Origin of the sequence: Paeniglutamicibacter sp. NPDC012692 (assembly GCF_042901625.1) — a bacterium.
Taxonomy (GTDB): domain Bacteria; phylum Actinomycetota; class Actinomycetes; order Actinomycetales; family Micrococcaceae; genus Paeniglutamicibacter.
Genome location: NZ_JBIBDE010000006.1, coordinates 1 through 54583, shown reverse-complemented (window position 1 = coordinate 54583; position 54583 = coordinate 1). Strand labels below are relative to the sequence as shown.

The window sequence follows — 54583 nt, the reverse complement described above, 5'->3', positions numbered from 1 at the left end:
GGGTGGTCTTGCCGGCTTGGCGCTGCACGGTCACCACGACGGTGCCGTAGACAAATGATCCATCGTCGTTGAGTTCGCCGGCCACGTCGGCCACGTACTTCTGCCACGGCAGCAGCGGGGTGCCTAGGCCGGCTGCTGCCGCTGCGGTGTGCCCGCCGTAGGTTGCTCGCGTGTAGTCACGCGGCGTGGCTTGGCGCGGGGGCACTAGGCCCGGGTAGTGCTGGGCTAGCTGCGAATGCATCGAATAGCTTTCTTACGTCATCGGGCAGTGAATTGGTGTCGTCGGCGGCGTCATCGACGGGTTCGAGCAGTTCCAAGGTGGCCACGAGCTGCGCGGATTCCTGGGCAACGGCGCGGCCCTTCAGGTTGCCCTTGTAGATGCTGCGGGCCAGTTCCATGGCGGTCTGTGCAAGGAATTCCTTGGATGCAGGGATGCCGGCGGTGGCCCTTATCGCTTCAATCGACGCGTATACGGATTTTTCTATGGAACTTGCCCGTTCTTCGGGTTTTTCCAGCTCAAAAAGGGCTTGTGTGGGGTCTTCGTTGTCGTTCATTTGGCACCTCCTGCCTTTTTATTTTTTGGGGGTTGGGGGGAGGGATGGACGGTGGGCGCTGGGGTGTCCAGAGCATCCCGAATCAGAAAAACGGGGGCAACTTACGACTCAAGTTTCTTTGCGGCATCAAGCCACATCGTTCGTTCTTCGGCAACCAGTTGGATCATGATTCGATTCGATTCAAGTTCCTTGAACAGTTGATGCCGCTTGGTGCTTAGTTCCTCAAGCTTTGTCCTCTGCGCTTCAGCTCGCTTGAGTAGGAGTCTCTGTGGATAGTTGTCCATGGCTACCAATCCCTTGATGGTTGTGCGGTGGTGTTGCTTGGCTTCAGTGCGGTGGTTGCATCGTCGTAGTCGCTGGTGTCGGTGATGGTGCGGCCGGCCTTGTATGCATACCAGCGGTCTACCGTGGGCATCACATAGTCGGGCCGGTCGGCATAGCAGCGGCGCAGGACTTCCTCACGGCCGGGGTCAATCTCGATGACTTCCCAGCGCATGGCCTGATAACGGGCTATCTCGTCAGGCGTGGGCACGGCGTGGATGATCCAGACGGTGCAGCGTTCCTTCAGGCGTGTGGCCCGGTCGATGGCGGCCTTGCGTGCACCGATGGCCACGTGCCGCACGTGCACCGGGTAGACGTGCGAGTGGGCTTGCTGGTTGGGCATCAGTGCCCTGGCGATTGCGTCTAGGTCGATCATGATGTCGTTGAGGGTTGAGTGCTGCTCAATGTGGGTGGTCTTGCCGGCGGCGGGCGGGCCGATGACCACCTTGACGTTGGCGCCGAACCCGGCCCCGCCATAGATCCTGTTTCCGCGGGCGCTGTTGCAGGGCCGGCAGGCGGGCCGGTAGTTCTCGAGCACGTCTTCACCGCCCAAGCTGTAGGGCACGATGTGGTCTTTAGTGGTGGCGCGGCGCGTGCAGCCCGGTAGTTTCAGGTGGCAGACGTCGCCGTAGGTGGCCAGCACGAGCGCGGTCATGGCCTTGGAGCCACGGCCTGACTTCCTAACCATTGGGGCCTACCAGCATCACGGCGGCGTGGCCGGTGTTCTTCGAGTGGTTGCGGGCCACGGCTTGGGCTTGGCTGAAGGTGCCGGGGTGCGATTCAAAGTCGCATTCGACGCAATCGGCGTGGATCAGGTTCTCGGGCGCGGTGATCCCCTGCTTGAGCTTCTGGACTTCGCGGCCGGCCAGCCAGCCGATAGAGCCGGCTAGCAGGGCCACCAGCAGCAGCGCAGGAATGATGAAAGGGCTCATGGGGTGTTTCCTTCGGGTGTGGTCTTGTTTTGGTCTACCCAGCGGCGTACGTCGCCGGGTGTGTAGCGCACGTGCTTGCCGAGCCGGCTAAAGGCCGGCCCTCGGCCGCTGCGGCGTAGGTGGGCAACGGCGTGGACGGTCAGCCCGGTGAACTCGGCAACCTGCGCGGAATCCCACAGGCGCGGTTGGGCGTTATTCATGCTTCGTCATCCATTCCAGTTCGGCATGCAGCCGGGTTAGCTTGCGGTGTGCTTCTCGGGTCTGTTCTTCGGCTAGCAGTGCGTCGGTGATGGCGTGCACGCGGGCCGGCCCTGCGGTGCCTTCGATAAGTGCCTGGCGCTTGGTGTACTGATCGCGGAACGCGTGGTGAACCTCGACCTGTGCCCGGTAGCGTGCTCGGCCGCGCTCGACTTCTTCCCGGCGGCGTTCCCGGGGCAATTCGGTGAACGTGGGATGTAGTTCTAGAGCCATGTCGTGTACCAATTCCAAATCGTGGTCACGAGCGGGTGCAGCCAGCTCGGCGCAATGGCCAGCCAGTCGGTCAGCACGGTGGTTCCATCGGAAGGTAATCTTCGAGGTCGTGCAGGTCGCCGGCTGCTGCGTCGTGCTGCATCAGGCGAGCGGTGCGAACGAACTGGCGATATTCGTGCTTCAGGCGTTCGTCTCCGTCAACCGGTGAAGCAAATCCGTGTTCCCGGTTCATGTATTCGGACTTGGCCACCGTGACCGATGCAATGGGCCGCATGGGCAGTAGCTCAATCTCTGGTCGGTCAGACAGCATGGTGATTCGCTCCTTCATGGTCAAAAGCTTCTTGAATGGGTGATGCGTCCTTGCATGGGCCGCATGTGAAGTGTTGTTGTCCCGGTGTGTGGCGTCGTCCTGCTGCGCTACAGCCGGTGCACTCGATCATGGGAGTGTTCAGCCCGCTGTTGATGCACTGTTTGCAGTACCGTGCCCCGTTGATGCATCTCGGTTGTCCACAGGCCCAGCAGACGGCCGCGCGCTCTGGTGAGGTACTAGGAAAACTGCCATCAGAGTTAAGGGGTGGTTCTAAGGATGGTTCGGGTGTCGCTGGCGACACCCCTCCCCCTGTCGCTGGCGACACCCCCCGGGTGTCGCTACCGACACCCCCTGTCGCTGGCGACACCCCCTGCGCTGGCTTATCAACAACCTTGTGGTTCTTCGTGCGATCGCATCCTGGGGGGCACTGAAGAGTGATGCTGTAGAGATTCGGCCGGCTGTGATCTGGTGTCATGCGCGTGCCGCCCTGCTGCATATGGCGCTGCACCTCCCCAAGCTCCACAAGTGCACTGATGTGCTTCTGGACTTGGCGGGGCGTGACAGAAGCGTACTTAGCCAGCGTGGCGATTGACGGCCATGCGCCGCCGTCGCCGTCGTGGTTGGCAATGCCGATCATGACGAGCTTCGCTGCGCCGGTGGCTTTGCTGTGGTGCAGGGCAATGGCCATGGATTCGATACTCACTTGCTGCCCTCGGTTTTTACGTCATTCAGATCGAACACGAACGCGCCATGCGGCCCATCAAGACGGGCAAGCGGTGTGAGCTTGCCGGCTGCTATGCGTCGACTCATCGTTGAGCGGTCAATCCCCAGCAGGTCACACACTGTTGCAGCACCGACTAGCTGATCAGGGACGATCATTCGGGCTTGATCTGTTGGAGTGGTCATGACGCAAAGATAGTTGCATTGCAATGCGCAAAGCAAACTAGGCGGCGTGTCGCAAATTGCATTGCAATGTTCGTTGCATGAACTTAGAAATGGTGCAATGCTAGTTGCATGACTGAACAACCGATGTACGTTTTCCGCTTTGAGATGGATATTCACGACCGCATGCGCAAGGCATTGCGAGTTGCAGACGTGAGTGTTCAAGAAATCGCTGAAGCAGTCGGCATCAACCGAAACTCGGTGAGTGCTTGGCTGAACGGCCGATCCAAGCCAAATGACATTCAGCTAAAGAAGTTCGCTTTGCGCACCGGTGCGCCGCTGGAATGGCTGGTGAAGGGCGAAATAAAAGAACACGCCCCGTCACCAAACGGCGGCGGGGCGCGGGGAGCTGAACCTACGCTTAGGTAACTTAGATATTCTTTGGTAAGAATACCTCTGTGAACAACATGGCCATCCCACTCAAAGAAGACTCCTCGACCGACAGCACGCTTCTCCACCCGTGGCGACGCTACGTGGCCCTGGGCGATTCCTTCACCGAAGGAATTGGCGATGTTGATCCAAGCAGCCCCGGCGGCTACCGCGGGTGGGCAGACCGCGTGGCCGAGCAGCTCAGCCAAGGCGTCGAGGACTTCGCCTACGCGAATCTCGCCATCCGCGGCCGTCTCATTGCCCAGATTTTCGACGAGCAGGCTGGCCCGGCACTTGAGCTCAAGCCGGATCTGATCAGTCTTTGCGCCGGCGGAAACGACGTCATTCGCCCGGGCGGCGACCCTGACGCCATCGCCGACAAGCTCGATGCTCTCATGCGGATTCTTGCGACATCTGGCGCCACCATTTTGCTTTTCACCGGCCCGGATATCCGTGACACGCCGGTATTGGGCGGCATCCGCGGCAAGGTCGCGATCTACAACGAAAACGTTCGCACCATTGCCGCCCGATACGACGCCGTCGTGGCCGACATGTGGTCGCTGCGCGAACTGCACCAGCCACAAATGTGGGCCGACGATCGACTGCATTTCTCCTCGCTCGGACACCACACGATTGCGGCCATGGCACTTGACGCCCTGAACGTTCCGCACGACTTGCAGCACGCAGAGCCCGGCGAAGCCGAAACCAAGAATTGGCGCGAAGCCCGCCGCGAGGACCTGATCTGGGCTCGCACGCATTTGGCCCCGTGGGTCATCCGCCGCATCCGGCACCAATCCTCGGGAGACGGCATCACCGCCAAGCGCCCACTTGCCGTTCCGTTCAGTGAGCCCACCGCCGGACCTTTGTTGGGCACCGGATCAAGCGACTGAACATCTCGCCGGAAAACTGAACAACCCGTCACAAATGGAAAACGATTTGCGAAATTCGGCGGTTCTGCAATCAATTGATGCTTAACTAGTGACTACAGGCCATGTCATTGGCCTGTTTCACTGCGGCTCATGCCGGGACAGGACGTCAATGATGAACCTAGCAAGCACGACAACATTCGACGACATTCCGCCGGAAATCCTGGAACAAATGGGGAACTCTGAACCTGTCGATTTCGGATACGTGGGCACAGGCGGGACTGACTTTCCCGGTGGCTTGGGTTTCGTTTTTGATTCATTCGGCGTGATTTTCGCAATCGTTGCCTTACTCGTCCTTGCAGCATTCATCTTCACGGCTGTCGTTGGCGTCCGCAACTACAAGGCCAGCAAGAACGCGGGACTGGATCCTTTCACCCTGCAAACCGAGTTGGCTGTCCGTGCTGCCAACTCGGAAATGCTGGCGCCGAAGAAGACCGTAGAACAGAAATTGATTGAACTGGATAGCCTTTTGGCCCGCGGTGTCATTACCCGAGACGAATACACCCAGGCACGCCTCAAGGCACTCACCGACTAGATCCACTTGGCGCGCAAAGACTGATGGCTCCGGCCGAAGATTGTTTCTTCGGCCGGAGCCACCCGTTTCAGCCCTGCGGCTGCCTTCTGCGAGTCAGATTCCTAGGAGAAAATCTGTTCCGCAAGCGCTTCACCGAGCTGTTCGATTTCGGTGAGGAAACCGTCGTGCCCGATCGGCGACGTGATGTAGCGGACCTCCACCGGGTTCGGCAGGGACTTCGCCAGGCGTTCCGACTGCTCAGGCCAGTACAGGCGATCGGAATCAACCGCGGATACGAAGAAGTTCACCGAACCAAGCCGCGCCAGAGCCTCCTGCACGGAACCGTGCCCGCGGCCCACATCGTGGCTCATCAAGGCCTCGGTCAACACCAGGTAGCTGTTGGCGTCGAAACGACCAACCAGCTTGCTGGCCTGGTGGTCCAAGTAGCTCTCCACCTGGTAGCGCCCGCGGTCCAGGCTCGCAGAGCCAACCGGAGCCTCCCCCGCCTGTGCGGTACGGCCGAACCGCACCTCGAGTTCGGGTTCGGCACGGTAGGTGATGTGCGCGATCCTGCGGGCCAGGCCGAGCCCAGCCGAGGGGACATTGTCGTTGGCGTAGTAGTCGCCGCCGGCAAAGTCCGGGTCCAGGCGGATGGCCGCACTCTGGGCCTGGGCAAAGGCGATCTGTTCCGCCGAGGATTCCGCCGTTGCCGCAACCACGACGCAGTTCCGTACGCGTTCCGGGAACTCAACCGCCCATTCCAGCACCCGGGCTCCGCCCATGGAACCGCCGAGAACCGTGTGCCAGACCTTGATGCCCAGGGCATCGGCCAGGCGGGCTTCCAGGCGCACGGAGTCCTTGATGGTGGTGAAGGGGAAACGCGAGCCCCACGGCTTGCCGTCCGGGTCCAGGCTGGCCGGGCCGGTGGATCCTGAGCAGCCGCCGACCATGTTTGCCGAGACCACAAAATAGCGGTCGGTGTCCACGGTCTTTCCGGGGCCCACAAAGCCGTCCCACCAGCCGGGCTCCGTTGAGAGTCCGCGTGCAACGTGCGAATCCCCCGTCAGCGCATGGGCAATGTAAACCGCGTTGGACGCGTCTTCGTTAAGCGTCCCCCACGTTTCAAAGCCCAGCACCACGTCAGGAAGAACGCCGCCGGTCTCGAAGGCGTATTCACCCGTGTGAAGGTGCCGAAGGATCCCGTCCGGGGCATAGCCCAACGCCTGGGCAGTTTCGGCGTCGTAAAGCACCACGTCTGTCTCCACGCTCAACGAGTTACGCCCTGCAGTTCGACCTCGGCGAGCGAGGCGACTGCCTCAAAGCCGGCCCGGAGGTCGGCAATGATGTCGGCAATGTTTTCAATACCCACGCTCAGGCGCACCAGGCCCGGGGTAACGCCGGCGGCGACCCGCTCGTCCTCGGTGAGCTGTGCGTGGGTGGTGGAGGCCGGGTGGACTACCAACGAGCGGACGTCGCCGAGGTTCGCCACGTGGGAGTGCAGCTTCAGCGCATCGACGAATCCCTGGCCGGCCTCGAGGCCGCCGGAGATTTCGAACGCAACAATCGCACCGATGCCCTTGGGGCCGTACTTGCGGCCGCGTTCGAACCACTTGCTCGACTCGATGCCGGCGTAGTTGACCGACTCGACCTGCGGCTGCGCCTCGAGCCACTTGGCGACCTCCACGGCGTTGGAGACGTGGCGCTCGATGCGAAGCGACAGCGTCTCAAGGCCCTGGGCGATCAGGAACGCATTGAACGGGGAAACGGCGGAACCCAGGTCGCGCAGCAGCTGAACGCGGGCCTTGAGGATGTAGGCGAGGTTGGCGCCGAGGATGCCATTGACACCCAGGTCGCGGCCGAAGACCAGGCCGTTGTAGGACTCGTCCGGGGTGTTGAAGCCCGGGAACTTCTCAGGATCGGCGGCGAAGTCGAAGTTGCCCGAGTCCACGATGACGCCGGCGATCGCGGTGCCGTGGCCGCCGAGGTACTTGGTGGCCGAGTGGATCACGATGTCCGCACCCCATTCGATGGGACGCACCAGGTACGGGGTCGCAAGGGTGTTGTCGACGATCAAAGGCACGCCTGCCTCGTGGGCGATGGCCGAGATCGATTCGATGTCCAGGACGTCCTGGCGAGGGTTGGAGACAACTTCGCCGAACAGGGCCTTGGTGTTTGGCTTGATCGCCGCACGCCAGCCATCCAGGTCGTCGGGATCCGCAACAAAGGTGACCTCGATACCCAGCTTGCGCAGCGTGTGCTTGAACAGGTTCTGCGTTCCGCCGTAGAGGCTGGGGCTTGCCACGATGTGGTCCCCGGCCTCTGCGAGGTTCAGGATCGCGAAGGTCGTGGCTGCCTGGCCCGATGCCAGCAGCAGTGCGCCGACGCCACCCTCGAGGCTGGCAATGCGCTGCTCAACCGCGTCCTGGGTGGGGTTGCCGATGCGCGTGTAGATAGGCTCCAGCTCCTGGAGCGCGAAGCGCGCGGCGGCGCTTTCCGCGGTCGGGAACACAAAGGAGGTGGTTTGGTAGATCGGCAGGGCCCGCGCGCCGGTGGCGGCGTCCGGCTCCTGGCCCACGTGGATCTGACGAGTTTCGAATGACCAGTCGTTTGACATCGTTCTCCCCTTCGAGGAATCAAGGGGTATGCCCGTAGCCGACACCTGTGGCGTCGGATTCTACATAGGGGCATGCCCGCGCTTGTCCTGCGTCCTTGTGACGCAGGGCCTGGTCTTCACCCGGGGCACCCCACCGCGGTGGAGGGTTGCCGTCCAGCAAGCCGGGGCTTGTTGCTGGAACTCATGACCTTGTGAATCAGTCTGGCGCAAGGAAACGCGGGCGCGCAAGAACATCTCAAAATGTGACAATCCGGAAGTAGCGGGGCGCTGGCCCGATCCCGACCATGAAACCACCAGCCAAACTCAAGTTAGGCAACCCTAACTCGAGAGCCAGATCACATCGTGCCATGATGGGCACATGATGAGGTTGGACCATGTAACTTACGCTTGTGGACCCGACGGCCTCGCGGCAACTGCCGCTCGGATCGGCGCGGCCCTTGGACTCGAATCTGTAAAGGGCGGTATTCACCCACGATTTGGTACTCGCAATGTCATCTTCCCGTTGCAGAATGACCAGTACCTCGAAGTTGTCGAGGTACTGAACCACCCCGCATCGGACAAGGCACCGTTCGGTCAGGCCGTTCGTGCCCGTTCCGAACTTGGCGGCGGCTGGATGGGCTGGTGCGTTGCTGTTGATGACCTGGCACCGGTCGAGGCACGCCTGGGCCGTAGCTCGGTACCGGGAAACCGAAAGTTCCCGGATGGACAGGAACTGACCTGGCGCCAGATCGGCGTCAACGGCTTGATCGCCGATCCACAGGTCCCGTACCTGCTGCGTTGGGATGACGGGACGGAGAACCTGCACCCGTCGAAGGCACTGACCCCGGTTGGCAAGATTTCGTCGATCAGCATCGCCGGATCCAGCGAACGCGTCGCAGACTGGCTCGGACAGCCCGAGCAGTTGCCGGTCGGCGATGTCACGGTCAACTGGCAGGCACCCAACGGCACGCCGGGAATCCTCTCGGTCACCTTCGAAACCCCCAAGGGTTCGATCACGCTGTAGGGAATCACCCAAACAAACCAACGACCGCGGGGGGGGGGGGGGGGGGGGGGGGGGGGGGGGGGGGGGGGGCCCCCCCCCCCGCGGGGGGGGGGGGGGGCGGGGGGCCGCGCCCCCCCCCCCCCCCCCCCCCCCCCCCCCCCCCCCCCGCGGTTCTTTAACCCTGTTTCTGCCCCGGTCCGGCCAATCCCCCGCCGGCGACTCGCTGCATTTCGTCTCTCAAGACCTCAAAGTGCCGCACCACGATCGAGCCGATGGCCATGAAAATTCCGCCAACAAACAGAATCTGTTGGAGCGCATAGACGGCGCCTCCGATCACTTCCCCGGCCATGGGAACGGCGTCATACAGCCACAGGATCACGGCGTTGCTCATAAAGGAAAAGACCACACCAACAGCGGCCATGGCCAGTCCCAGTCTCAACATCTGTCGTGAACTCATGAGTATTGGCGTCTTCTCTCCATCTTCGGTGGGGCCTGTGGCTGATCGCCGGTCGGCGATCGCTAATCCTGTTCCGTGTGGGGATGCGATTGCGGTACCTGGCGGATTCCGGCCACGGCCGCCTCGGCCGAACGGACGACAAAGGACCCCACAAACAGGAACAGGCCACCGTAGAAGGTGCCTTGTTGCAACACGTAGACAACGGCGCCGGCCATGCCAAGTGGCAGTTCGAAGTCATTCTGGTTCATCGCCAGCCAATTCCAAATCGGCGAAACAATGATGTTAAAGAGAAGCCCGATGATGCCCAGAATCAAACCAACCCAAAACATTCTTTGTGAACTCATGGCTGCGGGCACGTGCTTCTCCTGACGAGGAACTCCCGAGCGTCGCTTTCGTCCGGGAAGTAGCGGGCTGACCGAAAATGGCTTTCACGTCAGCCTAGCAAGGGCTCAGACCCATACAAGTGATCACAAATACTGTGATCAAACCGTGTTTCTAGGAACCGACACCGATAGCGGATCCAAGCAGCGCGTAACCGACGAATCCGGCGACGTCCAGGAACGCATGCGCGATGACCAGCGGCATGACACGGCCCCTCCGTGAATACACGTAGCCGAAGACGACGCCCATCGCGACGTTGCCGACAAACGGACCGATGCCCTGGTAGAGGTGGTAGCTGCCGCGCAGCACCGCGCTGGTGAAAATGATCTGCCATTGGCCCCAGCCCAGACGCCCCAGCCGCTCGAAGAGGTAACCCACGACGATGACCTCTTCCAGGATCCCGTGCCGGACCGCCGAAAGGACCAGGACTGGAATGGTCCACCAATAGTCGTCGAGCGCGGCCGGGACGATGATCGTGGTCAGCCCCAGCGCTCGGCCCGCCGCATACACACCGAGCGTTCCAAGGCCCATGGCCAGGAACAGCCCGGCGCCCCACCCCAGGTCCCTGAATGGCTTCGCGAGGTCAAAACCCAGCCGGGCAAAGGGGTTGCCGCCGGGCAAGCGCCAGAGCAGGTAGAGCACCAGCATGACCGGCACCAGGGCAAAGAAGATGTCCAGGAGTTGGTAGGTGAGGTCGAAGTACTCGCGCTTGTTCAGCGAGTTGTTCAGCGACGTCGTCTGCGAACCCAGGGGTGCGCGGGTCATCTTGTCGATGAGGTTCACGATCGAGTAGATGCCCGATTGCCCCAGGGAAAGGCCCAGCACGATCAGCAGCTCGACCTTCAGGGCCCTGCGCGAGGCGCCTTCCGGATTGCCGGCCGGTGGCATCGCGGGTTCGATGGGTTGGCTTTGCTCCACAGACCTTTGATTCATGTTCCCGATCCTACTTCGTCGACCTGTAGCAACACCTTGAGGTTGACCTGCAAGGATGGTGCCGTGATCCGGAACCCTCTGCCACAGGAAATTGCCCTCGCCCAATCCCTTTATTCGGGCCCCGACTGGGAATCCGCCCATGTCAACGAGGGCGGCCAATTCCATGCGGTACTCGTCGCCGAAAACGAGGCGGTGCTGCGGATCAGCCGCACCCCTGAAGCCGGACGGCAGATGCAGCGGCGGGTGGACCTCGTGGAAGCTCTGGCGCCCCGGCTCGGTTTCGAGCTGCCGACGGCGCTGACCCCCGTGTGGCACGGCAGCGACCGCTCCGCGGTGGTCCAGCGTTACCTCCCGGGAAGCGCACATGCCCCGCACACGGGTGATGCCGCGGCGTTGCGGAGGCTGGTGGCGGAACTTGCGGGCATCGACGTCGCGCCGCTGGCCCACCTGCTGGCACAGCCCTTTGCGTTCAACGGCCCCTGGACGCCCGCGAAGACCGCCGCGACGCTGCGTGCGCTGCCCACGGGAATGCTCGCGGATGCGGAACTGGTCCTGGCGACCATCGCCGGCTTCGCCGCGATTCCACCGGCGCTTGTCCACGGCGACTTGGCCGGTCACAACGTGCATTGGCTGGAGAGCCGGCTCGTTGGCGTGCTGGATTGGGATCTGGCGGCGGCCTGGGATCCGGCCCTCAACAGCGCTTACCTGGGCCTCTGGCATGGAGAGGCGATGCTGGACCTGATTGCGCCGACCGCCCAGGAAGCGTGGAGGGCACGCGTGTGGCTCGGCGCCATGAGCCTGGAAAGCATCTACGACGTCCACCTGGCCAACGATCCCGCGCGGCTGGCGGCCATGGTTTCCAGGGTCTCCGGCCGAATCCGGCGCGCCGCGGCCTCGGCCCGGGGTTAGCGGCCTGGCAACGCCGCGGGGGCGATGATCACCGGGATGCCGGCCGATTCAAGCTCGTGCTTTTGCTCGGCGGTGATCCCCTCGTCGGTGATCAGTGCGTTGAACGTGGCCCGGGTCAGCGCCGCGAAGGCACTGTGCCCGATCTTGGAGGAATCGCACACCAGGTAGCTGCGCCGGGCCCGGCGGATCATGAGGTCGTTGATCGACGCCTCGAACTCGTCGGACACGGTGGGGCCGATGTGGGCCTCGAGCCCGTTGATGCCCACGAACGCGATGTCGAGGGTGACCTTTTCCAGCGCCTGTTCGGCGAAGGGGCCCACCAGTTCGTAGGACCGCGGGTTCAGCACTCCCCCGGTCACCATCACCTTGACGTGGGTTCGCACGGCCAGCGACGAGGCGATGTTCACGGCGTTGGTGACAACGGTGAACGTGGTCCGGCCGGACTCGTTGACCAGGTCGCGGCGCATTGCCAATTGGGTGGCGATGGCGCTGGAGGTGGTCCCGCCGGACAGCCCGACGACCATGTCCTGCTTCACCAGGCCGGCGGCGAGCACGGCGATCGCGTGCTTCTGCACCGCCGCCTCTTCCTTCTGGTAGCGCACCGGAAGGTCGTAGGCCACGGAGTTGCTGACCGCCCCTCCGTGGGTGCGCGAGAGCAGGGAGGCCGCAGCCAGCGAATCGAGGTCCCGCCGCGCGGTGGCCGGCGAGACCTCAAGGCGCCGCACTATTTCGTCGACCTCGATCTGCCCGAATTCGGAGAGAAGCTCCAGAATGGTGCCCTGTCGTTCTTCGCGTTTCATCGTGGATACCTTCCCGTCTTCCGGCTAGTGGCCGTGGTTGGAGTCATTGCAGGCATCCGGAGTGGAGCGCAAAAGCCTCGCGGATCCCTCCGCGGCGGAGGCCGTGATTCCTGGCAAGGCAGATGTGGACATGGGGTTTTACTTTACCGCTCCGGCGGTCAAACCGCCGATTAGTCGCTTCTCAATGAGCATGAACAGCGCAATCACCGGGATGATCGCGACGATCGAGACGCCGAAGACGTACTGCCACGCCGTCGAGTACTGGCCGACGAACTTGGTCAGGGCCACGGACAGCGGCTGGTTCTCCGCGGTGGAGAGGATGACCAGGGAGGCCGCGAACTCGTTCCAGCAGGACACGAACGTGAAGATCACCGCGGTGACGATTCCCGGCCACACCAGCGGCAGGTTGATCTTGAACAGCACCCGCAGCTTGCCGGCGCCGTCGATCTGGGCGGCCTCGTCGATTTCCTTGGGCACCGAAGCGAAGAAGGAGTGCATGATCCAGACCGCGAAGGCCAGGTTGAACGCCGCGTTGATCAGGATCATCGCCAGCCACGTGTCGTACAGGTCCATGGCCAGCATCTGCTTGAACAGGCCGGCGGTCAGCACGGCGGGCTGCAGCATCTGGGTGACGATCACCAGGAACATGAACGCCATCTTGCCGGGGAACTTGAAGCGCGCGGTGTAGTAGGCGGCGGGGGTGGCCACCAGCAGCACCAGCAGGGTGGCGCACAACGAGATCACGATGGTGGAAATGAGGTTGTAGGCCACGGGCGTTTCGGGGGTGTCCCACATCGTCATGTAGTTGGACCATTGGGCGCCCTCGCGCGGGAAGTAGCTGGGCGGGACGGCAAGGATCTCGGCGCGGGTCTTCAGCGAGCCGACGAACATCACGGCGTAGGGAACCATGAAAATTGCGGCGACTGCCAGTCCGGCGATCATGCGCCAGATGACGGTCTTGCGGGAGGCGCGGTCTTCGGTAGTCAGGATCGACATGGCTTTCCTAGACCTCCTTCATGGGCTTGACGGTCTTGACGTAAATGGCAACGATCACGATCACGATCGCGAAGTTCAGCACCGACAGTGCGGAGGAGATGTCCAGCCGCCTGTCGAATTGCAGGACCTTGAAGATGTAGGTCATCAGGGTGTCGGCGCTGTAGCCGGGGATCGACCCGGTGATGATCTTCAGGATCGGCAGGTTGTTGAACACGTTGATGATGTTGATCAGGACCGCCACGGCCAGGGCGCCGCGCAGCTGTGGCAGGATCACCGAGATGTAGGTGCGCCAGCGTCCGGCGCCGTCCATGCGCGCGGCTTCCAGCGTTTCGCTCGGCACCGCCTGGAGCCCGGCGAGGATCGTGTAGGTGGTGAACGGGATCGACACGAAGACGGCGATCACGATGGCGACGGCCATCGCCGGGACGGCGTTCTTGGTGAAGCCGAAGCCCTCGTCGAGCAGCCCGATGTCCACGAGGAACTTGTTGAAGATGCCGTAGTTGGGGTCCATGGCGTAGTAGAACACCGTGGTGGTCATGACGACCGAGGCTGCCCAGGGAACGATGACGGCCATGCGCACCAGGGTGCGTCCGGGGAACGGCTTGTTGAGGAACTGGGCCAGGGCCAGCGAGATGACAACGGTGAGCGTCACGACGACGACCACCCAGACCACGGTGTTCAGCAGGATGCGCGGCAGGTTCGGGTCGGCGAAGACCTTGGCGAAGTTGTCGAATCCGACGCCCTTGAGGTCGGTGCCGACCTGGGAGATCTTTCGGGTGGAGTTGTAGATCATGTACCCGGCGGGGAACACCACGATGGCAAAGATCAGCAGGATTGCCGGTCCGATCCAGGGCAGCGCGGCAAGGAACGATCCGCCTTCCTGGGCAGATGTGCGCTTTGCCAGGCGCTTCTGTGCTGTTGCGACGCTCATGGGGGTGCTCCTGCGTTACGGGGATTTACGGGTCTGTGGTCCAAGCAAAACGGGGCTCACCCTCGAGGTGGCGGTGAGCCCCGTTTCGCTTGTGTGGTTGATCGCTGCAGCGGGCGCCCCGTGGCGGGGCCAATGCGGCATCGATCGGTGGTGTTACTTGGCTGCGTCGGCCTTGGCCTGGATTTCCTTCAGGACATCGGTTGCCGACTTGCCCGTGGCAATCTGGCCCATCAGCGACTTGAACGCACCGTCGGTGGCGTTCCAGGCCGGGTTGGTGGTCGGGTAGAACACCGCGTTCGGCAGCATGTCCAGGAACGGCTTGAGGGTTTCGTCGCCGGCCATCTTCTCGGAGCCCGACTTGGTGGTCGGCAGGAAGCCTTCGGTGGTGACCCAGTTGGAGTAGACGTCGGCGGAGAAGAAGTAGTCCATGAACTTCTTGACAGCTGCGGCCTTGGAACCGTCGTTCTTGAAGGACATCAGGCGGTCGGCAACGCCGAGGGTCGCCGGGGCGCCGGTCTTGGTGGCAACCGGTGCGATGCCGTACTCAAGGGAAGGGTTCTCCTTCTTGATCTGGCCAACGGTCTGCGGCAGCGCGTATGCGAAGCCGATCTTGCCCTGGATGAAGGTGTTGAGCATCGGGGTGCGCTGGGTTGCGCCCGGATCCTTCTGGGTGACGCCGTCCTTGATCATCTTCTGCATGAAGTCGGCGGCCTCGAGGTTCACCGGGGTGTTGACCTCGATTGCCGTGGCGTTGCCGAAGTTGCCGCCGTTGCCGGCGAACCAGATCAGCGATTCGCCCTGTGCTTCCTCGTTGCCCAGGGGCATTCCATAGCCGGCGGACTTGGTCTTCTCGCTCACGGCCTTCGAGGCGTTGTAGAGCTCGTCCCAGGTCTTGGGAACGTCGGCGACGCCGGCGTCCTTCATGAGCGCCTTGTTGTAGAACAGCGCGCGGGCCGAGGCGATCAGCGGCAGGCCGTACTGGGTGCCGTCGACCTTCTCGTTGTCGGCGAAGGAAGGCTGGAAGTCGGCGATGGTTGCCTCGGAGGCAACGTCGGTGACCGGGGCCAGCAGGCCCTCGGCAGCGAACTCGGCGAATGCGCCGCCGTTGTAGATGTCCGGGGCCTTGTTGCCCTGGATCTTGGTCTTCAGCACACCCTCGATGTTTTCCCAGGACTGCATTTCAAGGTTGACCTTGACGTCGGTGTTCGCTGCCTCAAAGTCCTTGATGACCTTTTCCCACAGCGCCTTGGTGCCGTCGGAGTAGCTCGGAACCATCATGTCCAGGGTGGTGACGGCACCGGCCGATGCGCCGGCGGAGCCGCTGGCAGCGCCGGAGGTTGTTCCCCCGCTGAAACCGCAAGAGGTCAGCAACAGTGCTGCGGCGGCCGCGCCTGCGACTACTGCTCCTCGGAGATTGTGCTTCTTCATTGATCCTCGTTCCGTGAGGTCGACATCCGTGCATTGCACATACTGTCAACTCGGGCTGATGTTATGTGCTTTATTTACACCTAGAACGAGCAATAAAGTACATATGACTTGATTATGCTGTGACTGTCACCACAGGGTCAAGTGGAGCGGGTCACAAACCGGCTACATTTCCCCGCGAGTTCAAAACTTCGCGTTTAAGCATGATTTTCGAGGGTTCATTAGGCGCGATTCATCGCCGAACGGCACGATCACGGAATTGAGGCAGGCGTGCCCCGGCCGATGTTTCGGTCGGGGCACGAGCGTCGGACGAGCCTGGCTTAGAGGGCCTTGCCTGCAAAAAGCGTCAAGAGCCGAGCGGTCTCCTCGGCCATCGCGTCACGGCCGAGCGCCAGGTACTTGCGCGAATCCACCACCTCGGGGTTTTCCTCAAGGTACTGGCGGATGGCTCGGGTGAAGAAGCCGTTGAGGTGCGTGGAGACGTTGATCTTGGTCATGCCCGCGTTGATCGCGGAGACGATGTTCTCGTCGCTGACGCCCGAGGAACCGTGGAGCACCAACGGCACGTCCAGTGCCGCCCTGATGCGGGCGATCAAGTCGGTGTCCAGCGCAGCAGAACGGTCAAGCATGGCGTGGGAGGATCCCACCGCGACGGCCAGGGCGTCGACGCCCGTGGCGGCTACGAAGGAGAGCGCCTCCTCCGGATCCGTGCGCACACCCGGTGCATGGGCACCGTCCTTGCCGCCGATCTTGCCCAGCTCCGCCTCAACGTAGACGCCCGCTGCGTGGGCGTAGTCGGTCACGCGCTGGGTGGCCGCTACGTTTTGGTCGTAGTCCAGGTGCGCGCCGTCGAACATAATCGAGCCAAAGCCCAGGTCAACCGCAGCGCGTGCGAGGTCCTCGGATTCGGCGTGGTCGAGGTGGACGGCAACCGGAACGCCGGCGTTGCGGGCCGCGGCAAGCGTGGCCAGTGCGACGGGCTCAAGGCCTCCGTGGTAGCTCACGCAGTTCTCGGAGATCTGCAGGATCACCGGGGCCTGCGCCAGCTCGGCGCCGCGGATCAGCGCCTCGGCGCTCTCCAGGTGGATGACGTTGAAGGCGCCTTGGCCGGTGTTGGCGGCACGGGCGGCATTCATGATTTCAGCGGTGTTGACCAGGGGCACTGTGGGTGCGTCCTTTCAAGTGGAGGAGGCGTGCTGCCGGTGCGGCTAGCGCGCCGTGGAGGATGTAAGGATGAGCGCCTGGGCCAGGTCGGGGTGCGAAGGATGCAGCTCACCGGCCGTCGGCATGAGCACTGCGGAGGCGGACCAGGCCGCCGCCCGGGGGAGAATCACCGAATCGTGGTCCTCGCGCAGGTGCAGGCCCACGGCGATGGCGGCAACCACCGAATCGCCGGCGCCGGTGGGGTTGCCCACCAGGGGCTCGGGCAGGCGGGCGGAAGCCCATTGCCCGGGGGTTTCGGCGGCAAAATGGAGCAGCCCGTCCTCGCCGGCACTTGCATAGACGTGCTTGGCGCCGGCTTCTAGCAGGAATGCGGCGCCGGCCTCGAGCGAGTCGGTTCCGGTGATTTCCTGGAGCTCGTGGTGGTTGGGCTTGAGCACGGTGGCTCCGGCCCGCGCAGCGGCCAGCAGGGCGGGCCCGGAGGTGTCGATGATGCTGGGGATCCCTCGGCGTTCGGCCTCGCGCACGCACCACGGGTAGAAGTCCTCGTCGGCGCCCTCGGGCAGCGACCCGGAAGCGGCAAGGACCGTGACGCCTTGGTCCAGCAGCTTAACGATCTGCGCACGGATGGCGTCCCACTCCGCCGGATCCAGCGCACCGCCGCGTTCGTTGACCACGGTGGTGCGGCCGGTGGCGTGCTCGACCAGGGCGAAGCTACGCCGGGTCTCGGCGGCAACCTGGATCAGCGAGTGTTCGACTCCCGCCGCCTCCAGTTCCCGGGTGAACGCCTCCCCGTTGGGCCCGCCCACGGGTGCCAACGCGATGACGGGGACGCCCTGGGCATGGGCGACACGGGCAACGTTCAGGCCCTTGCCGCCGGCCCTGCGCAACGGGGCATCGACCCTGTTGGTCCCGCCGACATCCAGGACCTCAAGGCCGTACGTCTCGTCGACCGCGGGGTTCGGGGTAATCGTCAGGATCATGCCCCGGCCCCCCGCGCTTCCCTGGCCTTGAGGAAGGCGCCGCGCAAGCCGGCGTCCTCGCCCAGCTGCGCGGGGACGATGAGCGGTTCGCGGTGGTAGGAGAGCTTGCTTCGCACCGAGCGGCGCAGCGGTTCCAGCAGCGCTTCGCCGGCCTGGGCCAGTCCGCCGCCGATGATGACGACCTCGGGGGCGATCGAGGCACACAGCTGGGCGATCGAGAAGGCAACCGCCTCGATCGCTTCGTCCCAGATCCTTGCCGCAATCGGGTCTCCGGCGGTCATGGCCTCCAGCACCTCGCGGGCCCCGCGCACCTGCGTGCCGCTGGCCAGGGAGTACCGCTTGGCAATGGCGCCGGCGGAACCAATGGTCTCCAGGCACCCGTGCGCGCCGCAGGGGCATTCGAGCCCGCCGGGCACGGCCGAGTGGCCCAGCTCCCCCGCATACCCTCCGGCCGAAAGCGGGCGACCGTCGACAAAGAGCGCGGCGGCAATGCCCGTCCCGATGACGAGCATGACCGCGTTGCGGACCTTGGTTCCCAACGTGGCTCCGGCCCCGAATTGGAGTTCGGCCGCTCCGGCTGTGGACACGTCGTGGCCGAATCCCACGGGCAGGGAAAAGGCGTTGGACGCCATGTCCCGCAACGGGGCGTCGCGCCAGCCGAGGTTCGCGGAGAAAACGCCGAGCCCCTGCGCCTCGTCGACGATGCCGCAGACCAACAGGCCCACGGCCTCGGGCCGGACCAACGGCGTTTCCGCCAGGAGCTCGGCACCCAGGCCGTGGAGCTGCTCGACCAGCGACTCGGCCGGGTTGGGGGTGCCCCGGCGGGTCGGGACCCGCCGGATGCCCATCAGGTTTCCCGCGTCGTCGGCCAGCGCCGACTTGATGTCGGTGCCACCGACGTCAAAGAGCAGGTAGGGAGGATTCATGGTGTGCGGCACCCCGGTCGTTACTTAGGCGTCTTCGGTGAGGATGACGGAGCGCGTCAGGTTGCGCGGCGCGTCCGGGTTCATGCCGCGGGCGCGGGCGCGGTCCAGGGTGACGCGGTGGATGCGGGCCAGCTCGGCCAGCGGGTGCACCTCGTTGTTGATGTACAGGGCTCCGGTGCGAACCATGTCGCCGGCCAGGCCTTCGGGCTCGTTGCCCAGCATCCAGGTCACGCGGTTCGGGGCGGCGATGGAGATGGGGCCGTGGCGGTAGTCCATGGCCGGGTAGGACTCGGTCCAGCCCTGGACTGCTTCGCGCATCTTCAGCGCGGCCTCGTGGGCCAGGCCGACGGTCCAGCCGCGACCGAGGAAGGTGAACTGCTCGGCATCGATCAGTTCGGCGGGGGTCTCGGCGGTGACGGCGGCGCGGGCATCTGCCACGGCGTCGGTCAGGTCGACGCCGACGCTGGTGAGCAGGTAGGCAAGGGCGGTGGTGGCGAAGCGGGTCTGCACGACCGATTCCTCATCGGCGTACGGCAACTCCACGACCGCGTCGACCTTCCCGACGATCGGGGACGTGATGTCGCCGATGACGGCCACGGTCGGGATCGAGCCGTCCAGCTCGTCAAGCAGGGCGAGGACCTCGGAGGTGGTGCCCGAGCGGGTGATGGCCACGAGCACGTCGTAGTCGCGGGTCGCGATGAAGGCCTCGGATGCGGCGAAGGCATCCGTGACGCCCTTGCCGGACGCCTCGCGGGCCGTGGCGTAGGACTGCGCCATGAACCAGGAGGTGCCGCAGCCGACGACCGCCACGCGAGCGCCGTCGGCGGGCAACAGGTTCTCGGCCTTGGCCTGGGCGATTGCGCGGTCCCACATTTCCGGCTGCGAGGTGAGTTCGATGTCCATGTGGTAACCGAGCTGGGTGTTGTCGCTCAAGGCGGCCTCCTAGTGTGACCCCGGACACGCGGTCGCGTCGGGGAATGGCAAGATCTTCCCTACTATGATTGCTTATGATCGTTTCACTTGTCTAGCGATCATAAAAACTCGCCGTGGTTCGATTGCGAATCGACCGCAATTACCTCCCGCGGCGCCATCGGCATCCGGCACCCACGCAAATCTCCCCGAATCGTTAAACGGGAAAGCGCCAGCCGGCAGCAGCCGCACCGGTGACGGTGGGAGGCTGCGCCGGCTGGCGCTTTTCGCGGTTACTACCGGGAATTAGACGAGTGCTGCAAGAGCTGCATCGTAGTTCGGCTCGATGGTGATTTCCTCAACGATCTCGTTGTGGATCACCTCGCCGTCTTCGTTCAGGACGATGACGGCGCGGGCGAGCAGGCCGCGCAGCGGGCCCTCGACCTGGGTCAGGCCGAAGTCGGCACCGAAGTCGGAGCGGAAGACGGAGGTCGGAACGACGTTCTCGATGCCTTCTGCACCGCAGAAACGGCCCAGGGCGAACGGGAGGTCGGCGGAAACGCACACGACGGTGGTGTTATCCAGGCCGGCTGCAAGTTCGTTGAAGCGGCGAACCGAGGCGGCGCAGGTGCCGGTGTCCACGGACGGGAAGATGTTCAGCACTACGCGCTTGCCACGCAGGCCTTCGTTGGTGACATCACCGAGGTCGGTGCCGGTGAGGGCGAATTCGGGAGCCAGGGCGCCAACGGCCGGCAGCTCGCCGATGGTCTGGACGGGGGTTCCTTTGAATGCAGTAATAGCCATGCTCCTGTTTATCACGAAGGCGCTTGACGACACGAAGCAGTGACTAAAGTTTCCCGGCCACCAGGATCCCCGCCCGGAAGACGGGACCGGTGAGATTCATGCCCGGTCGGTACGCCAGGTGCGCAACGCTCGGCGCGTTCAGCAACTGGATGTCTGCCCGCTTGCCGACCTCGAGCGACCCCACCTTGGCCTCCACTCCCAAGGCCAGGGCTCCCCCGTAGGTGGCCGCGGTGATGGCTTCTTCGATGCTCAGGTGCATCTGCAATACGGCTGTGGCCACACAAAACGCCATCGACGAGGTGTACGAGGTGCCGGGGTTGCAGTTGGAGGCAAGGGCGATCTGCACGCCGGCGTCGATCAGCTCCCTGCCCGGTGCCAGCGGCTGGCGGGTGGACAGGTCGCAGGCCGGAAGACAGGTGGCAACGGTCCCCGCAATACCGGTGCGGGTTGCCGCATCCCAGTTCTTCCAGGAACCGGCGAGCGCCGTCACATCCGCGTCATCGAGGTAGTTCACGTGGTCGACGCTCTTGGCCCCGAATTCGACGGCCAGCTGCGTTCCCGGGCCCGGGCCCAGCTGGTTGCCGTGGACCCGCAGCCCCAGCCCGGCCTTGGCGCAGGCCTCGAGCACCTGGCGGGACTGGGCCTCGTTGAAGGCGCCGCGTTCACAGAAGACGTCGGCGAACTGCACGTAGGGAGCCACGCGTTCAAGCATTTCCCCGCAGACCAGGTCCGTGTACTCCTGTGCGTCCATCCCGGCGGGAACCAGGTGCGCGCCCAGGAACGTCACCTGGTCGGCCACGGTGGAGGCGATGCGGGCGTGGCGCGCCTCCTCCTCCACGCTGAGTCCGTAGCCGGTCTTGGTCTCCAGGTAGGTGGTGCCGCCGGCAAGGGCCTCTGCCGCCCTGCCCATGACCAGTCGGGTGAGGTCGTAGTCGCTGGCGGCGGTGGTGGCGGCCGTGGTGACGGCGATGCCGCCGGCAGCGTAGTCCTGTCCCGCCATGCGGGCGACGAACTCCTGGCTGCGGTCCCCGGCGAAGACCAGGTGCGTGTGCGAGTCGACCCAGCCCGGCAGCGCGGCCCGGTGGCCGGCGTCGACCACGGTGTCCGCTTCCGGGGCGTCGGCGAGCGGGCCGATCCAGGCGATGGTCTCACCCTCGACGAGGATTGCCGCGTCGCGGATGACCGACTGCGCAGCGTCGGCGGTGAAGACCTCGGACAGGTTGGTGATCAGCGTGGTGCTCATGAAAACTCCGGGTGGGTGTCGAAGAAGGCTGCGTACAGTGCTGCGGGATCGCCCAGCCGGGTGTGGATGCCGCTGACGGCCACCAGTTCCCCGTTGATGTGGACCTCGGCGATGTCCGCTGCGGTGGCGGTGAGCGAGAGCTGGGCGGGCCGGGATCCGGCGGTGCGGACCGAGTCGATGGCCACGACGATGTGGTCGTCGTTTTCCGGCAGGCCCAGCGAGCGCAGTCCGGCCTCGCGGGCGGCCGCGGAAATCTCCGTGGGCGAGAAGCGACCCCGCTGTCCGCTGCGCAGGCGCTCCCCGTGCTCCAGGGCGCGCTGCTCGAGGTAGGGGTCGAGCACCGCGTGCTGGTCGCTGCCCAGGCAGATGCTGGCACCCGCGTCGGCCAGCTCGCGGGCCGGGCCGATCCCGTCGCCCAGGTCGGCCTCCGTGGTGGGGCACATGACGATGCCGGCATTGCCGCCGCCCAGCGCCGCGATGTCGGCCTCGCTCAGGTGCGTGGCGTGCACCGCCGAGAGCCGCGCGTCAACCAGTCCGGAGCGTTCCAGCAACCCGGTGGGACTCAGCCCGTAGGCGTTGCGGCAGGCGTGGTTTTCCGCCGGCTGCTCGGAGAGGTGCACGTGCAGCGGCAGCGTGGGATCCAGCCGGGAGGCAATGAGTTCGAGGTCGGCCGGGGCCAGCGCGCGCACCGAGTGGATCGCGGCCCCCAGGGTGAGCAGGCCCGCCCCGGCGTCGAGTTCCTTGAACGCGATTGCCAGGCGGCCGTGGCGTTCGAGCCAGCCGGCGGCGGTGCCGTCGCTGAAGCGTTGCTGGGTCTCATCCAGCGGCAGCACCGAACCGTCGGCGGCCAACCCGCCCTGCAGGTAGCAGGTGTCCAGCAGGACCAGCCGGATGCCGGCGGCCAGCGCGGCTCGGCCCAGGGCGAGCTCCATGGCGTGCGGCTCCGTGTCGGATCCCTCCGCCCCGTAGGGCGTGCCGTCGTTTTGGTGGTGCAGGTAGTGGAACTCCCCCACGGCGCTGTACCCGGTGGCCACCATCTCCGCGAAGACCGCGGTGGCCAGTTGCTGGTACCCGGCGGGGGTCAGCGAGTGGGCCGCGGCGTACATGTGCTCGCGCCAGGTCCAGAAGGTGCCTGCTCCCCCGTCTGCCCCCTCGTGGGTGCGTCCGCGCAGGATCCGGTGGAAGGCGTGGGAATGCGCGTTGACGGGTGCGGAGACCCGGACGGTGTTGGCGGCGGCGCCGGATGAACAGCTCACAGCAGGTCCTCCAGGACGTCGGCGAGGGCGGCGACACCGGCATCGGCGTCGTCGTTTTCCACGTATTCCTCCGGCGAGTGGCTGATGCCGGAGGGGTTGCGCACGTAGATCATGCCGGAGGGCACCTCTGCGGCCAGCACGCCGGCGTCGTGCCCGGCGCCGGTGGGCAGCAGCGGGGCTCCGGGGATGAGCCGGTGCACGGACTGCTCCAGCGCGCGGGTCAGCGCCGGGTCGAAGTTCACGGTGCCGGAGAGGGATTCCTCGGTGAGCGTCACCGAGCAGCCCTCGAACGCGGCGATTTTCTGGGCCTGCCCGTGGATCTTCTCCACCAGCATGGCGGTGACGGCGTCGTCCGGGTGGCGCACGTCCAGCCAGAGGTCCACCCGGGAGGCGATCACGTTGGTGCCTCCGGGAACGGGTTCGAGCCGCCCGACCGTGGCCCGGGCGTCGGCCTGGGCACGCGCGACCTCGCGGACCTTGACGACCAGCTGGGCCGCGGCGACCATCGGGTCCGCCCGGTCGATCATCAGCGTGGTGCCCGCGTGGTTGCCCTGGCCGCTGAAGCTCAGCCGCCAGCGCCCGTGCCCCAGGATGGAGCTGCCGATCGCCACGGCCGGCCCGCGGCCCGCGGCGTCGGTGAATTCCTCGGCGTTCAGCCCGCGCCCCTGCTCCACGTGCAGCTCGATGAAGTCGCCGATCAGCGCCAGCGTCGCCTCGTCCCGGCCCATGAGCGCCGGGTCCAGCCCGTTGGCCGCGGCGACGTCGGCAAAGGTGTTCCCGGAGCCGTCGCGCAGGTTCAGCGCCTTGGCCGGGTCGATCGCACCGGTGAGCAGGCGCGAGCCCAGGCAGGCCACGCCGAAGCGCGAGCCCTCTTCCTCCGGGAACACGGTGAGCGCCAGCGCCCGGTTGCGTTGCAGCTCGCCGCCGGCCTCGCGTGCCGCGAGCACGTCGAAGGCGGCCAGCGCGCTGGCCACGCCCAGCGGCCCGTCGAAGGCGCCGCCTCCCGGGACCGAGTCCAGGTGGGAGCCGGTGACCAGGGCGCCGCGGCGGGATACCGCGTCCTTGGCGGAACCCGGCAGGTCCCACCAGGCCCAGATGATGCCGTTGGCGTCGGTGGAGACCTCGAGCCCGCGGGCCCGGGCCTCGGCGACGAACCATTCGCGCAGCGTGATTTCCGCCGGCGAGTACACGGGGCGCGAGTATCCGCCGCGCTTGGCGTCCCGCCCCTCGTCGCTGATCGCTGCCATCAGGGAATTTACTGTGCTCACTGGCTGGTCGTCTCTTTCGTCTCTCACGCGCCGGTCTTCGACGGGCGCGGGGTGTTCTTCGGCGGGCTGGCGGATGCAACGACGTGCGGGCGTGGCCGTTGCTGCGCCCGCACGTCGTTGCTGCCGGGCCGTCTTGCCCGGCGGTGGTGTTCGGCTTGCTTCTCGCTGCCCGATGTTACTCGGACATCGGGATGCGCACGCCGCGCTCGTGCGCGACCTCGATGGCGCGCTCGTAGCCGGCGTCCACGTGGCGGATCACGCCCATGCCCGGGTCGTTGGTCAGCAGCGCCTCGAGCTTGGCGGCGGCCAGCTCGGTGCCGTCGGCCAGGGATACCTGTCCGGCGTGGATGGAACGGCCGATGCCGACGCCGCCGCCGTGGTGGATCGAGACCCAGGTGGCGCCGGAGCTGGTGGCGGTCAGGGCGTTGAGCAGCGGCCAGTCGGCGATGGCGTCCGAGCCATCCTTCATGGATTCGGTCTCGCGGTACGGGGAGGCCACCGAGCCCGAGTCGAGGTGGTCGCGGCCGATCACGATCGGCGCGGAGACCTTGCCCTCGGCAACCAGCTTGTTGAACAGCACGCCGGCCTTGGCGCGGTCGCCGTAGCCCAGCCAGCAGATGCGGGCCGGCAGGCCCTCGAACTCGACGTGCTCCTGGGCGGCGTCGAGCCAGCGGTGCAGGTGCTCGTTCTCCGGGAAGAGCTCCTTGAGCGCCTCGTCGGTGACGCGGATGTCCTCCGGGTCGCCGGAGAGCGCCACCCAGCGGAACGGGCCGAGGCCCTCGCAGAAGAGCGGGCGGATGTAGGCCGGGACGAAGCCCGGGAATTCGAACGCGCGGTCGTAGCCGCCCTGGCGGGCCTCGTCGCGGATGGAGTTGCCGTAGTCGAAGACCTCGGCGCCGATGTCCTGGAAGCCGACCATCGCCTCGACGTGGCGGGCCATGGAGACCTGGGCCTTCTTGGTGAAGCCCACCGGATCGGCCTGGGCCTCGGCGTCCCACTGTTCCAGCGTGTATTCGACCGGCAGGTAGCTCAGCGGGTCGTGCGCGGAAGTCTGGTCGGTGACGATGTCGATGGCGACCTCGCCGGCCTTCTGGCGGCGCAGCAGTTCCGGGAAGACCTCTGCGGCGTTGCCCACGTAGCCGACCGAGAGCGCGCGGCCCTCGTTCTTCGCGGCGGTGACCTTGGCGATTGCCGCATCCAGGTCCAGTTCCACGTCGTCCAGGTAGCGCTTGCCCAGACGGCGGCGCAGGCGGTCCTCGGAGACGTCGACGATCAGGCAGGCGCCGCCGTTCAGGGTGACGGCCAGCGGCTGGGCGCCGCCCATGCCGCCGCAGCCGCCGGTCAGCGTCAGGGTGCCGGCGAGCGTGCCGTTGAAGCGCTTCACGCCGATCGCGGCGAAGGTCTCATAGGTGCCCTGCAGGATGCCCTGGGTGCCGATGTAGATCCAGGAACCGGCCGTCATCTGGCCGTACATCATCAGGCCCTCGGCCTCCAGCTTGCGGAACTCGGGCCAGGTGGCCCAATCGCCGACCAGGTTGGAGTTGGCGATCAGCACGCGCGGCGCCCACTTGTTGGTGCGGAAGACACCGACCGGCTTGCCCGACTGGATCAGCAGGGTCTCGTCCTCTTCCAGGTCCGTCAGCGTCTTGATGATCGCATCGTAGGCCTCCCACGAGCGGGCCGCACGTCCGGTGCCGCCGTAGACAACCAGGTCCTCGGGGCGCTCGGCGACCTCCGGGTCGAGGTTGTTCATCAGCATGCGCAGCGGGGCCTCGGTGGCCCATGACTTTGCGGTCAACGTGGTGCCGCGCGGGGCTCGGATGACGCGAGTGGGATCGTGCTGGGTGAAGCTCATGGATCTGTTCTCCTGGTCCTGGTGTTGCTGGATGGGTGCTTGTCTTGCTGCTTACTGGTGGTTGGTGAGTGCCGGTTGCTGCTCGCCGGGTGTTGCCGTTTGGTTCGCGGAAGGGTTCGCCGCGTCGGCCCCGAAGAGCGCGCGTGCCTCGGCGGCAACCAGCCCTCCGATGCGCGCGATCCCCTCGGGGGTCATGCGGTAGCTCGGAGCCACCACCGAGATGGCGGCCACCGGGCCGGTGTGGTCGATGGCGCCGGGCGCGCCCGGCTGCCGGAGCGGGGCGGCGATGGCCGTGACGTCTTCCTCGACGCCGCGATCGGAAACCGCGTAGCCGCTTTCGGGGGTCTGCCCTGCAAAGACCACGCCGAGGCTGGATCCCTCCAGCGGCACGCTGCGGCCCACCCACGAGGCGTGGCGCACCGAGTGGGTGCCCTCCGCGATGGCCAGGTAGACCGCATGGTCGTTTCCGGTGCCGTGGTGTCCGCGCACCGAAAGGTAGGCCGACTCCCCCGTGGCATCCACCAGGCGCTGCAAGGCCGGTGCCGCCAAGTGGATCAAGGACTCGTGGCTCAGCGCCTGCGCGCCGAGCTGGACCAGCCGGAGGCCGGGGCGGTATTCGCCGTCCTCGTCCTTGCGGACAAATCCGCTGTTTTCCAGGGTGCGCAGCAGGCGCAACGCCGTTGAAGCGGAAAGTTCCGTCTCACGGGCGACCCCGGCCAGGGAGACCGCACCGGCGTCACATACTGCTCCCAAGAGTTGCAGTGCACGTTCCACGGTCCTGGTCGCTGGTTCAGCCACGGGGATATCCTCCACTAAAGATGTTTCTGGGTGTACTTGTTCGCGAGTGCTTTTTGCACCTTTGAACCAATCCGCACCGGCCGAGGGGTTGCCCCGAACCGGCTTATGCGTTTCACTTATTGAAACGCTAATTTCACCCATTGGCAAGAGCGGGGCAAATTTTGACTCGCACAAAACCACAGGTACCTGAACTCAAGAAGGAAAGCACATGAACGCCAGCATCACCCTCTCCACCGGTGCAGTCACCGTCTCGACCGGCGCATTGCTTCCGCGCGAAGTCGTCAACGTCGCCCGCCACCTCGCCCCGGTCGAGCTCTCCGCCGAATCGCTGGCCGCCATGGAGGAATCCCGCGCCGTCATCGACGCCCTGGTTACCGACACCGTCCCGCACTACGGCGTCTCCACCGGGTTCGGCGCCCTGGCCACCAAGCAGATCCCGATCGAGCTGCGCGCCCAGCTGCAGCGTTCGCTGATCCGCTCGCACGCGGCCTCCTCCGGCGCCGAGGTTTCCCGCGAGGTCATCCGCGGCCTGATGCTCAACCGCCTTTCCACCATGGCCACCGGCCGCACCGGCGTGCGCCCTGTCGTTGCCAGGACCTACGCCGCGCTGCTGAACGCACAGATCACCCCAGTCGTGGGCGAGTACGGCTCGCTGGGCTGCTCCGGCGACCTGGCCCCGCTCTCGCACTGCGCCCTGGCCGTCATGGGCGAGGGCAAGGTCCGCAACGCCGCCGGCGAACTCGTCGACGCCGCCGAGGCCCTTGCCGCGGCCGGCATCGAGCCCGTCGTGCTGGCCGAAAAGGAAGGACTGGCGCTGATCAACGGCACCGACGGCATGCTCGGCATGCTGCTGATGGCCGCGTCCGACCTGCGCGATCTGATCAGCATCGCCGACCTTTCCGCCGCGATGAGCGTCGAGGGCCTGCTGGGCACCGACGATGTCTTCGCCCCCGACCTGCACGCACTGCGCCCGCACCCGGGCCAGATCGACTCCGCGGCCAACATGCGCACCGTGCTCGCCGGCTCCGCACTGCTGGCCGAACAGAAGGCCGGGGCGCACAAGTTCACCCGCGTGCAGGACGCCTATTCCCTCCGTTGCGCCCCGCAGGTGCACGGCGCGGTGCGTGCCACGCTTGCCCACGCCGAAAACGTCGCCTCCATCGAGCTGGCCTCGGCCATCGACAACCCGGTCGTCACCCCCGACGGCCGCGTCGAATCCAACGGCAACTTCCACGGCGCCCCGATGGGTTACGTGCTGGACTTCCTGGCCATCGCGGTCGCCGACCTCGCCTCCATCTCCGAGCGCCGCACCGACCGTTTCCTGGACACCGCCCGCAGCCACGGCCTGAACGCCTTCCTGGCCGACGACCCGGGAGTCGACTCCGGGCACATGATCGCCCAGTACACGGCCGCTGGCATCGTTTCCGAGCTCAAGCGTCTGGCCGTCCCGGCCTCCGTGGATTCCATCCCGTCCTCCGCCATGCAGGAAGACCACGTCTCCATGGGCTGGCACGCAGGCCTCAAGCTGCGCAAGGCCATCGACGGGCTGGCCCGCGTGCTGGCCATCGAGCTGCTCACCAGCGCCCGGGCCCTGGACATGCGTGACGGCGGCCTGGCGTCCACCAAGTCCTCGCCCGTCATCACCTCGGTGCGCGAAGCAATCCGCACTAAGGTTGAGGGTCCGGGAACCGACCGTTTCATCTCCCCCGAGATCGAGTCCGTGTTCGAGCTGGTCACCGACGGTTCGCTGCTGGCGGCCGCAAACTCGGTGCTCGCGGCCCCGCTGGCCTAGCCTCCTCCGCAAACCAACGAAGGACCACCCCCAATGGATGCCTCACAGCACCTGCCCCTGCACCCCGGCGCCGTCATCGCCTATTCCGGGATCAGTCCCGCACCCTGGCGCAACGGCGGCGGGGTGACCCGGCAGATCGCCTCGGGGAAGTTGGACGTCGCCGGGTCCCTTGAATCCGTACCCGGCGACGATTGGGACTGGCGGCTGAGCATTGCCGATGTGGAAAGCGAGGGGCCCTTCTCGTCATTCGCCGGCATGACCCGGATCCTGACCATCCTCGAGGGCGAAGGTCTGGCGATCACCATCGACGGGGTCGCGCGGCGGCTGGGCAGGTACACACCGCTGCGCTTCGACGGCGGAGCCACCACCAGTGCCACGCTGCCCGCCGGGCCGATCAGGGACTTCAACCTGATCACCCGCACCGGAACGGTCTACGGACAGGTAGACCTCGTCGAACTGTCGCCGGAGCACCCGCGGAAGCTTGCCGCGGGCCAGCTTGGCGTCCTGCTTCAGGGCCGGGCGCGGTTGCAGGATGGCGATGCCGGCGAGCGCTCCTTGGAGCGCTACGACACCGTCGTGGGCGGCGGGGAACCGTCTCCCGCCATCAGCGGCAGCGGACTCTTGGCCGTGGTCTCCCTGGAGCCAGGCAGCGCATAGCGGCATCCGTCCTTCCATCAATCCGGCTCATGGCTGCTCTCATTGGACCGGGCCCCCGCTTTTCGCGGACGTGCCACCGGCACGGATAATGGGAGGCATGCCGTTTTCCGCCCTTCTTGGTTTCGCCGGGCTCTCGCTGGTCATTGTTCTTGCACCCGGTCCCGACACGTTTCTGCTGCTTCGCTACGCCCTGAACCGTCCCCGCAACGGCGTCGCGGCCGCGCTGGGCATGATGGTTTCGATCATGCTCTGGGCGGCCCTTGCCGGACTTGGCGTGGCCGCCTTGCTGCAGACGTACCCGGCCATCCACCAGGGAATCGCCGTTGTCGGCGGCTTGTACCTGCTCTACCTGGGGCTCGGTTCCTTCGTCAAGGCACGGTTCCTGGCCGGGGCCACCGCTGCGACGGCACGAACCACCAGCAGGTCCATCACCGCCGCGGGCACCACGGAATTCACGCTCATGCAGTCGGTCCGCGCGGGGGCGCTCTCCTCGGCCTTGAACCCCAAGCTCGGCCTGCTGTTTCTGGCCCTGATGCCACCGTTCATTCCCGCCGGCTCCAACATGCTGGTTTCCGCGTTGACACTCGGCGCCGTGTTCGCGGTGATCGGCTTCGCCTACTTCATGGTCCTGACCTTCATCGCGGCCCGGGCCATGGCCTGGTTCAAGAGTCCGGCGGTCAGCATCTGGCTGGAGCGCGTGTCCTCCGCCGCACTGGCCGTCATGGGTGCCGTGGTGCTCGTCGGGGCATTCGTTTCCCACTAGGATCCCCCATCAGGCAGGCCGCCGGCGTTCCGCGACCACTGCGGATCCCATATCCCGTCCCCGGACCGGGACAAAGGACAGGAAGCGGGATCGCCCAAGATCGCGGTTTCACAAGTGCTTCCCGAAAAACTCTGCGAATGTCTTTAGAGCAGTGCATGCCCTAATAATGGTTGACATGCCGATCTCCACCCTTCTTGGTTTCGCCGGTATTGCGCTCGTTGTTGTTCTTACGCCGGGTCCCGATACCTTTCTGCTGCTTCGCTACGCCCTCAACCGACCGCGCAACGGCGTGGCAGCCGCCGCTGGCATGATGGTCTCGATCATGGGCTGGGCGGCACTGGCCGGCATCGGTGTCGCGGCGTTGCTGAAGACCTACCCGGCGATCCACCGGGGCATCGCGGTTGTCGGCGGACTGTACCTGCTGTACCTCGGACTTGGAACCCTGATCAAGGCCCGATTCCTGGCCGGCGCTTCCGCCGCCACGGCCCGGACCGCCACGCGCTCCATTGCCTCCGGCACCGGGGAATTCACGATCCCGCAATCGTTCCGGGCCGGCATGCTGTCCTCGGCGCTGAACCCCAAGCTCGGCTTGCTGTTCCTGGCCCTGATGCCGCCCTTCATCCCGGCCGGTTCCAACCTGTTGACCTCTGCGCTGCTGCTCGGTCTGGTGTACACCGTGATTGGCTTCGCCTACCTCATGGCCCTCACATTCGTCGCCGCCCGTGCCGTGGCCTGGTTCAAAAGCCCGACCGTCGGCATCTGGCTGGAACGAATCTCCTCCGGCGCGCTGGCCATCATGGGCGTCGTGGTGCTCATCGGCGCGTGCATTTCCAACTAAGCTCGTCACATGAATAATCCCACGCTGGCAACCGGCGCGATCATTCCCCTTGCAAACGCGCCCAAGAAGATGTGGGGGCAAGCCCAAGGCCAGGTCCGCGATATCGCCGCGGGCAACCTCGACGCCGACGGCACACTGGTTCCCGCAACTTCCGAGGACTGGGACTGGCGCTTGAGCGTCGCTTCCATCGAGAAGGCAGGCGATTTCACGCCGTATGACGGGTTCGACCGGACGTTGACGGTGATCGCCGGCGAATTGCTCGAGCTCAGCATCGACGGAAGCAAGCAGGCCGTGGAGCTATTCCGCCCGTTGAAGTTCCATGGCGGCAGCGCCACCAGCGCGGCCCTGCCCACCGGTGAGGTGCTGGCCTTGAACTTGATCACCCGCACCGGCGCCGTGCGCGGCAACGTCCGGATCGTCGAACTTTCGAGGAAGCGCGAGCAGCACCTCTTCGGCTCACAGTTCGGAGTCTTGCTCCAGGGCAAGGCCGTGGTCATCCAGGCCGAATCCGAACGCGCGGTTGAACTGCGCGACACCGTCGTTGGCGGCGAGGACGATTCGCCGCGCATCAGCGGCCGCGGGTTCATGGCTGTTGTTTCCCTCGACCTGCCCTGATATTTCCTGCGGGAACCCGAGCGCACCCACCGCTGTCCGCACTCGCCGGGGAGCCGCAGTCCAGCCGGGATTGCGTGGTTTGGCTCGCTCGACCCGAAAGGCCAACTCGGCGTTTTTCCTCTTTCCTAACTCCTGCGACGACTGCGCCAATTTCGGCGGAGGGCCGGTCTTGGCCGAGTTTCGCGGTCGCCTCGTTTTTGATGATCAGTTGGTTGCCCAGGACGTCCTTCGTCCGGCCGGAGATGAAGCGTTCGCGCCCGCCTTGGCGTGTTCGGATCCGGATTCATTCAGGTTGCCCGGCGACCAGACCTGCCTACCAGCCGCGACCGGGGAAACGGTTGAACCGGCCGACTTTTCGGTCGGTTCAACCGTGCTGTTCATCTACGCGCTGATAGTGCGTCAAGATCGCGTCGAACCACCGGAGTGGTCGCTTGTCGCCGGGGCAAAAGGATGCACTCGGGAATCGTGCGAGTTCCGCGACCTTTCGGCGGACTATGCGGACATCGGATTCCGCGTCAACGGGCACTCAAGCCAAAACACCGAATGCCGGTGAGAGGCCGCAGTTCGTTTGCAGGATTCTCGCTCGCTGCCGCTGGGCCTGCCGATGTTCAGGTTCGAAGGTGACCTGCTCCATGTGCGAAGCACCCTCGTCGTCAGGAACGGCACGATCACGCACGCATACATAGGCATCACCGAGGCGGCGTCACACCCACGGATGCTCCTCGTGCAGCTCCAAGTCGGCCACCGCTCCTCAAATCTAGTGCGGCGGCAAAGCATCGCCCGTGCCCGCCCCGCTTCAGGGCATCGTCCGGCCTCCCGCCAGCGATCGCTTCCGTGAAATCGCCCGAAGCGCCGTAGCACCGACCTTGCCAGGAGCACGCCTTTGCGCGAGTCAGTTCCCCGCGGGGATTCCCATGGCATGAAACCCGTATTTTATGCAATAGTTTCCGACCCGTTGCTCAGACACGGCACCGGCGGCTTCACGCCCCGTTCCGGACTCTTCTTCTGCCAGTTTTGAACCCGTTTTGGTCCGGTTCGGCTACCACGCGCTTTTTTCAAAATGCCTGTCATACTCCGCAACCGCGGGTCACCTACCAGTGTTGCGCATGTAACAATCGAAAATTTCCGGAGTCGCCGCAGACAACACTGGGCTCTTGCATGCATGGCAGATGAAACACCCCGACTCCGAATGAGTACCGGACCAAAAATGGGCGCAAACCCCTTGTGAACCACATTTTCGCTTGTCCCATAAGGGTGCCTGAAAACCGTGTGTTTTCCGGTTTCATCCGGCCCCATTCCCGGATGCAACCTCCCTGTCGGGAACCGAGGTCGGTGTTGTATACAGTCAATCGCTTTACGCCAATAGTGAGATGCACGACACGGCCATTTGGCGTACACGCGCTGTTCACTGAATCACACTATGTTGGCGGAACTTGATGATGGAAACGTCGAACTCGAACCAGTCGATCTGTGGCACCCGCTGCGGATGGCATTCGGGGGAGGTTGGCCTTCACCTGGTTGCCGTACTTCCGGTGCATCCGTCCAGAAACGGAAGGCACCGCCGTTCGGCAGTTCGGAATTGCCTGCCTCCGCAAGATTCGGTGTTCTCCCAATGGAAGGAGTATGACATTGACCGCACGTGCGAACAAAGCCACTAAAAAGATCGGCCAGCCGAGTCAGATTACAAAGAATGTGGCTAAATCCACGGCTTCCAAGAACACGGTTGAGGGAGGCTCGACCTCGGCAAAAACCGCAGCGGCCTCCGCGACGGTGTCCGCATCCTCCCGTGAAATTAACGAAGTAGCGGCCAAGGAAGTAACGACGAAACCCGCCGTGACGGCACCAACAGCAGCAAAGACATCAATTTCGGCAAACAAGGCCACGATTTCTTCCTCGACCCAAGCCCCGGCCGCGAAACCCGCGGCGAAGGCAACGGACACCGCAACCAAGACAGGCATGTCAGCCACTATGACCACGACGGAAAAGCCGGCCACTGCATCCACAGCCGCAACCTCTCCCTCGATCCAAGCCAGCGCCGCGAAACCCGCAGCCAAGACTGGCACTGCAACCACTGCGACCGCGACGACATCCGCAACGGTAAAGACGGCCGCCGCATCTAATACCACGGCCCAGGCCTCCGCCGCGAAGACCCCGGTGAAGGCCACCGAGCCCACGACGAAAACAGCTGCAGCAGCAACCACGTCCACTTCGGAAAAGCCGACCACTGCGAAGCCGGCCACCGTTTCCATCAAGCCGACCGCGGCTACCCCGGCCCAGGCTCCCGCCGCGAAGATCCCGGCGAAAGCAACAGACACCGCAACCAAGACGGGCGCAACAGCGACTGCGTCCACCACTGACAAGCCTGCAGCTGCCAAGCCGGCCATCGTTGCCACCAAGCCGACCGCGGCTACCACCACCCCTTCCCAATCCGCCCCGGCTACGGTAGCGAAACCGGCAGTGAAAACCGCTGACGTCGCGCCCAAGACGGCGACCGTGCAAAAGCCTGCCGCATCGGCGGAAAAGCCGGCTTCGGTTTCGACCCCAACCGCCCAGGCACCGGCGGCCAAGGCCGCGACCAAGCCTGCAGCGGTAGCCAAGACAGGCGTCGCAGCCACCGCCTCACCGGCTGAAAAGCGTGTCGCCGATGAGCCGACGCCGCGCGCCACCCCGACCGGCCCCGAAGCACCCGAGGCAACCATCGGCACCGATGCGGCCTTCGCATCGACGGCACCGGCGATCACCTACCCGCAGGAGCTGCGCAACATCTCCGAGGTCCGCCACTTCTTCCGCACCAACGACGTGCCGATCTTCTTCATCGGCGCAACCCCGTTCAACCTGCTGGGGCTGGACCGCTGGGTGCGGAACTTCACCTACATCAGCTACTACAACGCCTGGGACGGGGCCCACCCGCGGGTCTTCACCCCCGCGCACAAGCCGTACCGCGAATTCGAATCGGGCGAGGAGATCAACAACTGGCTGTTGCTCAACGCCGAGGTCCGGGCCCGCATGGCCAGGGGCCTGCGCCCGGGCATTCGGCCGAAGGTCGCCATGGTCTTCTTCAACGAGGAAACCGAGCAGATCTGCAACGAGCTGGGATACGACCTGATCCTGCCGTCGGCCGAGCTGCGCCACCGGCTGGATTCCAAGATCATCACCACCCAGCTCGGCAACGAGGCCGGCGCGCCTTCCGTGCCGAACGTCCTGACCAAGGGAAGCGACTGGAAGACCCTGCGCAAGGAGGTCGACAAGGCCGGGCTCGGGGACGAACTGGTGATCCAGACCCCCTACGGGGATTCGGGCAAGACCACGTTCTTCATTGCCAACGAGGCCGAGTGGGACAAGCACGCCGCGGAGATCGTCGGCCAGGAGATCAAGGTCATGCGCCGGATCAACAACCTGGCCGTGGCCGTCGAGGCCGTGCTGACGCGCTCGGGCACCGTGGTGGGCCCGTTCCTCGCCGAGCTGGCCGGCCACCAGGACCTCACCCCGTACCCGGGTGGCTGGTGCGGCAATGAAATGCACCCAGACGTCCTCACCGCCTCGCAGCGAGCCCGCGCCATGGACCTGGTCCAGCGCATGGGCGACCGTTTGGTCGTGGAGGGCTACCGCGGCTTCTTCGAGGTCGACGTGCTCGTGGACCTGGACACCGACGAGGTCTACCTGGGCGAACTGAACCCGCGCATTTCCGGGGCCAGCGCCATCACCAACGTGACCGCCGGAGCCTACGCCGACGTTCCGCTGTTCCTCTTCCACCTGCTCGAATACATGGACGTGGACTTCGACCTGGACGTCAACGAGATCAACGAGCGCTGGGAGGCGCTCTCGGGCGCCGACGTGTGGAGCCACATGATCATCAAGGAAACCTCGGACCGGGTCGAGCTGCTCACCGCCACCCCGGCCACCGGCCTGTACTACCTGGACGCCAACGGCGCCCTGGTCTTCAGCGGGGCCGCCCTGGACTGGCACCTGCTGCAGAACGAGTCGGAGGCGTTCTTCCTGCGCGTCTACGGTCCCGGCGACTACCGCTGGAAGGGTGCCGACCTGGGCATCCTGATCACCAAGGGCCGGCTGCAGATCGACCGGAACGGGACCTCGCAGCTGAGCATCAGGGCCAAGCACTTCATCGACTGCATCAGGGCCGGGTTCGTCGGTCTGCCTTTGGATGGGGCGGTGACGGCCGACTATGCCGTGGGTGCCGGGGTTAAAACCCCGGGGTAGGGCCCGGAGCAAACAACGCCGCAAGACTGCGGCAATGAACAGGCTGCATGCTAGCAGCAACGAAAGCGCCGTGGCGGTGCAGCAGCGCAATGCTGCACCGCTGTGGCCACGGAACGGAGCGTTAGTGGACGGTACGAACCTGGATCACCTCCCGCCAGGGGTGGACATGAAAAATTGGCAAATGCCCGAGAACCTTCGTTGGTCCTTTCAGCACATTGCCGATTTCCTGCCCACCGCGGTGATCTCTCGGGGGCAGGGGTTGGCGGTGGCGCTGCCCGCCGCCCACCGCGACCTGGATTCAATCACGGTGCCCGGCACCGAGCCGGACGTTCCGGACGTGACGGAATTGGGCGTGGGTCCGGACTCAAGCGTGCGCTCGGTCATGGGGTCCACCGACACAGACGGGTGGATGGTGCTGCACCGCGGAAGGGTGCTCACCGAGCAGTACTTCGGTGAGATGAAGGCAGATACCTCGCACCTGCTGATGTCGGTGAGCAAGTCGCTCATCGGCGCGGTCGCCGGGGCGCTCACCGATTCCGGGGTGCTAAGTCCCGAAAAGCCGCTGACCGCGTATGTGCCGGAACTGGCCGATACCGGCTATGCGGGTGCCACGGTGCGCGACCTGCTGGACATGCGCTCGGGCATCGCGTTTTCCGAGAACTACCTTGATCCGTTCGCCGAGGTGCGGATGCTGGAGGAGGCGATCGGCTGGGCACCGCCGGCCGCTCCCGGACCCACCGGCCTGTACCCGTACCTGATGACGCTGCGGCAAAAGACCGCCCACGGCGAGGCCTTCGAGTACCGTTCCTGCGAGGCCGACATGCTGGGGTGGATCTGCGAGGCTGCCGCCGGGGAGTCTATGCCCACGCTGATGTCCCGCGTGTTGTGGGGCAAGATCGGTGCCGAAGCCGATGCCACGATCGGCATCGACCAGTTCGGGACCGGGATGTTCGACGGCGGGATCAACGCCACGTTGCGCGACCTCGCCCGTTTCGGGTCCCTGTTCCTGGATGGCGGCCGCGCGCTCAACGGCGAGCGGGTGCTCTCCGAGGACTGGGTCGGGCAAACCCTCGCGGGGGCGCCGGATTCCCGTGAGGCCTTCGCCAACAGCCCGGGCGACAACCGGATGCCCGGCGGGATGTACCGCAACCAGATGTGGTTCCCGTACGAGGGCAACGACGTGCTGCTCTGCCTGGGCATCCACGGGCAGATGATCTACATCAACCGGTCCGCAAAGATGGTGGGGGTGAAGCTGTCCAGCTGGCCGCTGCCGCAGGACGCCGCCAAGCTCTTTGCCACCCTGCGGGCCTTCGACTCGATCGCTGCAACGCTGCAATGAGCGGTCCCTTTTGTACCCCACGGGCGGTTGGCCAACTCCTTCCGACCCGCCCGTGGGTGGTCGTCGCCCGTTCCCGGCGATCCCGAATCTTGCAATGGCCAACAGACGTCCGGCTCGGACGCACCCTAGGATCGGAGCAGCCGTGAAGGCTCCCGCAGTGAAAATTGATGACGAATACCCCACTCCCAGCAACGTGTGGAGGCTGCGCACCGACGTCTGGGAATACCTCGCCTATGCCGCCAAGCAGCTGCACGGCGTCACCGACCCCACGTTGGCCGAAAAGGGGCTGTTCGACGAGGTCAAGCGCCGGCTCTGCATCCTCGAGGCGGTCGAGGCCTATTGGGCGGTGCCGGGAATGGCGCACGTGGCGGCGCTTCGTGCGCGGTTCGAGGAGGGCGACCACGCCGCGGCCCTGGTCCTGACCGAGGCCGTGACCCGCGGATTCGCGCGCTTCGAACCGGACCACGAGGACCACCTGGCGGATCCGGACTCCCCCGCCGTGGCCCTGGAGCCGGCCAGGCCGGCGCTGCCGGACCCGCGGCCGCGCTTCGAGGTCCTGGTCGTCGACGACATGTCCGAGACGGTGCGCGAGGAGTTCGTCGCCGAGATGTTCAGCCAGCGCCGGGGCACCGACGCCTTCGCCTACGCGGTGAACGTGGTGCCCAGCCTCGAGGACGCGCTCATCGCCGTGCTCCTGAACCCCACCATCCAGGCCTGCATCCTGCGCCCCGGCTTTTCCGTGCCGTCCCGCCACCGGCCGGGCGACGACCTGCGCAAGTACCTCGATGCCATGATCGAACCCGGGGTTGCGGTCTACCCGCCCCACGAACGGATCCTGAAGCTGGCGGACCTGCTCAAGGGCCTGCGCCCGGAGCTGGACCTGTACCTGGTGGCCGACGTGTCCATCGAGGAGCTTGCCGGGGCCTCCGGCCGGCGATTCAACCGGCTCTTCCGCCGCAACGAGTCCATGGAACTCCACCTGTCCCTGCTGCAGGGGGTCGCCGAACGGTACAAGACCCCTTTCTTCGACGCCGTGCAGCACCACAGCCGCAAGCCCGCGGCGGTCTTCCACGCCCTGCCCGTCTCACGCGGCGGCTCCGTGGTGAATTCCCGGTGGATCAAGGACATGGGCGAGTTCTACGGCCTGAACCTGCTCCATGCGGAAACCTCCGCCACCTCCGGCGGGCTCGACTCGCTGCTGGACCCGCGCAGCTCCATCAAGGGCGCCCAGCAGCTGGCCGCGCGCGCCTTCGGGGCCCGGCGGACGTACCTGGTCACCAACGGCACCTCCACCGCCAACAAGATCGTGCACCAGTCCATCGTCGCCCCGGGCGACGTCGTCATCGCCGACCGCAATTGCCACAAGTCCCACCACTACGCGCTCATGCTCGCCGGCGCGCAGGTCGCCTACGTGGACGCCTACCCGCTGGACGAGTACTCCTTCTACGGCGCCGTGCCGCTGAAAACGCTCAAGGGCATGCTGCTCGACTACCGCCGCGCCGGCCGCCTCGACGAGGTCAAGATGGTCACGCTGACCAACTGCACCTTCGACGGCATCGTCTACGACGTCCAGCGCGTGATGGAGGAATGCCTGGCCATCAAGCCGGACTTGGTCTTCCTCTGGGACGAGGCCTGGTTCGCGTTCGCAGGGTTCCACCCCATCTACCGTCGGCGCACCGCCATGGCCGCGGCCGCGGCCCTCGAGGCCAACTTCAAGGATCCCGACTACATCGAACGCGCCAAGGCCCAGCGGGCGGCACTCTTCGATGCGGAGACCGGCCAGCCGGCCGACGACCAGGTGTGGCTCTCCACGCGGCTGCTGCCGGACCCGGAGACGGCCCGGCTGCGCGTCTACGCCACGCAGTCGACGCACAAGACGCTGACCTCGCTGCGCCAGGGGTCGATGATCCACGTCTTCGACCAGGACTTCAGCCACCTCAACGAGGTGACCTTCCGCGAGGCGTACATGACCCACACCTCGACCTCGCCGAACTACCAGATCCTGGCCTCGCTGGACATCGGCCGGCGCCAGGCCGAGCTGGAGGGCTACGAGCTGGTCCAGCGCCAGGCCTACCTGGCCCAGTCCGTGGCCCGGATGGTGGCGCGCCACCCGCTGCTGAAGAAGTACTTCCGGGTGCTCAGCACCCACGACTTGATCCCGGAGGAGTTCCGCGCCACGGCCTCGCCCATGCCGCTGCAGGACGGGCTCGCCGCCATGGACGAGGCCTGGCGCACCGACGAGTTCGTCGTCGACCCCAGCCGGCTCACCCTGCACATCGGCAAGACCGGGGTGGACGGCGACACGTTCAAGCACAAGTACCTGATGGACCTGCACGGGATACAGGTCAACAAGACCTCGCGGAACACCGTGCTCTTCATGACCAACATCGGCACCTCGCGCAGCTCCGTGGCGTACCTGATCGACGTGCTGGTCAAGCTCGCCGAGCATTTCGAGCGCGAACAGTCGGACATGGGCCCGCTGGCACTGGAAGCCCGCAAGGAGACGGTTGCGGCCCTGATCGGCACGCCGCCGCCGCTGCCGGACTTCAGCCGCTTTGCCGATCGCTTCCGCAGCGACGACCAGACGACCGACGGCGACATCCGCGCGGCGTACTTCACCACGTACAAGACCGGCAGCTGCGGCTACCTGATGCCGAAGCAGCTGGCCGAACGGGTCATCGCCGGGGACGAGGTGGTTTCGGCGGGGTTCGTGACCCCCTACCCGCCGGGATTCCCGATCCTCGTGCCGGGGCAGGTCGTCACCAAGGAGATCCTCTCCTACATGGAGGCCCTCGACACTCGCGAGATCCACGGGTTTGACCCGAACCTGGGGTACCGGGTCATCAACGAGCTCCCGGCCCGCCCGGGCCGGGTCTGAGACTGGCCGCATGGGGCTTCCACTGGGAGGTGAATGCCCCATGCGGCCTTTGCATCAGGCCTTCGGCCGGACCACCAGGACCGGGCAGGCAGCGTGCCGCACGCACTGCTCGCTCACCGACCCGAGCAGCATGCCCGCAAGTCCACCGTGCCCGCGGGTTCCAACCACCAGCATGCGGGCGTTCCGCGAGACGTCGATCAGGCTCTTGGCCGGAGGCGCGTGGATGGGCTCATAGGTCACCCGGACCTTGTCGAACTTCTTGACGGTGTCCTTGAGACCGAGCATCATTTCCTCGCGGACCGCGGCGGTGTACTCGGCGAACGAGGACACGTAGCCGTATTCCCACTCGGCCGGCCGCGGCGCGGTCAGGATCGACCAGGATCTGACCACGACGACGGGTGCCGACAGCTGCGCGGCGAGCTCCATGGCCATGGTGAACGCGTGGCTTGCACCTTTGGACCCGTCGTGGCCGACGACGATGCTGTCGCTGGAGGCAGGCTCCGGTACTGGACTCGTGCTGTTGAACGTGTCTTCGTTGTTCATTGCGTTTCTCCTTCGTGGTTGTGCTGGCGGGGGTCGGGCGGGTCGGAGAGTCCGTGCCGCGGGAAGGTGCCGGGAGACCCGGTGCTACCGATCCAGGTACTCCGCGTGTTGCCGATGGGCTTCCGTGATCTGCTCGCGGATCCGCCCGATGTCGGTGGTCTTGGTGCGGTATTTCGGGTCCATTTCCAGGATCTGCTCCTCCTCCCGCGTCAGGAGTCGGTAGATCCGTTCCCGCTCGGCAAGATCGGCCGTGTAGTCAAGGTCGAGGTAGCTGGCCGCATGCCGGCGCGCACTGTTGATCGTCGTTTGCGCCTTGCCGGCCTTGCTCAGCATCGAGGCCATCACGGTCACGGTGAGCACCCCGATGATCACGCCCAGGGACAGGTCGGTGCTGATTTCGATGACCGTGACGGGCTCGCCTCCGTTGATGAACGGCAGGTTGTTCTCGTGGAGGGCATGGAGCACCAGCTTGACCCCGATGAAAGCCAGGATCGCCGCCAGGCCCCAGGAAAGGTAGATGAGCCGATCCAGCAAACCGTCGATCAGGAAATAGAGCTGGCGCAGACCCATCAAGGAGAAAGCGGTGGCGGTGAAGACGATGTACACGTTCTGGGTCAGCCCGAAGATCGCGGGAATGGAGTCCAGCGCGAACAGGATGTCTGTGCCGCCGATCGCCAGCATCACCAGCAGCATGGGCGTGAGCGCCTTCTTGCCGTTGTGCATGGTGAAGAGCTTGTCGCCGTCGAATCGGCCCGTGGTGTGGAAATACTTCTTGGCCAGGCGGACCGTGAAGTTTTCGGTTTGTTCCCTGCCGTGTGCCCCGGGCCTGAGCAGGTTGCCCGCCGTGATGAGCAGGATCAGCCCAAAAATGTAGAACACCCAGGCGAAGGAGTTGATCAGCGCCGCGCCCAGGAAGATGAACCCGGTTCGGGCAATCAGCGAAAACACTATGCCGAACAACAAGACCTTCTGCTGGTCCTCGCGTGGGACCCCGAAGCTCGCAATGATGATCAGGAAGACAAAGAGGTTGTCCACGGAGAGCGCCTTCTCCGTGATGTACCCGGCAAAGTACTCCGACCCCATGGTGACGCCGCCGAGGAACAGGACCAGCACCCCGAAGAGAACGGCGATGCCCACATAGACGGCGGACCACACCGCTGCTTCCCTCAGCGTGGGAACATGCGCCTTGCGGATGTGGAAGAAGTAGTCGAACGCGAGAAGCGCCACGATGACGACGATGGTGATGCCCCAGATGAGGGGCGATACGCTCATGCCACCCTGCTTTCATCGGGCCGCGGCAACAAGCCCAAGCCGTTTCGTCGCGTGGCCACGGCCGGGAGCGGCAGGTTCGACTTCTGAAGCGCCAATTCCGATTCGGGGCGCCACCGGGCCTTGCTGCTCTCGGCCTCACCAATGACAAGCAGTGAAATGTAGCCGATGTGCTCAAGCTATCGCCACTATGTAGGTACATGGTAGACCCTTGGTCTGCCATACGTCTGCGGCCTGCGGCATCTGGCGCGGCCGCCGGCCCGTCTCCTCCGGGGTTCGGGGCCAAGGCCCGTTCGCATGGCAGACCACTAGGGCCGTTCTCGGGAATCCCGGTCCACGGAAATTCTTCTAGAGTGCGCCTCCGGCGGCCTCCGGTGTCCCTCCATCCCCCGCAGGCGCGCCATGCCCGCCGCCGTACTGGCCGGCGTCGCCTACCCTCTCGCGGGCCAGGAACGTCTCGACGTCGAAGAGGTTGTCCGCCCGGCGGGCGACGTTCAGCAACGTGGACATCGAGGCGACCTCCTCGATCTGCTCCTTGAGGAACCACAACATGAATTGCTCACCCAGAGGGTCGTTTTCCGCCCTCGCCGCGGCGAACAGTTCCTTGATGCGGTCCGTGACCTCAAGCTCCTGCGCAAGGGCAAGAACCAGAGGTTCCTCGGCGGATTCGAAGTCGTTGCGGACGGGTTCGATCCCGGGGATGGTGATCTTGATGCCGCGGTCCAGGATGTAGCGGACCATCATCATGGCGTGGTTGCGTTCCTCGAGCGACTGGCGGTAGAAGTGCTTGGCAAGCCGGGGAAGGTCCTGGCCGTCGAACCAGGCCGCGATGGCAATGTACTGCTGGGAGGCCGCGAACTCGTTGCCGACCTGGCGGGTTAGCAACTCGTTGAACTGCGTGCTCATGGTGCTCTCCTCTGGTGGGTGTTCATGGGAGTGGACCTGGGGCGCCAAGGTTCTGCTGGGGCCACGGCCGCCGGAGGACCTACAATGAGCGTCCTCCGCTTCGACTCTCTACGTCAAGATCCGGCACCGCCGGCTCCGGACAACCCGCCGAACGTCCCTGCGTGCGGCCTCATGGAACTTTTAAGCAAAGGTCCCTCGGTGGAATCCGGGAGATTCGCCGTGGCGGGTTCGCCCGGTTTCAGGGGCCCGTCGTTCTGGCCACGCTGCCCGGCCACGCCGCCGAAACCACGCTGTCCAGCCTCAGTGTTTTCCCTTTTGGGCTGCGGTCGGAACCACCAAGACCGGCCGGTGCTGATGGAAAGTGAGGTGGGATGCGGTGGCCCCGTTGAGCAATTGGGAAACGTGCGCCCCGAATGTGGGTTCCCTGGTCCCGACGATAATCATCGAGGCATCGGCCTCCGACGCCAGGCGCGCCAGCGCCTTCCAAGTCTCGCCCGCAAGGATTCGCAGACCCCACTTGGCGGTGCTGTCGGACATCTGGGTTTCAATCTGGGAGAGGATCTCCATGGCATTCGCGGTCATGTCTTCGTCGACATCGCGTGGATGCAACGATTGCTCCCTGATGTTTTCCTTGAGGTTCCACTCCGTCAAATAGCTGTTGGGTTCCACGTAGGCATAGATGATGTCACGATCAAGCTGCTGGGCGAGCACCGTTGCCTGGGCAATGACCTCCGGATGTTGCTTGGGAATCACCCCCACAATCAGTGGACCCCACGAGGCTCCATCATTCGAGGACATGGCTACCCCTAACTCCTCCGGACGGCCCTACGCCGTTCCGATTTCAGGATGACCGATAAAGGCCGCTAACGGAAGTACCCGAGCGGTCCTTCAGGAACATCTGGAGGGCGACGCAAAATTGTGTACGTGGTCCACGTCCGCTGGACTCCCGAAACGACCACCGGCCGGACGTCAGGTTTGAAGCCGATGCAGGAAGCCCCCGGCCCCGGGGCCGCCCAGCTCCCCCGGGTCGATCGGCCTTCCGGACACGGCCAGAAGCAGGGTAATGGCCCGGCCGCTGACTTCGGGCCCCGAACCATGCACGAAGTCCGCATCCGAGGCCACCAACCGCCACCCGGCGGCCAGTTCCTTGCCGCCGCCCATCTTCACCGTGGTGTTCGCCTGGTACGCCAGTGCCTTGGCCACCTCGCCTGCCGGGTACTCCCGACCGATGCCCAGGGGACGCCTGATGTCTTCGCCGTGGACGAACGACTCGACGAGGCGGGTGGCCAGCGCCGCCGGAGGCGTGGAGGTCAGCGGCAGGACGGCGCCGAACCCGGCCAACGTCAGGCTGGGGTCCTCCTTCTTCTCCCTAGCCACTCCCACCGCGTTGTCCCGATCGAAATCGAACCCGGCGGCGACCATGCGGCGCACAAAACCCAGGCGGGTGGTCCGCGCCGAATCGATGAGGTGCGCCAGGACATCATGGACATCCCAGCCGGGGCACAACGACGGCGTCCGCCACTGCTGCGGTTCCAGCACCCGCAGGTCCTCGAACAGTGCACGACGTTCGCCGTGCACCACTGGCCATACGCAAGTTGGGGACAGTCGGGTCATGGAGCAACTCAACCAGCCGGGGACGACGGTTTTCAAGCACCAAGTGCGAGGTCCGGCAGAAGGGCCCTCGAGCTTCAAGGGCGCCGCGCCCGCCGCCGCGGCATGGAAAACCGAAAAATCCACCCCTTGCGCGATCGCTATTCAGTGTTACTATATAGTGGTAGTCAGCAACACAGAGTAGTTACAAGGAGAGCTCCATGGGCAAGCAATCGACAGAGATGCTCAAGGGCACGCTCGAGGGCATCGTCCTCGCCACCCTGGCCGTCCGGCCGGCATACGGCTATGAAATCACGGCCCGGCTGCGCGACCAAGGCTTCTCCGACATCGTCGAGGGCACCGTCTACGCCCTGCTGGTCAGGGTCGAGCAGCGCGGCCTCGTCGACATCGAGAAGGTCCCCTCCGAGAAGGGGCCGCCACGCAAGGTCTACTCGCTGAACGCACTGGGCAGCGAGTACCTCGAAGAGTTCTGGAGGAATTGGAGCTTCCTCGCGGAACGGATCGAACAGCTCCGCCACAACATCAACAACACGCAGGAAGAAGGAAAGTAGCCATGGCAGCAAAATGGATCGAACTGGTCACCGGGTCGTTCGAGGACAAGAAGCGCTGGCGCCAGTACAAGGCCCGCAAGGAAGCGCTCCCCGCAAGCTACAGGACGGCGATCGACGGGATCGAGCGCTACTTCATGTACGCCGGCTCGATCGTCAAGGGCGATGTCCTCGTCAAGATGCTCGAGGACCTCGCCGACCTGATCGAGGGCGCCGCCGCCGACGGCACCCCGATCCGCGACATCGTCGGGGACGACCCGGTGGAGTTCGCGGACACCTTCATCCAGAACTACTCGGACGGCCAGTGGATCAACAAGGAGCGCAAGCGCCTGATCGACGCCATCGACCAGTCGGCCGGCGAGTCCGCAGGCCAACCCGCCAACCAATCCGCCGACGAGGCGTGAACGCGCCCGGAACGGAGAACATGACATGAGTACCGACCAGGCCCCGGAACCCGCGATCCGGGTGCGGGGCATCGAGAAGTCGTTCAAGGACCTGCAGGTGCTGCGGGGCGTCGACTTCGAGGTGAACGCGGGCAGCATCTTCGCGCTGCTCGGCTCGAACGGCGCCGGCAAGACCACGCTGGTGCGGATCCTCTCGACGCTGCTGAAGTCCGACGCGGGCACCGCAACGGTCAGCGGCTTCGACGTCGCCGCGAATCCGGGCGAGGTGCGCGAGTCCATCAGCCTGACCGGCCAGTTCGCCGCGGTCGACGAGGTGCTCAGCGGCCGGGAAAACCTGGTGCTGATCGGCAGGCTGCGCCACCTGAAGAACCCGGGATCAATCGCCGACGACCTGCTCGAGCGCTTCTCGCTCGCCGAGGCGGGGAACCGCAAGGCGGCGACCTACTCGGGCGGCATGCGCCGCCGGCTGGACATCGCGATGAGCCTGATCGGCAACCCGCCGGTGATCTTCCTGGACGAGCCGACAACCGGGCTCGACCCCCAGTCGCGTCTGGAGGTGTGGCGGACCGTCAAGCAGCTCGCCGACGGCGGCACCACGGTGCTGCTCACGACCCAGTACCTCGACGAGGCCGAACACCTCGCCGACCGGATCGCGATCCTGCACCAGGGCACCATCATCCAGAACGGCACGCTCGCCGAACTCAAGGCGCTGCTCCCGGCGGCCACCGTCGAGTACGTCGAGAAGCAGCCTTCCCTCGAGGAGGTCTTCCTCAGCCTCGTCGGCGACGCCGCGGAAACCGGCGACGCCGTGCCCGCGGGAAAGGAACCACGATGAGCACCCACGCCCTGGCCGACACCGGCGTCCTGACCGGCCGCTCGCTGCGCCACATCCTGCGCAGCCCGGACACCATCATCACCACGGCCGTCACCCCGATCGCGCTGATGCTGCTGTTCGTGTACGTGTTCGGCGGCGCCATCAACACCGGATCAGACGGGTCGTACGTCAACTACATGCTCCCGGGCATCCTGCTGATCACGATCGCCTCCGGCGTCGCCTACACGGCGTACCGCCTGTTCCTTGACCTGCAGGGCGGCATCTTCGAGCGCTTCGCCTCCATGCCGATCGCGCGCTCCAGCGTGCTCTGGGCCCACGTGTTCACCTCGCTCGCGGCGAACCTGGTGTCAGTGTCGGTGGTCATCGGCGTCGCGCTGGCCATGGGGTTCCGCACCGGGGCGTCGGCGGCCGCCTGGCTGGCGGTCGCCGGCATCCTGGTCCTGTTCACCCTGGCGTTGACCTGGATCGCCGTGATCGCCGGGCTGTCGGCGAAGACCGTCGACGGGGCCAGCGCGTTCAGCTACCCCTTGATCTTCCTGCCGTTCATCAGCTCGGCGTTCGTGCCCACCAGCACGATGCCCGGCCCGGTCGCGTGGTTCGCGCAGAACCAGCCCGTGACGGCGATCGTGGACACCATCCGGTCCCTTTTCGCCCAGGAACCGGTCGGCGGGGACATTTGGGTCGCCCTCGCCTGGCTCGTCGGCATCCTCGTCGTCGCCTACGGTTTTGCCGTCGCCATCTACCGCCGCAAGATCAGCTGAGGCCACGCGCCGATCACACGACCAATGCCGCCCGCTCCCCCACCGGGATGCGGGCGGCATTCGTCATCCCACCCCGATCCAGTCGACGACGGTCGATCGATCGATCGAGTCCCGGCGGACGCAAAATTCCGGCGGCAGAAAAACGCCTATGACTCGGGTCGTTACGGGTCCGGAGTGCCACCCTCATGCCGGGCATTTCCCTGCTTCTGGTGGGATAATTCATGCACTGCGGATCTCGCAGACCGGACAGCACAGAAGTCGTGACGGAGATGGAAATCAAGTTCAACAAGGATGCCTTGAAGAAGTTGGAAGCTGAGCTCGGGAAGAAATTTGACGAACTCGTGGCCAAGCATCCCTTCAAGAAAGGCGACTCCTTGCACCATATCGAAGAGACCTTGACGTCGTTGCTCAAGAAGGTTGGCGGTGCCTTGAGTCCTGCCACATTGAAGGAAAAGGCCAAGGAGATTTTCGACAAGCTCAACAAATAGGTTCATCTGGCCGAATAGCACCGTCGCGTCCGCGTCTTGGTGCTTGGGTCGGCTGTGCGTTGCCGGAACCCGGGGCGCCTGCAACCAAGACCGACGACCGGCAAGGGCATTCACGTTCCAAACTCGGGCGCATACCCGATCCCTGGATGACGGTCCGTCTCCGGGATTCAGGGAATACTTCGCCCCCAACTTCCACGGAGGTCGGTGACTCGCGACCGCCAAGCGCGCACCAGTTACTCGTGCCGCGACCCCTTGCAACAAGACCCAAATGCGGCGTGCGACTATCACGCATCCGCAAAGAACGGCATGAGAGCAATTTCGTGCTCGCCCGTCACCAACCGGGCCCGCCACTCAACCACTTTCAAGATGAATCCGCCATGCATTCACGCGCCTTGCCACCGCCCTTGCGCGCAAGCAACAGATGAAGAAGTGTTGCGTTCACAAAAATCAATGGTTGACACGTCAACCAAATCGATGCACACTTGTATGCATAAGCATGTAATCCGGTTAACCGCACCGGCTTCCCACCACAAGGAGTTTCACCCATGAGCATCGAAATCATCCCCGGCATCTGGAACCTCGACACCTCGCACAGCGAAGTCGGCTTCACCGTCCGCCACGCAGGCATCTCCAAGGTCCGCGGCGCATTCACCGACGTGACCGGCACACTGACCGTCGGGGATTCGATCGCAACCTCCAAGGTTGAGGCAGTCGTCAAGACCGAGTCCTTCGATTCCAACGACAACAACCGCGATGCCCACGTCAAGGGCCCGGATTTCTTCAACGTCGAGCAGTTCCCGGAGATGACCTTCGTGTCCACCGGCGTCGCAGGCACCCCCGAGGAGTTCGAGCTCCTGGGCGAACTGACCATCAAGGAAACCACCAAGCCGGTGACCTTCAAGGTCGAGTTCGGCGGCGTGGCAGTCGACCCGTTCGGCGCCACCCGAGCCGGGTTCTCCGCAACCACGCAGATCTCCCGCAAGGAATTCGGCATCACCTGGAACGCCGCCCTCGAGGCCGGCGGCGTGCTGGTGGGCGACAAGGTCACCATCAACATCGACTCCGCTTTCGTGCTCGCCGCCAGCAACTAAGTGCTTTCGCCAAGGAGGCCGTCGTTCACCCCGGTGAACGACGGCCTCCTTGGCTTTCCAAGGCACACGATGTAGGACAATGATGACCTGGACGGAAAGCTGAAGGCGGTCACGAAGATACCGCTCTCCAGCATCTTGCCGGCGACCTCGGCGGCATCGCCGAACATGACCGGGCCGATCGTGTGTTCGCCGTCGGGCAGGTCGCCCGAACATTCCAATCAGTCCGGGCCTCGGTAGGCCACCGCAGGCAGAGTAGTCCGGGCCGCGTTTCGCCGCCGTATGGCAAACTGTTCCGATGGACACCCCACCCGACACCTCCGCCGACTACCTCATCGGACAACAGTTCCCACTGCTCTCCCTGCCGTCCACCACGGGGGGAACGATGGGCCCGATGGACTTCGCCGCGGGTTCCTTCGTCCTGTTCATCTATCCGCGGACCGGCCGCCCGGACCGGGTTGAGCCGCCCGAGTGGGAGCAGGTTCCCGGTGCCAAGGGATGCACCCCGGAGGCCTGTGAATTCCGCGACCTTGCCGCCGACTACGCCGCCATCGGATACCGGGTCCTGGGACTCTCCAGCCAGGACACCGACTACCAGCTCGAGGCCGTCGAGCGCCTGCATCTGCCCTACCCGCTGCTTTCGGACCCCGGGTTCGCCCTGGCCACCGCCTGCGGCCTGCCGACCTTCGGCTTCGAGGGCGAACTGCTTCATGTCCGCAGCACCCTGGTGGTGAATGACCGCACGATCACGCACGCGTATTTCGGCATCACAGACGCCGCCGCACACCCGCATCGCCTGCTCGCACGGCTCCAGCAAGAGACATAGACGGCCCCGCAATATTCGTCTTGCCGTCCGCGCCCCGGGACGGCGATCGATATCTACTTAAACAGGCATCGCCCGCACTCCCCCCAACCGGGGAATGCGGGCGATGCCTCTTGCTGCGTGGTGTTACTTAGCGGCTGGCGACGAAGGCCTGAACGCAGGCCTCGATGTCCTCGGCCGAGTGCGCGGCGGAGAGCTGCACGCGGATGCGCGCGGCGCCCTTCGGGACCACCGGGAAGCTGAACGCCGTCACGAAGACGCCGTTCTCCAGCATCTTGCCGGCGACCTCGGCGGCCTTCACTGCGTCGCCGAACATGACCGGGACGATCGCGTGTTCGCCGTCGAGCAGGTCGAAGCCCTCTTCGGTCATGCGGGTGCGGAAGTGCGAGGCGTTGGCGAAGAGCCTCTCGCGCAGCTCGCCCGAGCCCTCCACCAGTTCCAGCGCCTTGAGCGTCGCGGCGACGATGGCCGGGGCCATCGAGTTGGAGAACAGGTACGGGCGGGCCTTCTGGCGCAGCATCGCGACGATCTCGCCGCGGCCGGAGACGTAGCCGCCGGACGCGCCGCCGAGGGCCTTGCCGAAGGTGCCGGTGTAGATGTCGACGCGGTCGGAGACGCCCGCGTGCTCCGGGGTGCCTGCGCCGGTGGCGCCCATGAAGCCCACGGCGTGGGAGTCGTCGACCATGACCAGCGCGCCGTACTTGTCGGCCAGGTCGCAGATGGCTTCCAGCGGGGCCAAGTAGCCGTCCATGGAGAAGATGCCGTCGGTGACGATGATGGTGCGGCGGGCGCCGGCGCCGTCATTCAGCGCGGCGGCTGCCTGCAGCTGGGTCTCCAGGTCTGCCATGTCCTGGTTGGCGTAGCGGAAGCGCGCGGCCTTGGACAGGCGGATGCCGTCAATGATCGAGGCGTGGTTCAGCGCATCGGAGATGATGGCGTCCTGCGCACCGAAGAGCGACTCGAAGACACCGCCGTTGGCGTCAAAGCAGCTGGAGAACAGGATGGTGTCCTCGGTGCCCAGGAACTTGGAGACTGCGGATTCCAGTTCCAGGTGCAGGTCCTGGGTGCCGCAGATGAAGCGGACCGAGGCCATGCCGAAGCCGCGCTCGTCCATGGCGTTCTTGGCGGCCTCGATGATGCGGGCGTCGTCGGCCAGGCCCAGGTAGTTGTTGGCGCAGAAGTTCAGGACCTTCTTGGCCTCGGAGCCGAGCTCGCCGGCGGCGATGCGCGCCGACTGCGGCGAATCGATGTGGCGCTCGGACTTGAACAGGCCGTCGGTGCGAAGCTGCGCCAGCTCGGCGGCGAGTTCGTCTTTCATGGTGGTGTACATGTGCTTCTCCTGGAAGTCGCGGAAATGAGGAAGAGGCTGAGGGGGAAGTTTAGAAGACGGTCCAGTCGAGCACGACCTTGCCGCCGTGGCCCGAGCGTGCGGCCTCGAAGCCGGCTTCCCACTCGGTGGCCGGCAGGAAGTCGGTGACCACGGAGGCGACGCGTTCGCGCAGCTGCGGGTTGGAGGTCAGCATCGCGCTCATCGCGTACCAGGTCTCGAACATCTCGCGGCCGTAGATGCCCTTGAGGGTGAGCATGTGGGTGACGACCTTGCCCCAGTCGATGTCGATCGAGCTGGAGGGCAGGCCCAACATCGAGATGTGGCCGCCGTGGTTCATGTTCTCGATCATTTCCGGCAGCGCGGTCGGGTGGCCGGACATTTCCATGCCGAAGTCGAAGCCCTCGAGCATGCCGAGCTCGTGCTGGGCCTCCTTGATGCGCATCTTCGAGACGTCGATGGCCAGGTCCGCGCCCATGCCGCGGGCCAGCTCCAGGCGGTTCGGCGAGACGTCGGTGATGGCGATCTTGCGGGCACCGGCGTGGCGGGCGACGGCCACGGCCATCAGGCCGATCGGACCGGCGCCGGTGATCAGCACGTCCTCGCCGACCAGCGGGAAGGACAGCGCGGTGTGCACCGCGTTGCCGAACGGGTCGAAGATCGCGCCGAGTTCCGGGGTGATCGAGGCGTCGCGGTGGACCCAGACGTTGGTTTCGGGGATGACCACGAACTCGGCGAATGCGCCGTCGCGCTGCACGCCGACCGAGACGGTGTTGATGCACATCTGGCGGCGGCCGGCGCGGCAGTTGCGGCACATGCCGCAGACCACGTGGCCCTCGCCGGAGACGCGGTCGCCGACCTTGACGTCGTTGACGTCGTCGCCGACCTCCACGACCTCGCCGTAGAACTCGTGGCCCGGGATCATTGGGGCCTTGATCATGGCCTTCGCCGCGTCGTCGTAGGCCTGGATGTGCAGGTCGGTGCCGCAGATGCCGGCGGTCATCACGCGGATCTTGACGTCACGGTCGCCGGTGACGGGCTCGGGGCGGTCAACGAGTTCAAAACCGGCGTATGGTCCGGACTTGTACAGTGCCTTCATCGTTTTTTCCTTACTTGCGCCCGAGCGGGCGCCCTGACGAACGTGATCGGTTTCAAGTGTGTCACCTGCATCACCCGGTTGACACCTTAGAAGATGCACATGTTTCTCAATCAACGATTTAGAATTTGCTACATGGAAGTACACCAGCTGCAGATCCTGCGCGAGCTCGGCGACCTCGGATCCGTAAAGGCCGTGGCCAGCGCGCTCTATGTCACGCCTTCCGCGGTCTCGCAGCAGCTGGCGCTGCTGCAGCGCAACATCGACGTGCCGCTCACCCGCAAGGAGGGACGCAACCTGGTCCTCACCGAGGCGGGCCAGGTCCTGGCCGCAGCCGGGGCCGCGGTGGTCTCCTCGCTGGCCGCCGCTCGGACGGCGATCGGCGCCTTCCAGGAGAGCGCCACGGCTCCGGTCAGCATTGCTGGGTTCCACTCGGTGGGGCAGTCGCTCTTTGCCCCGCTGCTGAGCAAGCTGGCCTTCGAGGGCGCGCCGCTGCCCCAGTTCTTCGACGAGGACGTCGCCCAGCAGGACTTCCCCGCACTGAGCGCGCGCTACGACTTGGTGCTGGCACACCGCATGGACCACACCCCGCACTGGCCCACGGACCGGGTGGTCGTCACGCCGCTGGCGCACGAACCGCTGGACATCGCCCTGCCCGCGGGCCACCCGCTGGCGGACCGGCAAACACTGCGCCCGGCGGACCTCGTCAACGAACGCTGGGTGGTCAGCCGCGAGGGATTCTCCCCCGCCGATGTGCTTGGCGCGATCAGTGCCGTCTCGGGAGCCGCACCGAACATCATCCACCGCATCAACGACTACGCCACGGTTGCCGCGCTTGTTGCATCCGGGGACGTCATCGGCATCATTCCGCGCTATACCGCCGGTGCAACGATGGGCGAGCACGTGGTGCTGCGCGGGCTTGAAGGCATCGCCAACCGGCGCCGGATCGACCTGCTGGCACGGCCCGAATCCATGCACCGGCGCAGCGTGCAATTGGTTGTCCAGGCCATGCGCGAGGCCATGGCCGAGCTCACGAACCACTGACGCAGCGCGTTCACCGGCGCCATCCCCCACGCATTTCCCCACACGCAAAAACGGGGGCTCTCCCCACCAAACGATTGGTGGGGAGAGCCCCCGGTTCAGTGCCACGGAGCCTTGTCCCGGGACGCCTGACTAGGCGTTGACGCGCTCCTGGTTGGCCGCGAAGTAGGCAAGCAGTTCCTCGCTGAGCGCGGGAACCTGCTTGGCGGATCCGTCGGTGCGCAGGGACTCGGTGGCCAGCACGCCAGCGGCAACCGCCGCGCGTGCGGCAATGGGCGAGGTCTCGGTCGGTCCACCTTCGGCCGCGAAACGCAGGAATTCGGCAATCAGGCGCGGGTCGGCGCCGCCGTGGCCGCCGTCGGCGGCCTCGATTTCCACCTCGATGTCAGCCTTCACGTAACCGTCCTGGCTGCGGGTGTTCCACACCTTGATCATGTTGCCCGCGTCGTCTCCGAAGTTCTCCAGGCGGCCCGCGGTGCCGATGACCGTGTAGTTCCTCCAGTAGTCGGGGGTGAAGTGGCACTGCTGGTAGGAGGCCAGCACGCCGTTGTCCAGCTTCATCTGCATCATGGAAATGTCTTCCACGTCGATGACCGGGTTCAGGTCGGTCTGCTCGGTCGGCGGCCAGTTCTCCAGCGAGAACCAGTCCCACATGCGGCGGTCGGTGTTGTCGCGACGGGACTCGACGTCCCCGTACACGGCCAGGTCGCCAACGGCGGAGACGCGTTCGGTGTATCCGCCGGCGAGCCAGTGGATCACGTCGATGTCGTGGGCACCCTTTTGCAGCAGCAGGCTGGTGGTGTTCTTGCGCTCGGCGTGCCAGTCCTTGAAGTAGTAGTCGCCGCCGTTGCCCACGAAGTGGCGGCACCAGACGGCCTTGACCTCGCCGATGGCGCCGGACTCGATGATGTCGCGCATCTGGCGGACCACGGGCATGTGGCGCATGTTGTGCCCCACGTACAGCTTGGTTCCGGTGCGGAATGCCGTTTCCAGCACCTCGTCCACCGCGTCCAGGGTGACGTCAAGCGGCTTTTCGCAGAACGTCGGGATGCCGGCTTCCAGGGTGCGCTTGGCCACCACGGCGTGCTGGTTGTCCGGGGTCAGCACCAGCACGGCGTCCAGGCCCGCGTTGAGCAGCTCGTCCAGGTCGGCGGTGATGGTCGCCTCGGGCAGCTTCTCCGCCGCGTCGGCGCGGCCACGTTCGCTGGTGTCGCACACCATGCTCACGACCGAACCCTCGCCGGGACGGTGGGCGTGCTTGTACAGTCCGGCACGCAGGCCGAAACCGACAACACCTACTTTGAGATCCACGAAATTACTCCTTTAATAACAAAACTTGTGAATGGGCATTTGTGCACCCTGGAATCGGGTGCACAAACGGTGCTAATTTGCCGCGTTGTCGGTGGCGAAGTGGCAGCGGGCCGCGTGCGTGTCCCCGACCCGGATGAGCTCCGGTTCCGTGGTGGCGCAGATGGCCTGGGCCATCGGGCAGCGGGTGTGGAAGCGGCATCCTGTGGGCGGGTCGATCGGCGAGGGCGGGTCCCCCTGCAGGATGATGCGTTCGCGGTCGGTGCCGTCGTGCCGGCGCAGCTCCGGCGCCGCGGACATCAGCGCCCGGGTGTAGGGCTGGGCGGTGCGGTCGTAGACGTCCGCGTAGGTGCCCAGTTCCACGATGCGCCCCAGATACATGGTCGCGACGCGGTCGGAGATGTGCCGGACGATCTGCAGGTCGTGGGCGATGAACAGGTAGGAGAGCCCGAGTTCCTTTTGCAG

General features: G+C 65.3%; 62 protein-coding genes and 1 riboswitch (1 of these 63 cut by a window edge). Of the genes, 22 read left to right on the top strand and 40 right to left on the bottom strand.

Features of this window, described 5'->3' with window-relative positions:
- From ACFY5D_RS18090 to ACFY5D_RS18045, 10 genes are all read right to left on the bottom strand, one after another.
- Positions 1–241, bottom strand: partial view of a hypothetical protein gene (locus ACFY5D_RS18090; RefSeq protein WP_387533066.1) — the beginning only. It extends 1229 nt beyond the left edge of the window; only the first 241 of its 1470 coding nucleotides appear in the window; its start codon is at positions 239–241; the stop codon falls past the left edge of the window.
- The gene (locus ACFY5D_RS18085; RefSeq protein ID WP_387533064.1) at positions 177–554 is read right to left on the bottom strand and encodes a hypothetical protein; all 378 of its coding nucleotides are present in this window, start codon (positions 552–554) and stop codon (positions 177–179) included. Before ACFY5D_RS18085 ends, ACFY5D_RS18090 begins: the two co-directional genes overlap by 65 nt.
- Before the next feature lie 101 nt (positions 555–655).
- Positions 656–838: a hypothetical protein gene (locus ACFY5D_RS18080; protein WP_387533061.1), complete on the bottom strand. Its 183-nt coding sequence runs from the start codon at positions 836–838 to the stop codon at positions 656–658.
- Between the two features lie 2 nt (positions 839–840).
- Complete coding sequence (locus ACFY5D_RS18075) at positions 841–1563, bottom strand: HNH endonuclease (RefSeq protein ID WP_387533059.1); 723 nt, start codon at positions 1561–1563, stop codon at positions 841–843.
- Positions 1556–1807 (bottom strand): hypothetical protein, encoded by a 252-nt coding sequence (locus tag ACFY5D_RS18070; protein WP_387533056.1) that lies wholly within the window; start codon positions 1805–1807, stop codon positions 1556–1558. The genes ACFY5D_RS18075 and ACFY5D_RS18070 overlap by 8 nt, the downstream gene beginning before the upstream one ends.
- Entirely contained in the window at positions 1804–2007 is a 204-nt protein-coding gene (locus tag ACFY5D_RS18065) for a helix-turn-helix transcriptional regulator (protein WP_387533053.1), read from the bottom strand. Before ACFY5D_RS18065 ends, ACFY5D_RS18070 begins: the two co-directional genes overlap by 4 nt.
- Positions 2000–2278: a hypothetical protein gene (locus ACFY5D_RS18060; RefSeq protein ID WP_387533050.1), complete on the bottom strand. Its 279-nt coding sequence runs from the start codon at positions 2276–2278 to the stop codon at positions 2000–2002. The genes ACFY5D_RS18065 and ACFY5D_RS18060 overlap by 8 nt, the downstream gene beginning before the upstream one ends.
- Positions 2279–2348: 70 nt before the next feature.
- Complete coding sequence (locus tag ACFY5D_RS18055) at positions 2349–2606, bottom strand: hypothetical protein (RefSeq protein ID WP_387533047.1); 258 nt, start codon at positions 2604–2606, stop codon at positions 2349–2351.
- Positions 2578–3276: a helix-turn-helix domain-containing protein gene (locus ACFY5D_RS18050; RefSeq protein ID WP_387533044.1), complete on the bottom strand. Its 699-nt coding sequence runs from the start codon at positions 3274–3276 to the stop codon at positions 2578–2580. The genes ACFY5D_RS18055 and ACFY5D_RS18050 overlap by 29 nt, the downstream gene beginning before the upstream one ends.
- 11 nt (positions 3277–3287) lie before the next feature.
- Positions 3288–3494, bottom strand: a complete 207-nt coding sequence (locus ACFY5D_RS18045; RefSeq protein ID WP_387533041.1) for a helix-turn-helix transcriptional regulator — start codon at positions 3492–3494, stop codon at positions 3288–3290.
- A 108-nt stretch (positions 3495–3602) separates the two neighbouring features.
- On the opposite strand from ACFY5D_RS18045, the gene ACFY5D_RS18040 reads away from it, so the two are divergent.
- The 3 genes from ACFY5D_RS18040 to ACFY5D_RS18030 all read left to right on the top strand — a co-directional run bounded on the left by ACFY5D_RS18040 (position 3603) and on the right by ACFY5D_RS18030 (position 5360).
- On the top strand, positions 3603–3899 hold the full coding sequence (locus tag ACFY5D_RS18040) for a helix-turn-helix domain-containing protein (RefSeq protein ID WP_387533038.1): 297 nt from the start codon (positions 3603–3605) through the stop codon (positions 3897–3899).
- Between the two features lie 38 nt (positions 3900–3937).
- Positions 3938–4789: an SGNH/GDSL hydrolase family protein gene (locus ACFY5D_RS18035; protein ID WP_387533654.1), complete on the top strand. Its 852-nt coding sequence runs from the start codon at positions 3938–3940 to the stop codon at positions 4787–4789.
- A 148-nt stretch (positions 4790–4937) separates the two neighbouring features.
- The gene (locus ACFY5D_RS18030) at positions 4938–5360 is read left to right on the top strand and encodes an SHOCT domain-containing protein (RefSeq protein ID WP_387533035.1); all 423 of its coding nucleotides are present in this window, start codon (positions 4938–4940) and stop codon (positions 5358–5360) included.
- A gap of 101 nt (positions 5361–5461) precedes the next feature.
- Here the strand turns inward: ACFY5D_RS18030 and ACFY5D_RS18025 are convergent, their stop codons facing one another.
- Together ACFY5D_RS18025 and ACFY5D_RS18020 are read right to left on the bottom strand one after the other, a co-directional pair.
- Positions 5462–6604, bottom strand: a complete 1143-nt coding sequence (locus ACFY5D_RS18025; protein ID WP_387533652.1) for a homoserine O-acetyltransferase — start codon at positions 6602–6604, stop codon at positions 5462–5464.
- Positions 6605–6606: 2 nt separating this feature from the next.
- Entirely contained in the window at positions 6607–7953 is a 1347-nt protein-coding gene (locus ACFY5D_RS18020; protein WP_387533032.1) for a bifunctional o-acetylhomoserine/o-acetylserine sulfhydrylase, read from the bottom strand.
- Positions 7954–8026: 73 nt separating this feature from the next.
- A riboswitch (SAM riboswitch) is annotated at positions 8027–8142 on the bottom strand.
- 169 nt (positions 8143–8311) lie between these two features.
- Here ACFY5D_RS18020 and ACFY5D_RS18015 point away from each other — a divergent pair.
- Positions 8312–8956 carry a VOC family protein gene (locus ACFY5D_RS18015; protein WP_387533029.1) on the top strand — a complete coding sequence of 215 codons (645 nt, stop codon included), beginning with the start codon at positions 8312–8314 and terminating at the stop codon, positions 8954–8956.
- A gap of 154 nt (positions 8957–9110) precedes the next feature.
- Here ACFY5D_RS18015 and ACFY5D_RS18010 read toward each other — a convergent pair whose 3' ends face one another.
- The 3 genes from ACFY5D_RS18010 to ACFY5D_RS18000 all read right to left on the bottom strand — a co-directional run bounded on the left by ACFY5D_RS18010 (position 9111) and on the right by ACFY5D_RS18000 (position 10661).
- Positions 9111–9356: a hypothetical protein gene (locus ACFY5D_RS18010; RefSeq protein ID WP_387533026.1), complete on the bottom strand. Its 246-nt coding sequence runs from the start codon at positions 9354–9356 to the stop codon at positions 9111–9113.
- Positions 9357–9454: 98 nt separating this feature from the next.
- On the bottom strand, positions 9455–9748 hold the full coding sequence (locus ACFY5D_RS18005) for a hypothetical protein (protein ID WP_387533023.1): 294 nt from the start codon (positions 9746–9748) through the stop codon (positions 9455–9457).
- Between the two features lie 139 nt (positions 9749–9887).
- A complete protein-coding gene (locus tag ACFY5D_RS18000) occupies positions 9888–10661 on the bottom strand; it encodes a CPBP family intramembrane glutamic endopeptidase (RefSeq protein WP_387533650.1) in 774 nt (257 codons plus the stop codon).
- 108 nt (positions 10662–10769) lie between these two features.
- Here ACFY5D_RS18000 and ACFY5D_RS17995 point away from each other — a divergent pair, with 108 nt between their 5' ends.
- The gene (locus tag ACFY5D_RS17995; protein WP_387533021.1) at positions 10770–11615 is read left to right on the top strand and encodes a phosphotransferase family protein; all 846 of its coding nucleotides are present in this window, start codon (positions 10770–10772) and stop codon (positions 11613–11615) included.
- Here ACFY5D_RS17995 and ACFY5D_RS17990 read toward each other — a convergent pair.
- The 14 genes from ACFY5D_RS17990 to ACFY5D_RS17925 all read right to left on the bottom strand — a co-directional run bounded on the left by ACFY5D_RS17990 (position 11612) and on the right by ACFY5D_RS17925 (position 26970).
- A complete protein-coding gene (locus tag ACFY5D_RS17990) occupies positions 11612–12415 on the bottom strand; it encodes a DeoR/GlpR family DNA-binding transcription regulator (protein WP_387533018.1) in 804 nt (267 codons plus the stop codon). The two genes, ACFY5D_RS17995 and ACFY5D_RS17990, sit on opposite strands and share 4 nt — an antisense overlap.
- Positions 12416–12553: 138 nt before the next feature.
- Positions 12554–13411, bottom strand: coding sequence for a carbohydrate ABC transporter permease (locus ACFY5D_RS17985; protein WP_387533015.1), 858 nt, complete (start codon positions 13409–13411; stop codon positions 12554–12556).
- 7 nt (positions 13412–13418) lie between these two features.
- A complete protein-coding gene (locus tag ACFY5D_RS17980) occupies positions 13419–14342 on the bottom strand; it encodes a carbohydrate ABC transporter permease (RefSeq protein WP_387533012.1) in 924 nt (307 codons plus the stop codon).
- 153 nt (positions 14343–14495) lie between these two features.
- Positions 14496–15770 carry an extracellular solute-binding protein gene (locus ACFY5D_RS17975; RefSeq protein WP_387533009.1) on the bottom strand — a complete coding sequence of 425 codons (1275 nt, stop codon included), beginning with the start codon at positions 15768–15770 and terminating at the stop codon, positions 14496–14498.
- A 317-nt stretch (positions 15771–16087) separates the two neighbouring features.
- A complete protein-coding gene (locus tag ACFY5D_RS17970; protein ID WP_387533006.1) occupies positions 16088–16930 on the bottom strand; it encodes a ketose-bisphosphate aldolase in 843 nt (280 codons plus the stop codon).
- Positions 16931–16975: 45 nt separating this feature from the next.
- Positions 16976–17911, bottom strand: coding sequence for a 1-phosphofructokinase family hexose kinase (locus ACFY5D_RS17965; RefSeq protein WP_387533003.1), 936 nt, complete (start codon positions 17909–17911; stop codon positions 16976–16978).
- Positions 17908–18837, bottom strand: a complete 930-nt coding sequence (locus tag ACFY5D_RS17960; protein WP_387533001.1) for an ROK family protein — start codon at positions 18835–18837, stop codon at positions 17908–17910. The genes ACFY5D_RS17965 and ACFY5D_RS17960 overlap by 4 nt, the downstream gene beginning before the upstream one ends.
- Positions 18838–18861: 24 nt before the next feature.
- Complete coding sequence (locus ACFY5D_RS17955) at positions 18862–19770, bottom strand: SIS domain-containing protein (RefSeq protein WP_387532998.1); 909 nt, start codon at positions 19768–19770, stop codon at positions 18862–18864.
- Between the two features lie 282 nt (positions 19771–20052).
- A complete protein-coding gene (tpx, locus tag ACFY5D_RS17950; protein ID WP_387532995.1) occupies positions 20053–20550 on the bottom strand; it encodes a thiol peroxidase in 498 nt (165 codons plus the stop codon).
- A gap of 43 nt (positions 20551–20593) precedes the next feature.
- On the bottom strand, positions 20594–21793 hold the full coding sequence (gene hutI / locus ACFY5D_RS17945) for an imidazolonepropionase (protein WP_387532992.1): 1200 nt from the start codon (positions 21791–21793) through the stop codon (positions 20594–20596).
- Entirely contained in the window at positions 21790–23049 is a 1260-nt protein-coding gene (locus tag ACFY5D_RS17940; protein WP_387532990.1) for a formimidoylglutamate deiminase, read from the bottom strand. Before ACFY5D_RS17940 ends, hutI begins: the two co-directional genes overlap by 4 nt.
- The gene (locus ACFY5D_RS17935; protein ID WP_387532987.1) at positions 23046–24317 is read right to left on the bottom strand and encodes an allantoate amidohydrolase; all 1272 of its coding nucleotides are present in this window, start codon (positions 24315–24317) and stop codon (positions 23046–23048) included. The genes ACFY5D_RS17940 and ACFY5D_RS17935 overlap by 4 nt, the downstream gene beginning before the upstream one ends.
- Positions 24318–24492: 175 nt before the next feature.
- Positions 24493–26172: a urocanate hydratase gene (hutU, locus tag ACFY5D_RS17930; RefSeq protein WP_387532985.1), complete on the bottom strand. Its 1680-nt coding sequence runs from the start codon at positions 26170–26172 to the stop codon at positions 24493–24495.
- A 51-nt stretch (positions 26173–26223) separates the two neighbouring features.
- A complete protein-coding gene (locus tag ACFY5D_RS17925; protein WP_387532982.1) occupies positions 26224–26970 on the bottom strand; it encodes an IclR family transcriptional regulator in 747 nt (248 codons plus the stop codon).
- Between the two features lie 208 nt (positions 26971–27178).
- Between ACFY5D_RS17925 and hutH the strand changes: the two genes are divergently transcribed.
- From hutH to ACFY5D_RS17895, 6 genes are all read left to right on the top strand, one after another.
- A complete protein-coding gene (hutH, locus tag ACFY5D_RS17920; RefSeq protein WP_387532979.1) occupies positions 27179–28762 on the top strand; it encodes a histidine ammonia-lyase in 1584 nt (527 codons plus the stop codon).
- Positions 28763–28795: 33 nt separating this feature from the next.
- The gene (locus ACFY5D_RS17915) at positions 28796–29419 is read left to right on the top strand and encodes a HutD family protein (RefSeq protein ID WP_387532976.1); all 624 of its coding nucleotides are present in this window, start codon (positions 28796–28798) and stop codon (positions 29417–29419) included.
- A 97-nt stretch (positions 29420–29516) separates the two neighbouring features.
- Positions 29517–30182: a LysE family translocator gene (locus tag ACFY5D_RS17910; RefSeq protein ID WP_387532973.1), complete on the top strand. Its 666-nt coding sequence runs from the start codon at positions 29517–29519 to the stop codon at positions 30180–30182.
- Between the two features lie 175 nt (positions 30183–30357).
- On the top strand, positions 30358–31020 hold the full coding sequence (locus ACFY5D_RS17905; RefSeq protein WP_387532970.1) for a LysE family translocator: 663 nt from the start codon (positions 30358–30360) through the stop codon (positions 31018–31020).
- A 9-nt stretch (positions 31021–31029) separates the two neighbouring features.
- On the top strand, positions 31030–31635 hold the full coding sequence (locus ACFY5D_RS17900) for a HutD family protein (RefSeq protein ID WP_387532967.1): 606 nt from the start codon (positions 31030–31032) through the stop codon (positions 31633–31635).
- 79 nt (positions 31636–31714) lie between these two features.
- Positions 31715–32188, top strand: a complete 474-nt coding sequence (locus ACFY5D_RS17895) for a hypothetical protein (RefSeq protein ID WP_387532964.1) — start codon at positions 31715–31717, stop codon at positions 32186–32188.
- A gap of 1123 nt (positions 32189–33311) precedes the next feature.
- Here the strand turns inward: ACFY5D_RS17895 and ACFY5D_RS17890 are convergent.
- A complete protein-coding gene (locus ACFY5D_RS17890) occupies positions 33312–34202 on the bottom strand; it encodes a hypothetical protein (RefSeq protein ID WP_387532962.1) in 891 nt (296 codons plus the stop codon).
- Here ACFY5D_RS17890 and ACFY5D_RS17885 point away from each other — a divergent pair.
- The 3 genes from ACFY5D_RS17885 to ACFY5D_RS17875 all read left to right on the top strand — a co-directional run bounded on the left by ACFY5D_RS17885 (position 34129) and on the right by ACFY5D_RS17875 (position 40070).
- Positions 34129–35853, top strand: coding sequence for a biotin carboxylase (locus ACFY5D_RS17885; RefSeq protein ID WP_387532960.1), 1725 nt, complete (start codon positions 34129–34131; stop codon positions 35851–35853). The two genes, ACFY5D_RS17890 and ACFY5D_RS17885, sit on opposite strands and share 74 nt — an antisense overlap.
- Before the next feature lie 181 nt (positions 35854–36034).
- Positions 36035–37192, top strand: coding sequence for a serine hydrolase domain-containing protein (locus ACFY5D_RS17880; protein ID WP_387532959.1), 1158 nt, complete (start codon positions 36035–36037; stop codon positions 37190–37192).
- Positions 37193–37286: 94 nt separating this feature from the next.
- Positions 37287–40070 carry an aminotransferase class I/II-fold pyridoxal phosphate-dependent enzyme gene (locus tag ACFY5D_RS17875; protein ID WP_387532956.1) on the top strand — a complete coding sequence of 928 codons (2784 nt, stop codon included), beginning with the start codon at positions 37287–37289 and terminating at the stop codon, positions 40068–40070.
- Positions 40071–40124: 54 nt separating this feature from the next.
- Here ACFY5D_RS17875 and ACFY5D_RS17870 read toward each other — a convergent pair whose 3' ends face one another.
- From ACFY5D_RS17870 to ACFY5D_RS17850, 5 genes are all read right to left on the bottom strand, one after another.
- Positions 40125–40613 (bottom strand): universal stress protein, encoded by a 489-nt coding sequence (locus ACFY5D_RS17870; RefSeq protein WP_387532954.1) that lies wholly within the window; start codon positions 40611–40613, stop codon positions 40125–40127.
- A gap of 84 nt (positions 40614–40697) precedes the next feature.
- Positions 40698–41885 carry a TerC family protein gene (locus ACFY5D_RS17865; RefSeq protein ID WP_387532952.1) on the bottom strand — a complete coding sequence of 396 codons (1188 nt, stop codon included), beginning with the start codon at positions 41883–41885 and terminating at the stop codon, positions 40698–40700.
- Positions 41886–42230: 345 nt separating this feature from the next.
- Positions 42231–42788, bottom strand: a complete 558-nt coding sequence (locus ACFY5D_RS17860; RefSeq protein WP_387532949.1) for a ferritin — start codon at positions 42786–42788, stop codon at positions 42231–42233.
- A 300-nt stretch (positions 42789–43088) separates the two neighbouring features.
- Positions 43089–43586, bottom strand: coding sequence for a universal stress protein (locus tag ACFY5D_RS17855; protein WP_387532947.1), 498 nt, complete (start codon positions 43584–43586; stop codon positions 43089–43091).
- A gap of 171 nt (positions 43587–43757) precedes the next feature.
- Complete coding sequence (locus ACFY5D_RS17850) at positions 43758–44402, bottom strand: maleylpyruvate isomerase family mycothiol-dependent enzyme (protein ID WP_387532945.1); 645 nt, start codon at positions 44400–44402, stop codon at positions 43758–43760.
- 197 nt (positions 44403–44599) lie between these two features.
- On the opposite strand from ACFY5D_RS17850, the gene ACFY5D_RS17845 reads away from it, so the two are divergent.
- From ACFY5D_RS17845 to ACFY5D_RS17820, 6 genes are all read left to right on the top strand, one after another.
- The gene (locus ACFY5D_RS17845; RefSeq protein ID WP_387532942.1) at positions 44600–44950 is read left to right on the top strand and encodes a PadR family transcriptional regulator; all 351 of its coding nucleotides are present in this window, start codon (positions 44600–44602) and stop codon (positions 44948–44950) included.
- A gap of 2 nt (positions 44951–44952) precedes the next feature.
- The gene (locus ACFY5D_RS17840) at positions 44953–45351 is read left to right on the top strand and encodes a DUF1048 domain-containing protein (protein WP_387532939.1); all 399 of its coding nucleotides are present in this window, start codon (positions 44953–44955) and stop codon (positions 45349–45351) included.
- A 25-nt stretch (positions 45352–45376) separates the two neighbouring features.
- Positions 45377–46186, top strand: coding sequence for an ABC transporter ATP-binding protein (locus ACFY5D_RS17835; RefSeq protein ID WP_387532936.1), 810 nt, complete (start codon positions 45377–45379; stop codon positions 46184–46186).
- Positions 46183–46947, top strand: a complete 765-nt coding sequence (locus ACFY5D_RS17830) for an ABC transporter permease (protein WP_387532933.1) — start codon at positions 46183–46185, stop codon at positions 46945–46947. Before ACFY5D_RS17835 ends, ACFY5D_RS17830 begins: the two co-directional genes overlap by 4 nt.
- A gap of 260 nt (positions 46948–47207) precedes the next feature.
- Complete coding sequence (locus ACFY5D_RS17825) at positions 47208–47435, top strand: hypothetical protein (protein ID WP_387532931.1); 228 nt, start codon at positions 47208–47210, stop codon at positions 47433–47435.
- Positions 47436–47980: 545 nt separating this feature from the next.
- On the top strand, positions 47981–48526 hold the full coding sequence (locus tag ACFY5D_RS17820) for a YceI family protein (protein WP_387532928.1): 546 nt from the start codon (positions 47981–47983) through the stop codon (positions 48524–48526).
- Here the strand turns inward: ACFY5D_RS17820 and ACFY5D_RS17815 are convergent.
- Positions 48523–48744 (bottom strand): hypothetical protein, encoded by a 222-nt coding sequence (locus ACFY5D_RS17815; protein ID WP_387533676.1) that lies wholly within the window; start codon positions 48742–48744, stop codon positions 48523–48525. The two genes, ACFY5D_RS17820 and ACFY5D_RS17815, sit on opposite strands and share 4 nt — an antisense overlap.
- Positions 48745–48821: 77 nt before the next feature.
- Here ACFY5D_RS17815 and ACFY5D_RS17810 point away from each other — a divergent pair, with 77 nt between their 5' ends.
- Positions 48822–49349, top strand: a complete 528-nt coding sequence (locus tag ACFY5D_RS17810; protein WP_387532925.1) for a peroxiredoxin — start codon at positions 48822–48824, stop codon at positions 49347–49349.
- A 127-nt stretch (positions 49350–49476) separates the two neighbouring features.
- Here the strand turns inward: ACFY5D_RS17810 and ACFY5D_RS17805 are convergent, their stop codons facing one another.
- Together ACFY5D_RS17805 and tdh are read right to left on the bottom strand one after the other, a co-directional pair.
- A complete protein-coding gene (locus ACFY5D_RS17805; RefSeq protein ID WP_387532923.1) occupies positions 49477–50676 on the bottom strand; it encodes a glycine C-acetyltransferase in 1200 nt (399 codons plus the stop codon).
- A 49-nt stretch (positions 50677–50725) separates the two neighbouring features.
- Positions 50726–51772 (bottom strand): L-threonine 3-dehydrogenase, encoded by a 1047-nt coding sequence (tdh, locus tag ACFY5D_RS17800; RefSeq protein ID WP_387532920.1) that lies wholly within the window; start codon positions 51770–51772, stop codon positions 50726–50728.
- Positions 51773–51904: 132 nt separating this feature from the next.
- Between tdh and ACFY5D_RS17795 the strand changes: the two genes are divergently transcribed.
- The gene (locus ACFY5D_RS17795) at positions 51905–52813 is read left to right on the top strand and encodes a LysR family transcriptional regulator (RefSeq protein ID WP_387532918.1); all 909 of its coding nucleotides are present in this window, start codon (positions 51905–51907) and stop codon (positions 52811–52813) included.
- Positions 52814–52942: 129 nt separating this feature from the next.
- Here the strand turns inward: ACFY5D_RS17795 and ACFY5D_RS17790 are convergent, their stop codons facing one another.
- Together ACFY5D_RS17790 and ACFY5D_RS17785 are read right to left on the bottom strand one after the other, a co-directional pair.
- Positions 52943–54121 (bottom strand): Gfo/Idh/MocA family protein, encoded by a 1179-nt coding sequence (locus ACFY5D_RS17790; protein WP_387532916.1) that lies wholly within the window; start codon positions 54119–54121, stop codon positions 52943–52945.
- A gap of 72 nt (positions 54122–54193) precedes the next feature.
- On the bottom strand, positions 54194–54583 hold a 390-nt coding region (locus ACFY5D_RS17785; protein WP_387532913.1), incomplete at its 5' end, for an oligopeptide/dipeptide ABC transporter ATP-binding protein.

Excerpts from the sequence above, each read along its gene's own strand:
- ACFY5D_RS18085 (WP_387533064.1), bottom strand. The coding sequence starts at position 554 with ATGAACGACAACGAAGACCCCACACAAGCCCTTTTTGAGCTGGAAAAA.
- ACFY5D_RS18080 (WP_387533061.1), bottom strand. The coding sequence starts at position 838 with ATGGACAACTATCCACAGAGACTCCTACTCAAGCGAGCTGAAGCGCAG.
- ACFY5D_RS18075 (WP_387533059.1), bottom strand. The coding sequence starts at position 1,563 with ATGGTTAGGAAGTCAGGCCGTGGCTCCAAGGCCATGACCGCGCTCGTG.
- ACFY5D_RS18070 (WP_387533056.1), bottom strand. The coding sequence starts at position 1,807 with ATGAGCCCTTTCATCATTCCTGCGCTGCTGCTGGTGGCCCTGCTAGCC.
- ACFY5D_RS18065 (WP_387533053.1), bottom strand. The coding sequence starts at position 2,007 with ATGAATAACGCCCAACCGCGCCTGTGGGATTCCGCGCAGGTTGCCGAG.
- ACFY5D_RS18060 (WP_387533050.1), bottom strand. The coding sequence starts at position 2,278 with ATGGCTCTAGAACTACATCCCACGTTCACCGAATTGCCCCGGGAACGC.
- ACFY5D_RS18055 (WP_387533047.1), bottom strand. The coding sequence starts at position 2,606 with ATGAAGGAGCGAATCACCATGCTGTCTGACCGACCAGAGATTGAGCTA.
- ACFY5D_RS18050 (WP_387533044.1), bottom strand. The coding sequence starts at position 3,276 with ATGGCCATTGCCCTGCACCACAGCAAAGCCACCGGCGCAGCGAAGCTC.
- ACFY5D_RS18045 (WP_387533041.1), bottom strand. The coding sequence starts at position 3,494 with ATGACCACTCCAACAGATCAAGCCCGAATGATCGTCCCTGATCAGCTA.
- ACFY5D_RS18040 (WP_387533038.1), top strand. The coding sequence starts at position 3,603 with ATGACTGAACAACCGATGTACGTTTTCCGCTTTGAGATGGATATTCAC.
- ACFY5D_RS18035 (WP_387533654.1), top strand. The coding sequence starts at position 3,938 with ATGGCCATCCCACTCAAAGAAGACTCCTCGACCGACAGCACGCTTCTC.
- ACFY5D_RS18030 (WP_387533035.1), top strand. The coding sequence starts at position 4,938 with ATGATGAACCTAGCAAGCACGACAACATTCGACGACATTCCGCCGGAA.
- ACFY5D_RS18020 (WP_387533032.1), bottom strand. The coding sequence starts at position 7,953 with ATGTCAAACGACTGGTCATTCGAAACTCGTCAGATCCACGTGGGCCAG.
- ACFY5D_RS18015 (WP_387533029.1), top strand. The coding sequence starts at position 8,312 with ATGATGAGGTTGGACCATGTAACTTACGCTTGTGGACCCGACGGCCTC.
- ACFY5D_RS18010 (WP_387533026.1), bottom strand. The coding sequence starts at position 9,356 with ATGGCCGCTGTTGGTGTGGTCTTTTCCTTTATGAGCAACGCCGTGATC.
- ACFY5D_RS18000 (WP_387533650.1), bottom strand. The coding sequence starts at position 10,661 with ATGCCACCGGCCGGCAATCCGGAAGGCGCCTCGCGCAGGGCCCTGAAG.
- ACFY5D_RS17990 (WP_387533018.1), bottom strand. The coding sequence starts at position 12,415 with ATGAAACGCGAAGAACGACAGGGCACCATTCTGGAGCTTCTCTCCGAA.
- ACFY5D_RS17985 (WP_387533015.1), bottom strand. The coding sequence starts at position 13,411 with ATGTCGATCCTGACTACCGAAGACCGCGCCTCCCGCAAGACCGTCATC.
- ACFY5D_RS17980 (WP_387533012.1), bottom strand. The coding sequence starts at position 14,342 with ATGAGCGTCGCAACAGCACAGAAGCGCCTGGCAAAGCGCACATCTGCC.
- ACFY5D_RS17975 (WP_387533009.1), bottom strand. The coding sequence starts at position 15,770 with ATGAAGAAGCACAATCTCCGAGGAGCAGTAGTCGCAGGCGCGGCCGCC.
- ACFY5D_RS17965 (WP_387533003.1), bottom strand. The coding sequence starts at position 17,911 with ATGATCCTGACGATTACCCCGAACCCCGCGGTCGACGAGACGTACGGC.
- ACFY5D_RS17960 (WP_387533001.1), bottom strand. The coding sequence starts at position 18,837 with ATGAATCCTCCCTACCTGCTCTTTGACGTCGGTGGCACCGACATCAAG.
- tpx (WP_387532995.1), bottom strand. The coding sequence starts at position 20,550 with ATGGCTATTACTGCATTCAAAGGAACCCCCGTCCAGACCATCGGCGAG.
- hutI (WP_387532992.1), bottom strand. The coding sequence starts at position 21,793 with ATGAGCACCACGCTGATCACCAACCTGTCCGAGGTCTTCACCGCCGAC.
- hutU (WP_387532985.1), bottom strand. The coding sequence starts at position 26,172 with ATGAGCTTCACCCAGCACGATCCCACTCGCGTCATCCGAGCCCCGCGC.
- hutH (WP_387532979.1), top strand. The coding sequence starts at position 27,179 with ATGAACGCCAGCATCACCCTCTCCACCGGTGCAGTCACCGTCTCGACC.
- ACFY5D_RS17915 (WP_387532976.1), top strand. The coding sequence starts at position 28,796 with ATGGATGCCTCACAGCACCTGCCCCTGCACCCCGGCGCCGTCATCGCC.
- ACFY5D_RS17910 (WP_387532973.1), top strand. The coding sequence starts at position 29,517 with ATGCCGTTTTCCGCCCTTCTTGGTTTCGCCGGGCTCTCGCTGGTCATT.
- ACFY5D_RS17905 (WP_387532970.1), top strand. The coding sequence starts at position 30,358 with ATGCCGATCTCCACCCTTCTTGGTTTCGCCGGTATTGCGCTCGTTGTT.
- ACFY5D_RS17900 (WP_387532967.1), top strand. The coding sequence starts at position 31,030 with ATGAATAATCCCACGCTGGCAACCGGCGCGATCATTCCCCTTGCAAAC.
- ACFY5D_RS17880 (WP_387532959.1), top strand. The coding sequence starts at position 36,035 with ATGCCCGAGAACCTTCGTTGGTCCTTTCAGCACATTGCCGATTTCCTG.
- ACFY5D_RS17875 (WP_387532956.1), top strand. The coding sequence starts at position 37,287 with ATGGCCAACAGACGTCCGGCTCGGACGCACCCTAGGATCGGAGCAGCC.
- ACFY5D_RS17870 (WP_387532954.1), bottom strand. The coding sequence starts at position 40,613 with ATGAACAACGAAGACACGTTCAACAGCACGAGTCCAGTACCGGAGCCT.
- ACFY5D_RS17865 (WP_387532952.1), bottom strand. The coding sequence starts at position 41,885 with ATGAGCGTATCGCCCCTCATCTGGGGCATCACCATCGTCGTCATCGTG.
- ACFY5D_RS17860 (WP_387532949.1), bottom strand. The coding sequence starts at position 42,788 with ATGAGCACGCAGTTCAACGAGTTGCTAACCCGCCAGGTCGGCAACGAG.
- ACFY5D_RS17855 (WP_387532947.1), bottom strand. The coding sequence starts at position 43,586 with ATGTCCTCGAATGATGGAGCCTCGTGGGGTCCACTGATTGTGGGGGTG.
- ACFY5D_RS17850 (WP_387532945.1), bottom strand. The coding sequence starts at position 44,402 with ATGACCCGACTGTCCCCAACTTGCGTATGGCCAGTGGTGCACGGCGAA.
- ACFY5D_RS17845 (WP_387532942.1), top strand. The coding sequence starts at position 44,600 with ATGGGCAAGCAATCGACAGAGATGCTCAAGGGCACGCTCGAGGGCATC.
- ACFY5D_RS17840 (WP_387532939.1), top strand. The coding sequence starts at position 44,953 with ATGGCAGCAAAATGGATCGAACTGGTCACCGGGTCGTTCGAGGACAAG.
- ACFY5D_RS17835 (WP_387532936.1), top strand. The coding sequence starts at position 45,377 with ATGAGTACCGACCAGGCCCCGGAACCCGCGATCCGGGTGCGGGGCATC.
- ACFY5D_RS17830 (WP_387532933.1), top strand. The coding sequence starts at position 46,183 with ATGAGCACCCACGCCCTGGCCGACACCGGCGTCCTGACCGGCCGCTCG.
- ACFY5D_RS17820 (WP_387532928.1), top strand. The coding sequence starts at position 47,981 with ATGAGCATCGAAATCATCCCCGGCATCTGGAACCTCGACACCTCGCAC.
- ACFY5D_RS17810 (WP_387532925.1), top strand. The coding sequence starts at position 48,822 with ATGGACACCCCACCCGACACCTCCGCCGACTACCTCATCGGACAACAG.
- ACFY5D_RS17805 (WP_387532923.1), bottom strand. The coding sequence starts at position 50,676 with ATGTACACCACCATGAAAGACGAACTCGCCGCCGAGCTGGCGCAGCTT.
- tdh (WP_387532920.1), bottom strand. The coding sequence starts at position 51,772 with ATGAAGGCACTGTACAAGTCCGGACCATACGCCGGTTTTGAACTCGTT.
- ACFY5D_RS17795 (WP_387532918.1), top strand. The coding sequence starts at position 51,905 with ATGGAAGTACACCAGCTGCAGATCCTGCGCGAGCTCGGCGACCTCGGA.